The 56565-nt window shown below is 66.5% G+C and carries 54 protein-coding genes; 34 read left to right on the top strand and 20 right to left on the bottom strand.

Going from position 1 to position 56565, the window contains the following annotated elements:
• Nucleotides 1-78: 78 nt before the first annotated feature.
• On the bottom strand, nt 79-2838 hold the full coding sequence (gene polA, locus ASE50_RS13825) for a DNA polymerase I (RefSeq protein WP_056401613.1): 2760 nt from the start codon (nt 2836-2838) through the stop codon (nt 79-81).
• 251 nt (nt 2839-3089) lie between these two features.
• On the opposite strand from polA, the gene chrA reads away from it, so the two are divergent.
• Together chrA and ASE50_RS13815 are read left to right on the top strand one after the other, a co-directional pair.
• Nucleotides 3090-4268: a chromate efflux transporter gene (chrA, locus tag ASE50_RS13820; protein WP_056401610.1), complete on the top strand. Its 1179-nt coding sequence runs from the start codon at nt 3090-3092 to the stop codon at nt 4266-4268.
• 83 nt (nt 4269-4351) lie between these two features.
• Nucleotides 4352-5116, top strand: a complete 765-nt coding sequence (locus tag ASE50_RS13815; protein WP_056401608.1) for a hypothetical protein — start codon at nt 4352-4354, stop codon at nt 5114-5116.
• A 122-nt stretch (nt 5117-5238) separates the two neighbouring features.
• Here ASE50_RS13815 and typA read toward each other — a convergent pair whose 3' ends face one another.
• A complete protein-coding gene (gene typA / locus ASE50_RS13810) occupies nt 5239-7083 on the bottom strand; it encodes a translational GTPase TypA (RefSeq protein WP_056401605.1) in 1845 nt (614 codons plus the stop codon).
• 416 nt (nt 7084-7499) lie between these two features.
• Entirely contained in the window at nt 7500-8738 is a 1239-nt protein-coding gene (locus ASE50_RS13805) for an alpha-galactosidase (RefSeq protein ID WP_235512343.1), read from the bottom strand.
• A gap of 141 nt (nt 8739-8879) precedes the next feature.
• Here ASE50_RS13805 and ASE50_RS13800 point away from each other — a divergent pair, with 141 nt between their 5' ends.
• Together ASE50_RS13800 and ASE50_RS13795 are read left to right on the top strand one after the other, a co-directional pair.
• Complete coding sequence (locus tag ASE50_RS13800) at nt 8880-10073, top strand: toxic anion resistance protein (RefSeq protein ID WP_056401602.1); 1194 nt, start codon at nt 8880-8882, stop codon at nt 10071-10073.
• A gap of 4 nt (nt 10074-10077) precedes the next feature.
• A complete protein-coding gene (locus ASE50_RS13795; protein ID WP_056401599.1) occupies nt 10078-10776 on the top strand; it encodes a hypothetical protein in 699 nt (232 codons plus the stop codon).
• 9 nt (nt 10777-10785) lie between these two features.
• Here ASE50_RS13795 and ASE50_RS13790 read toward each other — a convergent pair whose 3' ends face one another.
• The 7 genes from ASE50_RS13790 to ASE50_RS13760 form a co-directional block, all read right to left on the bottom strand.
• Entirely contained in the window at nt 10786-11202 is a 417-nt protein-coding gene (locus tag ASE50_RS13790; protein ID WP_056401596.1) for a hypothetical protein, read from the bottom strand.
• Nucleotides 11203-11572: 370 nt separating this feature from the next.
• Nucleotides 11573-12313, bottom strand: a complete 741-nt coding sequence (locus ASE50_RS13785) for an energy transducer TonB (protein ID WP_235512341.1) — start codon at nt 12311-12313, stop codon at nt 11573-11575.
• Nucleotides 12314-12354: 41 nt separating this feature from the next.
• Complete coding sequence (locus tag ASE50_RS13780) at nt 12355-12927, bottom strand: SMI1/KNR4 family protein (protein WP_056401593.1); 573 nt, start codon at nt 12925-12927, stop codon at nt 12355-12357.
• A 1-nt stretch (nt 12928) separates the two neighbouring features.
• Nucleotides 12929-13714 carry a 3'(2'),5'-bisphosphate nucleotidase CysQ gene (locus ASE50_RS13775; RefSeq protein ID WP_056401590.1) on the bottom strand — a complete coding sequence of 262 codons (786 nt, stop codon included), beginning with the start codon at nt 13712-13714 and terminating at the stop codon, nt 12929-12931.
• Nucleotides 13707-15053 carry a TldD/PmbA family protein gene (locus ASE50_RS13770; RefSeq protein WP_056401586.1) on the bottom strand — a complete coding sequence of 449 codons (1347 nt, stop codon included), beginning with the start codon at nt 15051-15053 and terminating at the stop codon, nt 13707-13709. The genes ASE50_RS13775 and ASE50_RS13770 overlap by 8 nt, the downstream gene beginning before the upstream one ends.
• A gap of 38 nt (nt 15054-15091) precedes the next feature.
• A complete protein-coding gene (gene ubiA / locus ASE50_RS13765) occupies nt 15092-16021 on the bottom strand; it encodes a 4-hydroxybenzoate octaprenyltransferase (RefSeq protein ID WP_056401583.1) in 930 nt (309 codons plus the stop codon).
• A gap of 86 nt (nt 16022-16107) precedes the next feature.
• Nucleotides 16108-16314 (bottom strand): hypothetical protein, encoded by a 207-nt coding sequence (locus ASE50_RS13760; RefSeq protein WP_056401581.1) that lies wholly within the window; start codon nt 16312-16314, stop codon nt 16108-16110.
• Between the two features lie 135 nt (nt 16315-16449).
• Between ASE50_RS13760 and ASE50_RS13755 the strand changes: the two genes are divergently transcribed.
• The 5 genes from ASE50_RS13755 (at nt 16450) to ASE50_RS13735 (ending at nt 21754) form a co-directional block, all read left to right on the top strand.
• Nucleotides 16450-16725 (top strand): hypothetical protein, encoded by a 276-nt coding sequence (locus tag ASE50_RS13755; RefSeq protein WP_056401578.1) that lies wholly within the window; start codon nt 16450-16452, stop codon nt 16723-16725.
• A complete protein-coding gene (locus tag ASE50_RS13750) occupies nt 16725-17039 on the top strand; it encodes a DMT family transporter (RefSeq protein WP_056401576.1) in 315 nt (104 codons plus the stop codon). The genes ASE50_RS13755 and ASE50_RS13750 overlap by 1 nt, the downstream gene beginning before the upstream one ends.
• A 9-nt stretch (nt 17040-17048) precedes the next feature.
• A complete protein-coding gene (locus tag ASE50_RS13745; RefSeq protein WP_056401572.1) occupies nt 17049-17792 on the top strand; it encodes a 16S rRNA (uracil(1498)-N(3))-methyltransferase in 744 nt (247 codons plus the stop codon).
• Nucleotides 17793-17859: 67 nt separating this feature from the next.
• The gene (locus ASE50_RS13740) at nt 17860-19233 is read left to right on the top strand and encodes a glutamate--cysteine ligase (RefSeq protein ID WP_056401982.1); all 1374 of its coding nucleotides are present in this window, start codon (nt 17860-17862) and stop codon (nt 19231-19233) included.
• A gap of 124 nt (nt 19234-19357) precedes the next feature.
• Complete coding sequence (locus tag ASE50_RS13735) at nt 19358-21754, top strand: TonB-dependent receptor (RefSeq protein WP_056401567.1); 2397 nt, start codon at nt 19358-19360, stop codon at nt 21752-21754.
• A 16-nt stretch (nt 21755-21770) separates the two neighbouring features.
• Here the strand turns inward: ASE50_RS13735 and ASE50_RS13730 are convergent, their stop codons facing one another.
• Nucleotides 21771-23063, bottom strand: a complete 1293-nt coding sequence (locus tag ASE50_RS13730; protein WP_156347473.1) for a methyltransferase family protein — start codon at nt 23061-23063, stop codon at nt 21771-21773.
• Nucleotides 23064-23135: 72 nt separating this feature from the next.
• Between ASE50_RS13730 and ASE50_RS13725 the strand changes: the two genes are divergently transcribed.
• From ASE50_RS13725 to ASE50_RS13715, 3 genes are all read left to right on the top strand, one after another.
• Nucleotides 23136-25067: a M61 family metallopeptidase gene (locus ASE50_RS13725; protein ID WP_082439021.1), complete on the top strand. Its 1932-nt coding sequence runs from the start codon at nt 23136-23138 to the stop codon at nt 25065-25067.
• Nucleotides 25068-25204: 137 nt separating this feature from the next.
• On the top strand, nt 25205-25780 hold the full coding sequence (ppa, locus tag ASE50_RS13720; protein WP_056401562.1) for an inorganic diphosphatase: 576 nt from the start codon (nt 25205-25207) through the stop codon (nt 25778-25780).
• A gap of 27 nt (nt 25781-25807) precedes the next feature.
• Nucleotides 25808-26479: a putative 2OG-Fe(II) oxygenase gene (locus tag ASE50_RS13715; RefSeq protein ID WP_056401559.1), complete on the top strand. Its 672-nt coding sequence runs from the start codon at nt 25808-25810 to the stop codon at nt 26477-26479.
• Nucleotides 26480-26576: 97 nt separating this feature from the next.
• On the opposite strand, the gene ASE50_RS13710 is transcribed toward ASE50_RS13715, so the two are convergent.
• On the bottom strand, nt 26577-26942 hold the full coding sequence (locus tag ASE50_RS13710; RefSeq protein ID WP_056401557.1) for a TfoX/Sxy family protein: 366 nt from the start codon (nt 26940-26942) through the stop codon (nt 26577-26579).
• Nucleotides 26939-27823 carry a DMT family transporter gene (locus ASE50_RS13705; RefSeq protein WP_056401555.1) on the bottom strand — a complete coding sequence of 295 codons (885 nt, stop codon included), beginning with the start codon at nt 27821-27823 and terminating at the stop codon, nt 26939-26941. Before ASE50_RS13705 ends, ASE50_RS13710 begins: the two co-directional genes overlap by 4 nt.
• A gap of 201 nt (nt 27824-28024) precedes the next feature.
• On the opposite strand from ASE50_RS13705, the gene ASE50_RS13700 reads away from it, so the two are divergent.
• Nucleotides 28025-28663, top strand: coding sequence for a DUF1345 domain-containing protein (locus tag ASE50_RS13700; RefSeq protein ID WP_056401552.1), 639 nt, complete (start codon nt 28025-28027; stop codon nt 28661-28663).
• Between the two features lie 43 nt (nt 28664-28706).
• Here ASE50_RS13700 and ispG read toward each other — a convergent pair whose 3' ends face one another.
• Nucleotides 28707-29831 (bottom strand): flavodoxin-dependent (E)-4-hydroxy-3-methylbut-2-enyl-diphosphate synthase, encoded by a 1125-nt coding sequence (gene ispG / locus ASE50_RS13695; protein WP_056401551.1) that lies wholly within the window; start codon nt 29829-29831, stop codon nt 28707-28709.
• 103 nt (nt 29832-29934) lie between these two features.
• Between ispG and ASE50_RS13690 the strand changes: the two genes are divergently transcribed.
• From ASE50_RS13690 to ASE50_RS13620, 15 genes are all read left to right on the top strand, one after another.
• Nucleotides 29935-31101 (top strand): acyltransferase family protein, encoded by a 1167-nt coding sequence (locus ASE50_RS13690; RefSeq protein WP_056401550.1) that lies wholly within the window; start codon nt 29935-29937, stop codon nt 31099-31101.
• Nucleotides 31102-31134: 33 nt separating this feature from the next.
• On the top strand, nt 31135-32073 hold the full coding sequence (locus ASE50_RS13685; protein WP_056401549.1) for an isoaspartyl peptidase/L-asparaginase family protein: 939 nt from the start codon (nt 31135-31137) through the stop codon (nt 32071-32073).
• Nucleotides 32074-32116: 43 nt separating this feature from the next.
• Nucleotides 32117-32959 carry a S1/P1 nuclease gene (locus ASE50_RS13680; protein WP_056401547.1) on the top strand — a complete coding sequence of 281 codons (843 nt, stop codon included), beginning with the start codon at nt 32117-32119 and terminating at the stop codon, nt 32957-32959.
• A gap of 365 nt (nt 32960-33324) precedes the next feature.
• Nucleotides 33325-33621 (top strand): hypothetical protein, encoded by a 297-nt coding sequence (locus tag ASE50_RS13675; RefSeq protein WP_056401544.1) that lies wholly within the window; start codon nt 33325-33327, stop codon nt 33619-33621.
• 67 nt (nt 33622-33688) lie between these two features.
• Entirely contained in the window at nt 33689-35374 is a 1686-nt protein-coding gene (locus ASE50_RS13670; RefSeq protein WP_056401541.1) for a sensor domain-containing diguanylate cyclase, read from the top strand.
• A gap of 138 nt (nt 35375-35512) precedes the next feature.
• Nucleotides 35513-37129, top strand: a complete 1617-nt coding sequence (locus tag ASE50_RS13665) for a long-chain-fatty-acid--CoA ligase (protein WP_082439034.1) — start codon at nt 35513-35515, stop codon at nt 37127-37129.
• Between the two features lie 315 nt (nt 37130-37444).
• Nucleotides 37445-38755, top strand: coding sequence for a tRNA (N6-isopentenyl adenosine(37)-C2)-methylthiotransferase MiaB (gene miaB / locus ASE50_RS13660; RefSeq protein WP_082439020.1), 1311 nt, complete (start codon nt 37445-37447; stop codon nt 38753-38755).
• Nucleotides 38752-39315, top strand: a complete 564-nt coding sequence (locus ASE50_RS13655; protein WP_200909556.1) for a hemerythrin domain-containing protein — start codon at nt 38752-38754, stop codon at nt 39313-39315. Before miaB ends, ASE50_RS13655 begins: the two co-directional genes overlap by 4 nt.
• Before the next feature lie 88 nt (nt 39316-39403).
• Nucleotides 39404-40462 carry an NAD(P)-dependent alcohol dehydrogenase gene (locus ASE50_RS13650; protein ID WP_056401536.1) on the top strand — a complete coding sequence of 353 codons (1059 nt, stop codon included), beginning with the start codon at nt 39404-39406 and terminating at the stop codon, nt 40460-40462.
• 357 nt (nt 40463-40819) lie between these two features.
• Nucleotides 40820-41821 (top strand): PhoH family protein, encoded by a 1002-nt coding sequence (locus tag ASE50_RS13645; protein WP_056401533.1) that lies wholly within the window; start codon nt 40820-40822, stop codon nt 41819-41821.
• 49 nt (nt 41822-41870) lie between these two features.
• Nucleotides 41871-42128: a type II toxin-antitoxin system VapB family antitoxin gene (locus ASE50_RS13640; protein ID WP_056401530.1), complete on the top strand. Its 258-nt coding sequence runs from the start codon at nt 41871-41873 to the stop codon at nt 42126-42128.
• Entirely contained in the window at nt 42125-42520 is a 396-nt protein-coding gene (locus tag ASE50_RS13635; RefSeq protein ID WP_056401527.1) for a type II toxin-antitoxin system VapC family toxin, read from the top strand. The genes ASE50_RS13640 and ASE50_RS13635 overlap by 4 nt, the downstream gene beginning before the upstream one ends.
• Entirely contained in the window at nt 42517-43029 is a 513-nt protein-coding gene (ybeY, locus tag ASE50_RS13630; RefSeq protein ID WP_056401524.1) for an rRNA maturation RNase YbeY, read from the top strand. Before ASE50_RS13635 ends, ybeY begins: the two co-directional genes overlap by 4 nt.
• A 10-nt stretch (nt 43030-43039) precedes the next feature.
• The gene (locus tag ASE50_RS13625; RefSeq protein WP_056401519.1) at nt 43040-43948 is read left to right on the top strand and encodes a hemolysin family protein; all 909 of its coding nucleotides are present in this window, start codon (nt 43040-43042) and stop codon (nt 43946-43948) included.
• Nucleotides 43949-44227: 279 nt separating this feature from the next.
• On the top strand, nt 44228-45568 hold the full coding sequence (locus tag ASE50_RS13620; RefSeq protein ID WP_056401516.1) for a PQQ-dependent sugar dehydrogenase: 1341 nt from the start codon (nt 44228-44230) through the stop codon (nt 45566-45568).
• Nucleotides 45569-45636: 68 nt separating this feature from the next.
• Here the strand turns inward: ASE50_RS13620 and ASE50_RS13615 are convergent, their stop codons facing one another.
• Complete coding sequence (locus ASE50_RS13615; protein WP_056401513.1) at nt 45637-45939, bottom strand: polyhydroxyalkanoic acid system family protein; 303 nt, start codon at nt 45937-45939, stop codon at nt 45637-45639.
• 24 nt (nt 45940-45963) lie between these two features.
• A complete protein-coding gene (locus tag ASE50_RS13610; protein ID WP_056401510.1) occupies nt 45964-46296 on the bottom strand; it encodes an SMR family transporter in 333 nt (110 codons plus the stop codon).
• A gap of 265 nt (nt 46297-46561) precedes the next feature.
• Between ASE50_RS13610 and lnt the strand changes: the two genes are divergently transcribed.
• The 3 genes from lnt to ASE50_RS13595 all read left to right on the top strand — a co-directional run bounded on the left by lnt (nt 46562) and on the right by ASE50_RS13595 (nt 50583).
• The gene (lnt, locus tag ASE50_RS13605; protein ID WP_056401506.1) at nt 46562-48097 is read left to right on the top strand and encodes an apolipoprotein N-acyltransferase; all 1536 of its coding nucleotides are present in this window, start codon (nt 46562-46564) and stop codon (nt 48095-48097) included.
• Nucleotides 48098-48172: 75 nt separating this feature from the next.
• Nucleotides 48173-49384 (top strand): methionine adenosyltransferase, encoded by a 1212-nt coding sequence (gene metK, locus ASE50_RS13600; protein ID WP_056401504.1) that lies wholly within the window; start codon nt 48173-48175, stop codon nt 49382-49384.
• A gap of 101 nt (nt 49385-49485) precedes the next feature.
• Nucleotides 49486-50583: a hypothetical protein gene (locus ASE50_RS13595; RefSeq protein ID WP_056401501.1), complete on the top strand. Its 1098-nt coding sequence runs from the start codon at nt 49486-49488 to the stop codon at nt 50581-50583.
• Nucleotides 50584-51175: 592 nt separating this feature from the next.
• Here ASE50_RS13595 and ASE50_RS13590 read toward each other — a convergent pair.
• Nucleotides 51176-51757: a phosphatase PAP2 family protein gene (locus tag ASE50_RS13590; protein WP_056401499.1), complete on the bottom strand. Its 582-nt coding sequence runs from the start codon at nt 51755-51757 to the stop codon at nt 51176-51178.
• Between the two features lie 71 nt (nt 51758-51828).
• On the opposite strand from ASE50_RS13590, the gene trmB reads away from it, so the two are divergent.
• Nucleotides 51829-52509 carry a tRNA (guanosine(46)-N7)-methyltransferase TrmB gene (gene trmB / locus ASE50_RS13585; RefSeq protein WP_056401498.1) on the top strand — a complete coding sequence of 227 codons (681 nt, stop codon included), beginning with the start codon at nt 51829-51831 and terminating at the stop codon, nt 52507-52509.
• Here trmB and pncB read toward each other — a convergent pair.
• Nucleotides 52506-53810: a nicotinate phosphoribosyltransferase gene (gene pncB, locus ASE50_RS13580; protein WP_056401493.1), complete on the bottom strand. Its 1305-nt coding sequence runs from the start codon at nt 53808-53810 to the stop codon at nt 52506-52508. The two genes, trmB and pncB, sit on opposite strands and share 4 nt — an antisense overlap.
• Nucleotides 53811-53813: 3 nt before the next feature.
• Nucleotides 53814-54503, bottom strand: coding sequence for an NUDIX hydrolase (locus ASE50_RS13575; protein ID WP_056401488.1), 690 nt, complete (start codon nt 54501-54503; stop codon nt 53814-53816).
• A 58-nt stretch (nt 54504-54561) separates the two neighbouring features.
• Here ASE50_RS13575 and ASE50_RS13570 point away from each other — a divergent pair, with 58 nt between their 5' ends.
• Both ASE50_RS13570 and ASE50_RS13565 read left to right on the top strand, forming a co-directional pair.
• Nucleotides 54562-55194 (top strand): isochorismatase family protein, encoded by a 633-nt coding sequence (locus ASE50_RS13570; protein WP_056401485.1) that lies wholly within the window; start codon nt 54562-54564, stop codon nt 55192-55194.
• Nucleotides 55195-55250: 56 nt separating this feature from the next.
• Nucleotides 55251-55874, top strand: coding sequence for a response regulator (locus tag ASE50_RS13565; RefSeq protein ID WP_056401482.1), 624 nt, complete (start codon nt 55251-55253; stop codon nt 55872-55874).
• Between the two features lie 244 nt (nt 55875-56118).
• On the opposite strand, the gene ASE50_RS18830 is transcribed toward ASE50_RS13565, so the two are convergent.
• On the bottom strand, nt 56119-56565 hold a 447-nt coding region (locus ASE50_RS18830), incomplete at its 5' end, for an IS1 family transposase (protein WP_162236193.1).

Raw genomic sequence — 56565 nt, 5'->3', positions numbered from 1 at the left:
GCCTCAGACCCACCCACCCACAGCCCCTCCCTTCCAGGGAGGGGAGCAGTCGCCGACCTTCGACGGCCGCAATCGACCCTAATGCGCCGCGCCCCAGCTAGGCCCCGTCCCGATCTCGACACCCAGCGGCACCGACAGCTGCACCACCGGCTCGGCGGCGGTTTCCATCACCCGGCGGATCACCGGCGTCGCCGCCTCAACCAGTCCTTCGGGCAGTTCGAACACCAGTTCGTCGTGGACCTGCAGCAGCATTCGCACCTCGCCCAGGCCCGCCTCGGCCAGTGCCGGCCCCATCCGGACCATCGCGCGCTTGATGATGTCGGCGCTGGTCCCCTGGATCGGCGCGTTGATCGCGGCGCGCTCCGCCCCCTGGCGTTCGTGCTGCACCTTCGACTTGATGCGCGGGAAATGCGTCTTGCGCCCAAACAGGGTGGTGGTGAAACCGGCCGTCCGGACGCTCTGCGTCGTCTCGGCGATATAGCGGTTGATGCCGGGGAAGCGGTCGAAATAGCGATCGATCATCGCCTGTGCCTCTTCGGCACTCACGTCCAGCCGCCCGGCCAGCCCCCAGCGGCTGATGCCGTACAGGATCGCGAAGTTGATCGTCTTGGCCCGCCCGCGCGTGTCGCGGTTGACCTCGCCGAACAGTTCCTGGGCGGTGATGCTGTGAATGTCGTCGCCGCGCGCGAACGCGTCGCGCAGCTGCGGCACGTCGGCGATATGCGCCGCCAGCCGCAATTCGATCTGCGAATAGTCGGCCGCGAGGATGACGTTGCCCGGTTCCGCCACGAACGCATCGCGGATCTGCCGCCCGACCTCGGTCCGGATCGGGATGTTCTGCAAATTCGGATCGGTCGACGACAGCCGCCCGGTCTGCGCCCCGGTCAGCGAATAGCTGGTATGCACCCGCCCGGTCGCCGGATTGATCTGCGCCTGCAACGCATCGGTATAGGTGTTCTTGAGCTTGGTCAGCTGTCGCCAGTCGAGCACCTTCGCCGCGATCACCGCGCCCGGCGAATCCTTGTCGGCGGCGATCCGCTCCAATTCGGTGACGTCGGTCGAATAGACGCCCGACTTGCCCTTGCGCCCGCCCTTGATCCCCAGCGTGACGAACAGCACGTCGCCCAGCTGTTTCGGCGATCCGATGGTGAATTTGACGCCCGCGAGGTCGTGGATCTCGGTCTCCAGCGCGGCGATCCGGATCGAGAAATCGTCCGACAGCCGCGCCAGCACCTGCGCATCGACCTTGATCCCCGCCGTTTCCATCTCGGCGATGACGCGGACCAGCGGACGATCGACCATCTCGTACACCTTGGTCGCCTGTTCATATGGCAGGCGCGGCTTGAACCGCCGCCACAACCGCAACGTCACATCGGCGTCCTCGGCGGCATAGCGGGTCGCGGTTTTCAGATCGATCTCGCCGAAACCGACCTGCTTCTTCCCCGTCCCCACCACGTCCTTGTACGCGATGCAGCTATGCTGGAGGTGCGTCGCCGCCAGCTCGTCCATGCCGTGCCCGTGCAGGCCCGCGTCGAGGTCGAAGCTCATCACGATCGTGTCGTCATAGGGCGCGACGTCGACGCCGGCGCGCGACAGGACGATCATGTCGTATTTCAGGTTATGCCCGATCTTCAGGACGCTTTCGTCCTCGAACAACGGCTTCAGCGTCGCCAGCACGACCTCGCGCGACAATTGCTCGGGACGCTCGACGAACATGTCGGTGCCGCCATGGCCGATCGGCACGTAGCAGGCGAGATTGGGATGCAGCGCCATGCTGATCCCGACCAGTTCGGCACGCGTCGCGTCCAGACCCGTAGTCTCGGTATCGATCGCGACCCAGCCCTGATGCCGCGCTACCTGTACCCATCGGTCGAGCGCCTCCTGCGTCACCACCGTTTCATAGCCGTCATGGTTGCAGGCCGGCTCGTCCTCCTCCACCCCCGGTGCCGTGGCCGGGGCGACCGGTTCGTCGGCAACGCTCGACAGCTTGGTCAGCAGCGTGCGGAAGCCATGATGTTCGAGGAAGGCGCGTAAGGGAGCCTCCGGTATCCCCTGCATCGCCAGCGCGTCGAGCGGTTCGGGCAGGCCGCCATCGCATTTCAGCGTCACCAGCACCTTCGACAGCCGCGCATTGTCGGCATGGTCGATCAAATTGTCGCGCAGCTTGCCCTTCTTCATCTCGGGCGCGGCGGCGAGGACGGCCTCGAGATTGCCATGCTCGGCGATCAGCTTGGCGGCGGTCTTCGGCCCGACACCGGGCACGCCCGGCACGTTGTCGACCGCATCGCCCATCAGCGCCAACACGTCGCCCAGCTGCTCCGGCCCCACTCCGAACTTCTCGCGAACATGATCGGGGCCGAGCGTGCGGTTGTTCATCGTGTCGAGCATGTCGACCGACGGATCGGTCATCAGCTGCATCAGATCCTTGTCGGAACTGACGATCGTCACCGCCCACCCCTGCGCCAGTGCCGCCTGCGTGTAGCAGGCGATGATGTCGTCGGCCTCCAGCCCCTCTTCCTCGATACACGGGATCGAAAAGGCCCGCGTCGCGTCGCGGATCATCGGGAACTGCGGCACCAGATCCTCGGGCGGCGGCGGGCGATGCGCCTTGTACTGATCATACAGGTCGTTGCGGAACGTCTTCGACGATTTGTCGAGGATCACCGCCATATGCGTCGGCCCGTCCGCCTTGTGCAGCGCATCGGCCAGCCGCCACAACATCGTCGTATAGCCATAGACCGCCCCGACCGGCTCGCCATGCTGGTTCGTCAGCGGCGGCAGCCGGTGATAGGCGCGAAAGATATAGCCGGAGCCGTCGACGAGATAGAGATGGGGCATGGCCGGGGAGATAGCAGTGCGGGGGAGCGCTTGCGAGGGGGTTGCGGCGTCCTTCGCCACCGCCGGCTTGGTGCGGGGAAAGCCTCCTCCCCGCTCCGCGGGGAGGATCCGGAAGCCCCGCAAGACTGATTGACACATCCCCGCCATTGTGGCGGATTGCCGTCGCGGGCCGGCGCGGACGCCCGTTCAGACGGGTGCCGTCCAAGTTCCGCTCCATCGGTCGCGGTCGCGGCCTGTAGGAGCGTTGCCTTATGCACATTGCCCCGTCCCGCCCACCGGCCATCGGCCTGATCGCGCTGTTTCTCAAATTCCTGCGGTTCGGCTGTCTCGCCTTTGGCGGGCCGGTCGCGCAGATCGCGATGTTGCGGCAGGCACTGGTCGAGGAGGAAGGCTGGATCGATCGCGGGCGGTTCCATCGCCTGCTCGCGGTGTTGCAGATCCTACCCGGCCCAGAAGCGCATGAACTCTGCGTCCATTTCGGCGTGCTGGCGCGCGGCCGGATCGGCGGGCTGCTCGCCGGACTGGGCTTCATGCTGCCCGGTTTCTGCCTGATGCTGCTGGTCGGCTGGCTGTATGTCTCGGTCGTGCAGGGCAGCGTTGGCTTCGGCGGCATACTGCTCGGCATTCAGGTCGCGATCCTTGCCGTGATCCTGCGCGCGGTGGTGCGGATCGGCCAGCATGTGATCGAGGACCGGTTGCTGGCGGCGATCGCGGTGGCGGCGGCGGTCGCAACGCTGATCGGCGTACCGTTCTGGATACCCCTGCTGGTCGGCGGCGGCGTCTATGCGACGATGGCCTGGCCGGCGATGATGGTCGCAATCGGCGTGGCCGGTATCGTCACCGCGATCGGGGCGATGAGCGTCGCCGCCCCCGCCCAGGCCGGATCGATGGCGCAACCGCTGACCATCCTCGCGCTGTTCCTCGCCGGCCTGAAGGGCGGGCTGCTGACCTTTGGCGGGGCCTATACCGCCATCCCCTATGTCCGCGCCGATACTGTCGGGCGTGGCTGGATCGGCGATGCGGCGTTCCTCGACGGGGTCGCCTTCGCCAATGTCATCCCCGCGCCGCTGGTAATCTTCGCGACCTTTGTCGGGTTCGTCGCGGGCAGTCTCACCGGCGCACTCGCGATCACGCTCGGCATGTTCCTGCCGGCCTTCGCCTTTTCGCTGCTGTTCTTCGAACGGTTGGAGCGAATCGTCGACGCGCCGTCGCTCCGCCACGCGCTGACCGGCGTGGCAGCGGCAGTTGTCGGGATCATTGCTGCGACCTTCGTGCAGCTGGCGATGGCGACCGGTGGGCGCGTCGATGCGGGCGCGGCCGGGTTGGCGTTGTTCGTCGTGGCGCTGGCGATGGCGTGGCGGCTCAAGGGTGGCTGGGTGACGCCGCTGATCGTCGCCGTCGGTGCGATGGTCGGGTGGGCATTCTTCTGATGCAGCCCCCTTTATCAAGTCGCCTCGCTCCCCGGTCGAGTCCGTGCTAAGATCGTTCCGCTTGGTTCATCGGGGGATGGCACATGGCGACTGTAGCGCCCGCGTCGCGGGCAAGAACAGACGAACACCGTTTCTTTCTGTTGTCGGCACTGGCCATGGCCTTCGTGCTGATTGCCGGCTTTTCGACCAGCCTGCTCGCCGGACGGTCGTCATTCGGTCTGCCGGCGATCTACCATGTCCATGCGGGCGTTTTCATCGGCTGGATCGCCCTCTACGTCACGCAGAACGCGCTGGTCGCCGGACAGGCGCTGCGCTGGCATCGGCGGCTCGGCTGGCTTGCGTTGCTCTGGCTGCCGGTCATGGTCGCGCTGGCAATCACCGTCACCGTCTATTCCGCGCGCGATCATGGCGGGCCGCCGGTGTTCGACGTCAATTCGTTCCTGATCGGCAATTCGGTCGGCGTCCTGACCTTCGCCGCGCTGGCCGGTGCGGCCATCACCCTGCGGCGGCGCAGCGATTGGCACCGCCGGCTGATGTTCTGTTCGATGGCGGCGATCACGGGCCCGGGCTTCGGACGGCTGCTGCCGATGCCGTTCCTGATTCCGTGGGGTTGGTGGGTCGCGGCACTGATCGCGCCGTCGATCTTTCCGGTCATCGGCATGATCGCCGACCGGCGGCGCAGCGGCCGCGTCCATCCCGCGTGGTTCTGGGGATGGGGGTTCTTCACCGCGATGTTCCTGCTCGCCGAGCTGTTCGCCTATAGCCGCTGGGGTCTGGCGCTGACCGATGCGGTGATCGCCGGTACGCCCGGCGCGGCGCGACCGATGGCGGCGTTCTTTCCGCGATAAAAAACGGCCCCGGAATCGCTTCCGGGGCCGCTCCTTTTCTGTGGCCCGACGTGGCGAAGCCACGTCGTCGGTCCTTGCCTTGGCAAGGCCGGCCGGGCGAGCCTTGTCCGGCTCGGCGCGGCTTACGCCGCAGCCTTCGCCCGGCTCGCCTTCTTCCGCTCGTTCGGATCAAGGTGGCGCTTGCGCAGACGGATATTCTTCGGCGTCACTTCGACCATCTCGTCGTCGTCGATATACGCGATCGCCTGTTCCAGCGTCATCTTCTTCGGCGGAGTCAGGCGGATCGCATCGTCCTTGCCGCCCGATGCGCGGAAGTTGGTCAGCTGCTTCGCCTTCATCGGATTAACCTCGAGGTCATCCGTCTTGGCGTTCTCGCCAATGATCATGCCTTCGTACAGCGCCTCGCCATGGCCGACGAACAGGATGCCGCGCTCTTCGAGCGGACCCAGTGCATAGCCCTGCGCTTCGCCGGCCCCGTTCGAGATCAGCACGCCGTTCTTGCGGCCGTCGATCTGGCCCTTGTGCGGGCCGTACTTCTCGAACAGCCGGTTCATGATGCCGGTACCGCGCGTGTCCGACAGGAACTCGCCGTGATAGCCGATCATGCCGCGCGACGGCGCGGAGAAAGTGATGCGGGTCTTGCCGCCGCCCGAGGGACGCATGTCGGTCATCTCGGCCTTGCGCAGGTTCATCTTCTCGACGACCGTGCCCGAATATTCCTCGTCCACGTCGATGATGACGGTTTCGTACGGCTCGGTCTTCTTGCCGTTCTCGTCCTCACCGAACAGCACGCGGGGGCGACTGATGCCCAGTTCGAAGCCTTCGCGGCGCATCGTTTCGATCAGCACGCCCAGCTGCAATTCGCCGCGGCCCGCGACTTCATAGCTGTCGCGATCGGCGGCTTCGGTCACCTTCACGGCGACGTTCGATTCGGCTTCGCGGAACAGGCGGTCGCGGATCATCCGCGACGTGACCTTGCTGCCTTCGCGACCCGCCATCGGCGAATCGTTGACGGCGAAGCGCATCGACAGCGTCGGCGGATCGATCGGCTGCGCGTGCAGCGGCTCGGTGACCTGCGGGTCGCAGATCGTGTTCGACACGGTGGCGACGGTCAGGCCGGCCAGCGAGATGATGTCGCCCGCCTTGGCTTCGTCGACCGGCACGCGGTCGAGGCCGCGGAACGACATGATCTTCGACGCGCGACCCGTCTCGACGATGTTGCCGTCGTTATCCAGCGCGTGGATCGGCTGGTTCAGCTTCACCGTGCCCGAATTGACGCGGCCGGTCAGGATACGGCCAAGGAAGTTGTCGCGGTCGAGCAGCGTGACGAGGAAGGTGAACGGAACGTCCTCCACTTCCACCTTCGGTGCCGGAACGTGCGAAACGATCGTCTCGAACATCGGGATCAGCGTGCCTTCGCGCGCGTCCATGTCGGTCGATGCATAGCCGTTGCGGCCTGACGCATAGAGCACCGGGAAATCGAGCTGTTCGTCATTCGCGTCCAGCGACACGAACAGGTCGAACACTTCGTCCAGCACTTCCTGAATGCGCGCGTCGCTGCGGTCGACCTTGTTGACGACGACGATCGGCTTGAGGCCCAGCGCCAGCGCCTTGCCGGTCACGAACTTCGTCTGCGGCATCGCGCCTTCCGACGAATCGACCAGCAGGACGACGCCGTCGACCATCGACAGGATGCGTTCGACTTCGCCGCCGAAATCGGCGTGGCCGGGGGTGTCGACGATGTTGATGCGGATCGATTCATCGCTGCCCGGCGGGGTCCAGTCAACCGAGGTCGGCTTGGCGAGAATGGTGATCCCGCGCTCCTTTTCGAGGTCGTTCGAATCCATGGCGCGTTCCTCAACGCGCTGGTTGTCGCGGAACGTGCCGGACTGACGGAACAACTGATCGACGAGCGTGGTTTTGCCGTGATCGACGTGGGCGATGATTGCCACGTTGCGAAGGCTCATACTATTTCCTGGATCGTGCGGGAGTGCAGTTGGGCGCGCGCTTAGCGTATTTCTCGCAATTCCGCAAAGGGGACGTTTTTGCGGTGCAGCGCAGCGGCGTAAAAAAGTGTGATTCACGCGGAGGCGCGGAGACGCGGAGGGGTTGCGCCTGCGGCACCCGGTTCGCGTCCGGGAGACGCCGCGCTACCGGAAAGGCAAGCCAGACGCTGCTGGCGCGGGTGACGGACGCCACGACCGGAACCCCTCCGCGCCTCCGCGCCTCCGCGTGAACCAACCTTCCTTCTTCCTGATCGCAGGCGAAAAATGTTCGCGCAGAGGCGCGGAGGCGCAGAGAAGGTGCGTTCGACGCCGTCATAACGTCGCCCGACCGCACCCTACCCCTTGCGTCCTCTGCGCCTTTGCGCGAAAATCCGGTTCTACTTGCCCGGCGTGACGCGGACCATGACCACGCCATGCGCCGGAACGGTCGCTGCGAACTGACCCGCCATCCGGCCAAGCGACTTGTGCGCCCACAGGTCGCGAACCTCGGCCCTTACGCCGGCCGGATAGCCGATCTCGGGCCACGTCGCCGTGATCTGCGCCGGTGCCTCGCCCCGGTTGAACAGCACGACGGCGCGCGATCCGTCGGCCAGCGTGCGCGACCACACTTCCTGATCGCCGTCGTCGCGGACACGGCGGCCCTGCGCGCCCAGCGCATCCTGATCGACCGCGATGACGTCGTGGTTCAGCAGGATCGCCTTCGTCGCGTCGCTCATCGTCGCGATGTCGTTGCCCGCGATCAGCGGCGCGGCCATCATCGCCCACAGGCTGAAATGCGCGCGATATTCGGTGTCGCTCATCCCGCCATTGCCGACTTCGAGCATGTCGGGATCGTTCCAGTGGCCGGGGCCGGCATGGGCATAGAGCGGTTCGTTGATGTCGACGATGTCGGTCATGCCGATCGACCATTTCTCACGCCCCTTCCACCCGTCGCGGATGTCGGAGGAGGTGCGCCACAGATTGCCGATCTTCTTGGCCCATTCCCACGGCCGGTTGTTGCCCCATTCGCAGATCGCCAGCACGATCGGCCGCCCGCTGGCCTTCAGCGCATCGGCCATCAGCGCATAGGCTTCCTCGGCATTGCGGACCCCGGTCGAACACCAGTCGTATTTCAGATAATCGACGCCCCAGCGGGCATAGGTCAGCGCGTCCTGATATTCATGGCCCTGGCTGCCGGGCTTGCCGCCGCAGGTCTTGGCCCCGGCATCCGAATAGATGCCGAACTTCAGGCCCTTGCCATGGATATAGTCGGCCAGCGCCTTGATCCCGCTCGGGAACTTCTCGGCATTGGCGGTGATGAAGCCGTTGGCGTCGCGTTGTCCGTGCCAGCAGTCGTCGATCACGATATAGCTATAGCCCGCCGCGTTCATCCCGTTGCCGGCCATGGCGTCGGCCATGTCGCGCACGATCTTTTCGGAGATGTTGCAGCCGTATTTGTTCCAGCTGTTCCACCCCATTGGCGGGGTGAGCGCGAGGCCATTGGCCATCCGAGCCGGATCGAGCGACGGGCGCAGCGTGTTGGGGTCGATGAACTGGTCCTGCGCCCGTGCCGTCTGCGTCATCAACGCGATCGACAGGGCGGCGGTCCGCAACAGGCCTTGAAAACGCTTTGTCATATCAATCCCCTCTGCCACGCTGGCTATCGCGGATGACAGCGTCAGACAAGAGGTTGCGCCTGCGTGGTGTATTACCTAAATACCACAGTTGAATGATACCGCGTTCGCATGGCATCACCCGGTGGACGACGTGGAGGAACTATGGCGACGCAGACTGAAGAACCCGCGCTGGTGCTGACGCCGCCCGATCCGGTGCCGACCGTCCCTGCGGCCAAGGCCGCCGGACTGGTCCCGGTCGACGACGTCAAGAAGACCGAATTGCAGACCCGCGTCGACGATTTCATCGACCAGCTGGTCGCGCAGGACGTGAATTCCCCCGAATTCGGCAAGCGCGTCGATGCGATCAGCAATCTGGGCGCGCGCGAGATCCGCGAGGCGGCGGGCCAGTCGAATCGCTTCCTCGACCGGCCGGTCCGCGCGATGGATCAGGAATCGGGTGTCGGGGCCGATCTGGCGCAGCTGCGCCGCACGATCGAGGATCTCGATCCCGGTCGGCAGGGCAATCTGCTCGAACCGAAAAAGCTGTTCGGCATGATTCCGTTCGGCAGCAAGGTCCGCGACTATTTCGATGGCTATAAATCCGCGCAGAGCCATATCGCCTCGATCCTGAAGCGCCTGCAATCGGGCAAGGACGAGCTGTTGATGGACAATGCCGCCATCGATACCGAACGCGCGAACCTGTGGACCGCGATGGGCCGGCTCGAACAGATGATCTATCTTTCGCGCGAGATGGACCGGAAGCTGGAGGACAAGGCCAACGAGCTGGATCACAGCGATCCGGCCAAGGCCAAGGCGATCCGTGAAACCGCGCTCTTCTATGTCCGGCAGCGTAGCCAGGACCTGCTGACGCAGATGGCGGTGACGGTGCAGGGCTATCTCGCGCTCGATCTGGTCAAGAAGAACAATGTCGAACTGGTGAAGGGGGTCGACCGCGCCAGCACAACGACGGTCGGCGCGCTGCGCACTGCGGTGACCGTCGCGCAGGCGCTGACCAACCAGAAGCTGGTCCTCGAACAGATCACCGCGCTCAACACCACCACCGCCAACATCATCGATTCGACCGGCAAGCTGCTCCGCTCGCAAACCGCGACGATCCATGAACAGGCCGCCGCCTCGACGATCCCGGTCGAAGTGCTGCAACGCGCGTTCCAGAACGTCTATGACACCATGGACGCGATCGACACGTTCAAGTTGAAGGCGCTCGATTCGATGAAGACGACCATCAACACGCTCGGCAACGAGGTCGAACGGTCGAAGGGCTATATCGCCCGTGCCGAGGGCGCGTCGCAGAACGCATCGGGTCAGGGCGAGACGTTCAAGCTGGAGGCGATGTAGGCCCATGTCGCGCAGCGACGAGGTATTGGAACGCGCCAGCCTGACGCTCGAACGCGCGCGCGAACGCAACGGCGTTGTCGCCCCCCGCGCCCGGCGGCGGCGCGAGGCGGAGGTGCTGCGCCGCGTCGGCCGCATCGCGCTTGCCGATGGCGCGATCCTCCTCGCCGCGCTGGTGCTGGGCTGGTTCGTGCCGCTGGGCGTCGGCGGTGCGCTGCTGGTCGTGGCGCTGCTGATCGCGGCGACGGTGCTGTTCGCGGCGCTGCCGGTCACGCGACCGGTCGCCGTCGAACAACTGGTGCAGGCCCCGATCAAGTCGCTCCCGGCCCAGACCGAACGCTGGCTCGCCACCCAGCGCCCGGCCCTGCCCGCGCCGGCGATCGGCATCGCCGACTCGATCGGGGTGAAGCTCGACACGCTGTCGGCGCAACTGGCCACGCTCGGCGACGACGAACCGGCGGCGTTCGAGGTCCGCAAGCTGGTCGGCGAACAACTGCCCGAACTGATCCGCGGGTACCAACGCGTCCCCGAACCCCTCCGCCGCGTCGAACGCAACGGCCGCACGCCCGACCAGCAACTGGTCGACGGCCTGCGCATCATCGACGGCGAAATCGCCGCGATGACCCAGCAACTGGCGCAAGGCGATCTGGATAGTCTGGCAACGAGGGAACGGTATCTGCAGATCAAGTATCAGGGGGAGGAGTGACGCCGTTTCTCAGGGTAGCGGCGGCAGGGTCAGCGGATCGCTGGCAATATAGGTGATCGACGCCCCTTCGGCGGACGGCTCGCGTCGAAACACACGCGCCTTGGACGCGTAGGCGATCGACAGGACGCCCGGTCGCGGCCAGACGACGCTGATCCAGATGTTGCCCGCCCGTTGCAGATCGGTCGCGCCGTGATCGCTGTCGGCGATGAAAATTTCGGTCGTCGTGTCAGCCGGACGGCCTGAACGGCCAAGCTTCACGACCGTTGCGGTGTCCGTCGTCGCACCGCAGTCGCGCGCTTCGACGATCGCGTACCGGTCGCTGCCCCGATCATATGCCCTTTGCACGATTTCTGTCGAGCACAAGGGCGTCGACCCGCAACCGCTCACGGCCAAGACGGGTAACAGAATCAGCACGCGACGGATCATCTGCTGCCCTCTGGACGACGTTGCTCCAGCGACGTCATTTTTGCTTTCCTACAGGTACCAGCGATCCGTACCCTCTTCCGCGCTCTTTCTCATTCTCGATCAATCGCCGGCACAACCTGTGAAGCCAGTCCACTTTCGGACAAATTTCCGCAACCTGATCGCTCCCCTCCCTGACAAGGGAGGGGTTGGGGGTGGGTAGGCCCGTTGTGACGAGCACCCGTTTCCCCGCTGGCCGACCCACCCCCGGCCCCTCCCTTGTCAGGGAGGGGAGCTGGTCCCGCCCAGCGTCAACGGACCGCAACGGCCGAGCAGCGCACAAACACCGTGCAAGTGTGACCTTCGTGACCTTTGGCCGAAAACCTCTGTCTTTTCAGTCGCGCTCGACGTCCCAGTCATGCCGCTGCACCATGACCGACGGCACCGCCCGACCGCGTCCATCCCGCGACGGGCGGAAACGAAACGCGCGTTCGATCTGGCGGCAGGTCGCGATGTCGATCGCACGATTGCCGCTCGACCGGCGGATGCGACAGTCGGTCGCCCGGCCATCGGGTTCGACGACGTAATCGACCTCGACGGTCCCCACGAAACCGTCCTCCGCCAGTTCGGGCGGCAACCGCGCACCCTGCAATGATCCGCCGATCTGTTCGGGCGGGGTGTTGCCCCCGCCGCCGCCATCGCCATCCCCCGTGCCGCCACTACCAAGGCCGCTGCCGACCCCGCCCGCACCGGTGCCCGGCCCGACTCGATCGGTCGCACCCGACGACGCGTCGCGCCCCGGTCCTGCGACCGGCGCGGTCACGATCGGCGGCGGCACCGGCAGCGGGACGACCGGCGGCGTGGCGACGATCTCGGTCGCTTTCGAACGGATGTTGGGCGGCGCGGCGCGGCCTTCGGGGCGACCTGCCCGCACGACCTGCGGCACCGGCGGGGGTGGCGGCGGATCGGGCGGCGGCGGCAGGATGTCGAAGGTCGCCAGCGCGCCTTGCGCGGCGCGCGGGATATCGACGCTCAGCCCGACAATCAGCGCCCAGCCGAGCAGGACATGCAGGCCGATCGTCACCGCCAGCGCGGTGCCTTTGGTCCGGTCGGGGAGCGTCGTGGTCATCGCCATCGTCGTGGCATAACGCCGATGAATGGCGGCTGATCCGAGGTTCAGGTCGTCCCGTACGGATCGGCGATATAGCCGACGACGAAATCGGAGAAGCTGGCGGCCACGATACAATCGTCGTTCTCGCCAAGGATCACGGCGACCTTCCCCCAATCGGGTCCCGGTTCGCAGCAGATCACCCACGCCCAGCTCCAGATCAGATGATCGGCGAAGAACAACCAGCGACGCCCGCCGTCGCCGATGACAGGACCTACCGGATGCTCGTACTCGTCGGGCAGGTTGCGCAGGCGGTTGAGGTGCCACCACGTTCCCATCCCGGCATCCATCTCTTCCTCGCGCGACGGACAGGCATTGGCGAGATAGGCGCGGAAGTCTGGCGGGAGGAAGATGCCGTAGCGTTGTTCGAGTGCTTCGATCGCTTCGTCGGACGCACCGCCGACTGGCACATCGCCGTCAACCCGTCGCCACCATGCGACCAGCGTCCGCCAGGCCCAGTCAGGATCGTCGGCGGCTTCCGGCGGGGCGACCGGGCGCGGTTGCACGTTGCTGCGATCAACCCTGACCCACTCGAACGGCTCACGCCGCTCCCGCCCGAACAGCCGCGCCAGCCACCCCATCCTACCGCTTCCCCAACGCCACGATCGCCCGCTCGCGCAACCGCTCGACCGCCGCCGCATGGATGCCCGGGGCCGCCGCCATCACCCCGAAAAACTGCGGGCGCGGCTGGTTGAAGCGCAGCTTGCGCCCGATCGCGTCGGTGACCGTCGCCCCCGCCTCGCGTGCCAGCAGGATGCTCGCCGCCACGTCCCACTCGTTGCCCCAGCGGATGGTGGCGAGGAAGTCGGCCTCGCCCGCCGCGACCATCGCCATGCGCAGCGCGATCGAATTGGGCTTGGCGACCATCGCCAGGTCGCGGTCCGCCTTTGCCAGCGCGTCGACCGGGGTGCGACTGCCGGCAAAGTCGCTGCGGGTGCTGACCGCCAGCCGCTTGCCATTCAGCCACGCCCCGCCGCCGATCCGCGCCGTCCAGCGCTGCCGCCGCACCGGCGCGTCGAGCACGCCCAGCACCGGCTGCCCATCCTCGACCAGCGCCACCGATACCGCCCAGCCGTCGCGCCGGCGGATATAGTCGCGCGTCCCATCGATCGGATCGACGATCCACACCCGCCGCTTGGCCAGCCGGATCGCGTCGTCGGCGGTCTCCTCCGACAGCCACCCCGCCTCGGGCAACAGCGCGCTCAGCCGGTCGCGCAACAGCCGGTCGACGGTCAGGTCGACCTCGCACACCGGATTGCCCGGCGCCTTTTCCCATGTCGCGAAGTCGCCATGCCAGCGCTCATGCGCCAGCGCCGCCGCTTCGGCGACGATCGCCGTTACCTGTTCGAGCAGCGCTGGGTCAGCCACCCGCCACCGTCATGCCATCGACCCGGAGCGTCGGCACGTTGACGCCCTGCCGATGCTCCAGATCGCCCGCCGCCGTCAGCGACGCCAGCATCGGGCGCAGATTGCCGGCGATGGTGATGCCCGATACCGGTCGCGTGATCTCGCCGCGTTCGATCAGGAAGCCCGACGCCCCCCGGCTGTAATCGCCGGTGACGCCGTTGACCCCCTGCCCGATCAGTTCGGTGACGAGCACGCCGTGCTCGATATCGGCGATCAGGGCGTCGCGTGTGCCGGTGCCGCCCGCCAGATGGACGTTGCCGGTCGTCACCCCCGGCGGCCCGCTCAACCCCCGCGAGGCATGGCCGGTCGGCTCCAGCCCCAATTGCCGCGCTGATGCGCTGTCCAGCAGCCATGTCTCCAGCACGCCATGATCGACCAGCGCCATCGGCGACACCGGCAGTCCCTCGCCATCGAACGGCCGCGCGCGTAAGCCATGCGGGCGGTGCGGATCGTCGAGGATCGACAGGTTCGTCGGCAGGATCGCATGGCCCAGACAGTCGCGCAGGAAACTGGTGCCGCGCGCGATCGACGGGCCGGAAATTGCGCCAAGGATATGCCCGATCAGGCTGCCGCCGACGCGCGGGTCGAACACCACCGGCATTGCCCCGCCATCGACTTTTACCGGGTTCAGCCGCGCGACCACGCGTTCGCCCGCGCGCCGACCGACGCTCTCGGGGTCCTCCAGCATCGCGCGGTGCCGCGCCGAATGATGTGCATAGTCGCGCTGCATCGCTGCGCCTTCGCCGGCAAGGACGCTGGCCGAAATGCCGTGGCTGGTGACCGCATAGCCCTGCGCAAAGCCATGGCTGGTGGCAAAGGCGACAACCGCACGGTTATACCCGGCCGATCCGCCTTCCGAATTGCTGACGCCCGATACGGCCCGCGCCGCATCCTCGACCGCCAGCGCCGCATCCCGCAGCAATTGCGGGGGAACGTCGCCGCCATCGTCGAGGTCGAGCAGCGGTGCCGCGCCGTGCAGCAACCGTTCCGCCGAGGCGAGGCCCGCCCAGCGATCTTCAGGCGCGGCGCGGGCCATCGCCACGACCCGCTCGGCCAGCGCGTCCAGCCCCGCGTCGGACAGGTCGGACGTCGAGACGCTTGCCGATCGCTGGCCCACGAACACGCGCAGGCCCAGTTCGCTGCCTTCCGACCGGCCGACATCCTCCAGCTGTCCCAGCCGCACCGACACCGAAAGCGCGGTATCGGCGACGAGGATCGCATCGGCGGCATCCGCGCCATGACGCTTGGCAAGATCCATGGCGGCATGCGCCCGGTCGACGGCTTGGGACGGAGTCAGCATGGTCGGCAGATGGGAAGCCGAAGCGGTGACGGCAACGCTCATGCCGCCTGCCCCACCACCAACAGGCCTAGGAACAGCAGCAACCCGATATCGCGGTTCGAGCGGAACCGTCGCAAGGTGTTCGCCCCGTCCGCCGGTTTGAGCGTCGCGACCTGCCACAACAGGTGCAGCGCCCCCGGCAGCAACGCCGCCAGCGCCAGCGGGGTCGGGAACACCCGCCACACCGCTCCCGCCCAGCACGCGATGGCGACGGCATACAACAGCGTCACGCCGGGCCGCACCCGGCTGCCCATCGCCCGTGCCGACGACCGCACCCCGACCATCGCGTCGTCCTCGATATCCTGACACGCATAGATGGTGTCGTATCCGATCACCCACGCGATCGACCCGGCATAGAGCAGCACCAGCGGCAGCCAGTCGTCGGTGCCCATCTGCGCCCAAGCGACCGGTGCCGCCCATGAAAACACCATGCCGAGCCACGCCTGCGGCCACCATGTGATGCGCTTCATGAAGGGATAGGCGGCGACCAGCGCCAGACTGGCCAGCGCCACGATCGCGGCGGTCAGGTTCAATTGCAGCAGCACGACCAGTCCGATCAGGCTGAGGACCAGCAGCCAGACCCACGCCGCCTTCACCGACACCGCGCCGCTCGCCAGCGGGCGGTTGGCGGTTCGCGCCACCTGCCGGTCGAGATCGCGGTCGACGATGTCGTTATAGACGCATCCCGCCCCGCGCATCGCGACGCTGCCCAGCAGGAACCATAGCAGCATGTCCCATCGCTCGACCGCCCGCCCCGACAGCGCCATCGCCCATGCTCCGGGCCAGTAGAGCAGCCACCAGCCAATCGGCCGGTCGAATCGCGCCAGCAATGCGAACGGACGCGCGCGTCGTGGCAGGACGGCGATCATCCCGCGATGTTCGGTATCGGCAACCTGTTCGGACGCGGCGGCATTGGTCGGGGATGGCATGCGGCCCTGCTGCCACGGCTGCGTGCGAAGCGACAGGGGGAATGCGCGAACGGCCCCGTCACCGGTCAGGGCGACGGGGCGATCGATCAGTGCTTGGCCTGCGCCTTGGCCTGCTTGGCATAATGGTGGTGCATCGCGACGCAGCCCGCCGCCGCGCCCAGCAGCCCATGGCCCTTGCCGACGAAATGACCCGCGACCGCGCCGGCGGCAGCGCCGCGGACACAGCCCTTGGCCAGCGCAGGTTGCGCCGCCAGCATCGCCAGCGGCAGGACGATCAGCGAAAGGGAACGCATGTTGAACCTCCTTCGAACACCATGTCCGATGCCGGATACAGTGCACGAAATGGCGGATTTGTTGCGTTAAACCTTCGTCACGTCGCGGTCACGAACCGGTCGCACCGGCGGGGGATCGCCGCTACAACCCGGCCCATGGACCTCGACCAGCTGCTGCGTCATTATTTCGGCACGACCGACCCCGAAACCGCCGATCCGGCAACGATCGACGCCGCGCGCGAACGGATGGCGATCGATTTCGGTATCGAACGCGATCCGTCGCGCCGCTTCGCGCTGTGGACGCTGATGGACGCGATCGGCCAAGCGCCACCCCCGGCCGAAGCGTTCGAGAAGGAACCGGCGCTGCGCGCGGCCGCGGACCGCTATCTCGACGCCGCCTACCGGATCGAACGCGACGCGGAGACGCCGTGATGCCATGGGTCATGCTGGCCGTCGCCGGGCTGCTGGAGATCGTCTGGGCCTATTACATGAAGCTGTCGGACGGATTTTCGAAGCCGCTGCCGACGCTCGCCACCTTCGTCACGATGTTCGCCAGTTTCGGGCTGCTGTCGCTGGCGATGAAGCAGTTGCCGCTCGGCACGAGCTACATGGTGTGGACCGGCATCGGTGCGCTGGGCGCGTTCGTCGTCGGCATCGTCCTGCTCGGCGAGGCGGTGACCCCGCTGCGCCTGACCGCGGCGGCGATGCTGCTCGGCGGGCTGGTACTCATGAAGCTGGCGTCCTAACCCCGCGCCATGCCCGCCACCCCCGCCTGGCCGACCGATTCGTCACCCCGCCTGTTCGTCGAACAACCGCTCGGCCCGGGCGTGCAGGTCCGGCTGGACGGCGCGCAGGCGCATTATCTGTTGTCGGTGATGCGGGTGAAGGACGGCGACACCGTCCGTCTGTTCGACGACGCGAGTGGCGAATGGCGCGGGGTCGCGTCGCAGGTCCGCAAGCGCGATCTGATCCTCGAGGCGACCGACCATCTCCGCGATCGGGAGGTCGTGCCAGATCTCTGGCTGTGCATCGCCCCGACCAAGAAGGGCCGCATCGACTGGGTGATCGAAAAGGCGTGCGAGCTGGGCGTCGATCGCATCGTGCCAGTGCTGACCCGTCGCACCGTCGTCGACCGCCTGAACCTCAACCGGTTGCGCGCGCACGCGATCGAGGCCGCCGAGCAATGCGGCCGCACCGCCTTGCCCGCGCTTGCCGAACCGTTAAAGCTGCCCGCGCTGCTGCGCGACTGGCCGGCGGAACGCACGCTGTTCTTCGCCGACGAGACCGGCGGGGTGCCGGCGGTCGCGGCGATGCGGACGCATCCCGGCCCCGCCGCGATCCTGATCGGTCCCGAAGGCGGCTTCGATCCCGAGGAACGCGACGCCGTCCGCGCGCTGCCGCAGGCGGTCGGTATCGCGCTCGGCCCGCGTATCCTACGCGCCGAGACGGCGGCGGCGGCCGCGACCGCCTTGTGGATGGCCGCCGCCGGCGACTGGTAGCCGCGCTATACCCGTATCAACGACAGCCCCCTAGCATCGCACCCTCGCCCCGTTTATGGGCGCGACCATGAGCACGAAGACCGTTTCGGACACCAGCGCAGCGGTCATCGAGGACCGTTCGCAACTGATCGCCTATTTCGCCGGGGGCGAGAAGCCGGCCGAACGCTGGCGGATCGGCACCGAGCACGAAAAGTTCGTGTATCGCACCAGCGATCACGCCGCGCCGTCCTATGACGAACCGGGCGGCATCCGCGACCTGCTCGCCGGGCTCGAACGCTTCGGCTGGCGTCCGGTCGAGGAAGGCGGCAAGGTCATCGCCCTGACCGGCAAGGACGGCTCGGTCAGCCTCGAACCCGCCGGACAGTTCGAACTGTCGGGCGCGCCGCTCGAAACCCTGCACCAGACCTGCGCCGAAACCGGTCGGCATCTCGATCAGGTGAAGGCGGTCGGCGACGAACTGGGCCTTGGCTTCTTGGGGCTAGGCATGTGGCCCGACAAGCGCCGCGACGAACTGCCGATCATGCCCAAGGGCCGCTATGGCATCATGCTGAACCATATGCCGCGCGTCGGCACGATGGGCCTCGACATGATGCTGCGCACCTGCACCATTCAGGTGAACCTCGACTATGCGAGCGAGGCGGACATGGTGCAGAAATTCCGCGTCGGCCTCGCGCTGCAACCGCTCGCCACCGCGCTGTTCGCCAATTCGCCATTCACCGATGGCCTGCCCAACGGCCAGCTATCCTATCGCTCGCACATCTGGTCGGACACCGATCCCGCGCGCACCGGCATGCTGCCCTTCGTGTTCGAGGACGGCTTTGGCTATGAACGCTATGCCGACTATGCGCTCGATGTGCCGATGTACTTCGTCTATCGCGACGGCCGGTATATCGACGCTGCCGGCCTGTCGTTCCGCGACTTCCTGAAGGGCAATCTGTCGGTCCTGCCGGGCGAAAAGCCGACGATCGACGACTGGGCCGACCATCTCTCCACCGCCTTCCCCGAAGTGCGGCTGAAAACCTTCCTCGAAATGCGCGGTGCCGACGGCGGTCCATGGGGTCGCATCTGCGCGCTGCCCGCCTTCTGGGTCGGGCTGCTCTACGACGGCCAGGCGCTCGATGCCGCGTGGGATCTGGTCAAGGGCTGGTCGATCGACGACCGTCAGACGCTGCGCGATGCGGTGCCGGCGCTCGGCCTCGATGCACCGCTACCCGGCGGCGGTCGCCTGCGCGACGTGGCGGGCGAAGTACTCGACATCGCCGGCAAGGGCCTCTCCGCCCGCCGTCGTCTCGGCCCGTCGGGCGAGGATGAGAGCGGCTTCCTCGAACCGCTGCGCGAGGTCGTCCGTTCGGGCAAGGTGCCCGCGCAGGTGCTGCTCGACAAGTTTGCCGGTGCATGGGCGGGCGACCTGTCGAAGGCGTACGACGACTACAGCTTCTAATTTTTCGCTAATTCGGATACCAATTTTCGATATTCACCGAATTGCAATCGTTTCGGCGCACAGCTGTCATCGACGACGCATAGGCGACCCCGGTCCGCGCTTTCGCGGTTCCGGGAGGAATTTCATGTTGTCCGTTACCTCGGCGGTGCGCCGTCGTGCACGCCTGTTGCTTGCCGCGTCGCTTGCGTCATTGATCCTTGCCGCCCCCGCCGCCGCGCAGCAGATCGCGCCGGAGGCTGCGGCCGATGCCGATACGACCGATCAGGCGGACGGCACGGTCGTCGTCACCGGCAAGCGCACGACCCGCTCGGCCGTCGTGCTCGAAGCCGCCGAAATCCAGAAGGTCCTGCCCGGCGTCAATCCGGTCAAGGCGATCCAGACCCTGCCCGGCGTGCAGTTCGAAACCGCCGATCCTTGGGGCAATAACGAACAGAATATCGCGCTGTTCGTCCACGGCTTCAATCAGAACCAGCTCGGCTTCACCCTCGACGGCGTGCCGCTCGGCGATCAGTCCTATGGCAATTTCAACAGCCTGTCGCCACAGCGCGCGGTCATCAGCGAAAACGTCGCCCGCGTCCGCCTGACCGCCGGTGCCGCCGACCTCGCTACCGCATCGGCCAGCAATCTGGGCGGCGGTCTGGAAACCTATACCAGCGATCCGGCGGCCGAAATGGGCGGTCGCTTCGGCCAGACCTTCGGCAGTTACGACGCCAGCCGCAGCTATCTGCGCTTCGACACCGGCCGGTTCGACGCACTGGGCGGCAGCAACGCGCTCTACATCTCGGGCATCCGCCAGAACGCCCGCGCATGGGAATTCGACGCCCGGCAAAAGGGGTGGCAGGCCAACGCCAAGTTCGTCCACTCGACGCCGACGACCACGCTGACCGGCTATTTCGCGTACAGCCAGAAGGACGAACCGAACCAGGATTCGGTCGCGCGCAACACCGGCAGCTTCGAACCCTATTACCGCACCGTGCTGTATCCGAACTGGCAGCGGGCGCTCGCCTATCTCGACGCGAACGGTGCCCCGCCGTCGAACAACCCGGCCAACTACACCAACTATTATGGCGATGCGCAGCGTACCGACTATCTCGCCTATCTCAAGCTCGAACAGAAATTGGGCGACGGCATCGTCTTCAAGCTCCAGCCCTATTACCATCATGACGATGGTCAGGGGCAGATCGTCGGCCCGATTTCGGTCGCGGGTTTGCCGGGGCTGTTCCGCATCTATTACCCGGGCCAGAATCTGAAGCAGGTGTTCGGCAATTCGGGCTATGCGCTGCGCACCACCGAATATGGCATCAACCGCGTCGGCGCACTGGCGGCGGTGACCGTCACCAGCGGCGACCATGTGTTCGACATCGGCGGCTGGTACGAACATAATCGCAACACGATCTTCCGCCGCTGGTATGCGGTGCCGGTCGGCAGCCCGCCCTCGCCGTACGAATATGCCGATCCGTCGCTGCGCCGGCTGACCCAATATGCCAGCGTCGTCGAATATGATCTGGTCCAGCTGCACGTGCAGGACCGGTGGCAGGTGACCCCGGCCCTTGCGATCGAGGGCGGGTTCAAATCCAGCCTGCAATTCGCCGAGGGGCGCATCCCGGTCCAGCCGCTGCCGGGCGCGCTGCCCGGATCGTCGACCGGCTTCCCGGAGGGTCAGCTCAACACCCGCAAATGGTTCCTGCCCGCGATCGGTGCGGTATGGGACGTGACGCCCAACGACCAGGTCTTCGGCCATATCCAGAAGAATGTCCGCCAGTTCCAGGCATCGGTCGCCGCCGGCCTGTCGCCGTTCAACGTCGGCAGCCAGCAGGCGTTCGACCAGATCACGGCCGATACCCAGCCTGAATCGTCGTGGACCTATGAAGCCGGCGTCCGCTCGCGTCACAATGTCGACCTCGGCCCGGTCACTGCGATCGAGGGGCAGTTGAGCGCCTATCACGTCGATTTCAGCAACCGCCTGCTGCAGATCAGCGCGACGCCGGTCATCGCCTCGGTCATCGGCGGCGTGTCGATCCTGCAGAATGTCGGCGGCGTCACCACCAACGGCATCGATGCGGCGGCGACGGTGCGGTTCGGACCGGGCTTCTCGATCTACAATGCGCTGTCCTACAACCGGTCGCGCTATGATGATGACTATGTCAGCGGCACCACCACCATCGCGACGGCGGGCAAGGACGTGCCCAACGTCGCGCGCTGGCTGAACAAGACGGTCGTCACCGCCGCGTCGGGTCCGTTCGAGGTGCAGGCGATCGGCGATTTCGTCGGCCGCCGCTTTGCGACCTATACCAACGACCAGTCGGTGCCCGGCCGCTATCTCGTCAGCCTTCAGGCCAGCTATGCGCTGCCCGAAACGCTCGGACTGGGGTTGCGCAACATGCGGCTGTCGGTCAACATCACCAACCTGACCGACCGCAAGGGTATCTACGAAATCGTCGTCGGTGCCGCCGCGCGGACCTTCAACACCTATGCCCAGCCGCCGCGCATGGCGTTCTTCACGCTGTCGGGCGGATTCTGATCGCGTCGGGCGGGGGTTATGTCCCCCGCCCGATCCCGATACGGGCAAAGGCGCGCGGGATGACGCCATGGCGCGTCATCCAGCCGCTATAGGCGCGATAGACCGGATCGAGGCCGAGATGCCGTTCCTCGGTCCGGGCACGCCAGTAATAGACGCCGCTGACCGCCGCCATGATCGCGGTATTGCGCGCCGCCTCGGTCCAGTTGTCGGCGGTCGTCAGGACGGGGATCGTCGAAATCCACCAGAACAGGTTCTTCGACAGATAGGCCGGATGCCGGCTGAACGCATAGGGTCCGTGCGTCAGGATGCCGCGATGCGTCAGGTTCGAAAAGCGCAAACCGAACGCCAGCGTTGCCCATGCATAGATCGCGGTCAGCCCGACCAGCACCGCGCCGACCAGCCACAACGCCACCGGCTGCCCGGCGAACCAGCGGGTCCAGTCCGACGTCCCCGGATGGTAATCCAGCGGTCCGCCATCGGCCATCAGGATGAACGGCGGATAGCAGATCAGCGCCGCCGCCCACCCGGCGGCATAGGGCGTGGCGCTGCGGATATGGCTGTCGAGCGGCCGCATCGCGAGGATGTAGCCGGCGGTCGCCACGCCCACATCGATCACGAACATGAAGGTGATGAGCCAGTTGGCCAGCGGCACCGGCTCGGTCACGATGTCGGCGCGCTGCGTGCGGATCAGTTCGCCGAACCCCGGCGGCACGATCGCCAGCATGAAGGCGAGGAAGAACGCCTTCACCGCCCAGCCGCGCAGATGGTTGAAAATCGCCACGTGGTCGATCGGCTCGGGCAGGTGCATCATCCACGCCCCCAGCGCCCAGCACCCGTCCTTCGGGTCGACCAGTCGCCGGTCGATCCACAGCATGTACGGGATCGACAGCACGAACAGCGGCACCGCCGCCCATTCGAACACCCACATCGAAAAGGCGAACCCGCCCTGCCAATAAAATCGCCCGGTCGCATAGATGCCGGCGATCGTGCCCCACGTCAGCCATAGCCCGGCCAGCTTGGTCAGGCTGATCTCGACCGTCTCGCGCCACGGCCGGACCCGGTCCCAATCGAGGCCGGTCGACGGGTTGCGATGCACCTTGTCGACCAGCAGCGACCACAGCACCATCGGCACCGCACAGGCGACGACGTTGACCAGCGCCGCATACGGCCCGTCCATCCCGTAATGCCACGCGACCGCGATCCAGCCGCACAGCCCGGCCAGACCGGCCAGCCCGACGCCTGCCGACACCGCCGATGCGGGCCGCGATTCGGGTTCGGCTTGCACAGGCAACGGGTTGGCGTGATACATGGCGTCATCCGCTATCACCGACATGGTAAGCATCCGGTGAAGCATATCCGCGTCCGAAGGAAGTCCCCGCCCTTGCGTACCCATTCGTTGCGTATCCCGCTGATCGCCTTGCTGCTCACCACCGCCCTGCCCGCCACCGCCCAGATCAACCCGCCGGGCAACACGCTGCCGCAACCCACCCCGATCGTCGACACCGTCCCCGCCGCGCGCGACATCGACTATCCCGGCACGATCAAGCTCGACGTCGACGCGACCGACACGGTGCAGGGCATCTTCCGCGTGAAGGAAACGATCCCGGTCGCCCGCACCGGCCACATGGTGCTGATGATGCCGAAATGGCTGCCCGGCAAGCATGGCCCCCGCGGCGAGATTGAGAAGCTGGCCGGCCTCGTCGTTCGCGCCAGTGGCCGCGAGCTGCCATGGACCCGCGACGTGCTCGACATGTTCTCCTTCCATATCGACGTGCCCGCCGGCGCGAAGAATCTCGACGTACAGTTCCAGTTCCTGTCGGCGCAGCAGGGCGATCAGGGCCGCATCGTCGTGACCCCCGAAATGCTGAACCTGCAATTCGAAGCGGTCAGCCTCTACCCCGCCGGCTACTACACCCGCCGGATTCCGATCGAAGCGACGGTGCGCTATCCTACCGGCTGGACCGCCGCATCGGGCCTGCCGTCGAAGGTGCAGAACGGCGTCTATAAATATGACCGGACCAGCTACGAAACGCTGATCGACTCACCCGTATTCGCCGGCAAATATTTCAAACGGTTCGCGCTCACCGACCGCGTCGGGTTGAACATCGTCGCCGACAAGCCCTCCGAACTGGCCGCCACCCCCGATCAGGTCGCGGCACACACCCGGCTGGTCGAACAGGCGGTGAAGCTGTTCGGCGCGCAGCATTACGACAAATATGAATTCCTGCTGTCGATCACCGACAAGATGGGCTCGATCGGCCTTGAACATCATCGTTCGTCCGAAAACGGCGTCGACCCCGGCTATTTCACCGACTGGGCGTCGAGCCCGGGCGAACGCAACCTGCTGCCGCACGAATTCACCCATAGCTGGGACGGCAAGTACCGTCGCGGGGCGGATTTGTTCACGCCCGATTTCCGCATGCCGATGCGCAACTCGCTGCTGTGGGTCTATGAAGGGCAGACCCAGTTCTGGGGCTATGTGTTGCAGGCGCGCTCGGGGCTGGTGTCGAAGCAGGATACGCTCGACGCCTATGCCGACATCGCCGCCGCCCTGGACGCGCGCGAAGGGCGGCAGTGGCGGCCGCTGGTCGACACCACCAACGATCCGGTCATCACCGCCCGGCGTCCCAAGGGCTGGCCGACGTGGCAGCGGTCCGAGGATTATTACAACGAAGGCCTGCTGGTGTGGATGGAGGTCGATTCGATGCTCCGCAAACAGTCGGGCGGCACCAAGTCGATGGACGATTTCGCCCGCGCCTTTTTCGGGATGCGCGACGGCGACTGGGGCGTGCTGCCCTATACGCTGACCGATGTCGCGAAGACGCTGAACGGCATCCAGCCCTATGACTGGGCCGGGTTCCTTGACAAGCGGCTGAACGCCCGCACCGACCGCGCGCCGATCGACGGGTTTGCCGCCAACGGCTATCGCCTGACCTATACCGACACCCCGACCGCCTATCTGAAGGGGCGCGAAAAGAGCGCGGGCGGCGTGTCGCTCCCCTATTCGCTGGGTCTCGCCGCGAACAAGGATGGCAAGGTCACCAGCGTGATCTGGGGCAGCCCGGCGTTCAAGGCCGGGTTCGAGATCGGCACGACGATCGTCGGGGTCAACGGCAGCGCCTATACGCCCGACCGCCTGCGCGATGCGGTCGGTACGGCGAAGGGCGGCAAGGAGCCGATCCGCCTGACCGTCAATCTGAACGGCGCGGTGCGCGAGGTCGCGATCCCCTATTTTGACGGGCATCGCTACCCCCGGCTGGAAAAGGTCGGTCAGGGCGATGGCGGGCTCGACCGGTTGCTGACCGCGAAATAAAGTGGCGCTGGGTGGTCCCGATCAGGGACCACCGGATCGTCCGGTGTACGATTCCAAACAAAACGTGCTTCAACGGCCTGCAAATGCAGCTAAAGGGCGCATCAACCCGCGTACGTGCGGAAAGAGGGAGATTATCAATGCGCATCGACATGGTGCCGACCGGCGACAATCCGCCGCACAGCCTGAACGTCATCATCGAAGTTCCGACTGGTGGCGAACCGGTGAAGTATGAATTCGACAAGGCCTCGGGCGCGCTGTTCGTCGATCGCATCCTGCACACGCCGATGCGCTATCCGGCGAATTACGGCTTCGTGCCGCACACCCTGTCGCCGGACGGCGATCCGCTCGACGCGCTGGTCGTGTCGCGCTCGCCGTTCATCCCCGGCTGCGTCGTTCGCGCCCGCCCGATCGCGGTGCTGAACCTCGAGGACGAAGCCGGCGGCGACGAAAAGCTGGTGTGCGTGCCGGTCGACTCGACCTTCCCCTATTACAGCAACGTCGGCGAGAAGGGCGATCTGCCCGAAATCGTCTTCGAACAGATCGAGCATTTCTTCACCCACTATAAGGACCTCGAAAAGAAGAAGTGGGTCCGCATCGGCACGTGGGGCGGCGCCGAGGAAGCCAAGCGCATCACGACCGAAGCGATCGACCGCTACAACGAAGCCAAGGCGCAGGGCGAAGAGCCGCACGACTACGAAGTTCCGGGTCGCTGATCCGATAACGGTGCCGGGGGGCAGGACATGGTGCAGGTAACGTCGGATCGCGGCGCTGCCGCTACCGGCCTGTCCCCCGACGCCCTGCGGGTTCGCGCGGCGCAACTCGGGCTGTTCGAAACCCCGATCCTGCACGCGCAGTTGCAGGAACCGGCCACGATCGATGCCGACCTGCGCCTCGCGATCCTGTCGCGCGCGGCCGGCGATGCCGGCGGGCTGAACCGATCCAATATCGGCGGCTGGCACAGCGATACCGACATGCTGGCATGGGGCGGCCCGGCCGCCGGACGCCTCGCCGACCTCGCCATCCGCATGGCCCGCCGCGCCTCCCATTTCGAAGGGCGCGATCCGGCGCGGGTCGAATGGACCGTGCGGATGTGGGCCAACATCTCGCCGCCCGGCGCGCTGAACATGAGCCACGCGCATCCCGGCATTTTGTGGGCGGCGGTCTATTATCTCGACATGGGGACCGACCCTACCGACGCCGACCTCGGCGGTGAGCTCTATTTCGAAGACCCGCGGTTCCCGGTCACGATGATGCGGCTGCCCGGTTTCCGCATGATCGGCATCGATGGACAGCCACAGTCGAACGAGCGCCGCCTCCCGACCCGCGCCGGCGACCTCGTCCTGTTTCCGTCTGGCTGCGGCACGGCGTCCGCCCCCATCGCGGCAGCCGGGATCGCATCTCGATCGCAATGAATATCGACGTGAAGGGTTAGGGCATAGCTGCCGCATGTCGGATCATCGGCCTGCGCGCAGGGCAACGACGGCGATTCAATACCGGTACGGCCATTCGCTAGGTCGGTTTTTGGGACACGCGTTTGCGCTTCACCGGCGCGCGCCGCCCCGCCTCGACCGCCAGCACCGCCCATTCCGCCAGCAGGTCGGCATCGTCGAACACGCCATCGGGTGCCCGGCGATAGTTCATCGTCGCCACGCTGCCGTCCTTCCGGTCATAGGTGAACCGCGCGCACCCGGCCGCGTCCCATCGCGGATCGGCCACGGCGTCCGATTTGAACCACAACACATCGTCGAGCACGATCGCGAAGACCGTGCCGTCGAGATACAGCGTCGCGCCGCCCATCATCCGCCGCCACGTTACGCGCCCGATCGGGCCGAGCGCTTCCTCGACCCACAGTAACAGTCCCGCGTCCGCGCTCATACCCCCGCCTCGCTCTGCACCGCCGGCACCCGCCGCCGGACCGCGACCACGCACCCCGCGACGATCAGCAGCGCACCGATGACGGTATAGGGCGACACCGTCTCGCCAAACGCGATCCAGCCGGCCAGCGCCGCCCACACGAACGCGCTATATTCGACCGGTGCCAGCACCTGCGCCTCCGCCCGCGCATAGGCCCAGGCCAGCGCCATGACCGATGCGATATTGAGCAGGATGGCGACCGTGAGCGGCAACAACTGCGACGCCGCCGGCGCGCTCCCCAGCCACGGCGCGGCGGGCAACAGCATCGCGCCGATGACCAGATTGGCGAAGAACGCGACCTCGACCGGATCGGCCACCTGCGCCTGTCGCCGCAGCAGAATCAGGCTGCCCGCATACAGTACCGACGCAGCGACGCAGGCGAGGCTGCCGAGCACGGCCTGTGTCGACGCATCGGCCTGCACCTCCCCCGCCGCGATCACCAGCACGCCCGCCGAAGCGACCACCGATCCGACGATCGCCGCGCGGCGGATCGTCTCGCCCAGGAACAGCGCCGCCAGATACAGCGCGATCAGCGGCGCGAGAAAGGTGAGCGCGACCCCCTGCGCCATCGGCACGCGGGCAAGGCCCCAGAAGAACAGCACGACCGACGATCCGGCGGCCACGCCGCGCCCGATATGCAGCATCAGCGTCTTCCGTGCGGGCCAGCGTCGCCCGACCGCGACGAACAGCCCGCCACTCAACAGCGCGCCGCCGATCGATCGCCACAACACCGCATTATACGCGCCACTCTCGATCGACAGCTGCTTCATCAGCGCGTCCATCACCGTATAGATCGCGATCCCCGACGCCGCGACGAGGAAGGCGCGCAGGTTGGCGGACATGGACGGACCTTTCGGGGAGCGGACGACGCCGCTGCTGTCGCCTGTGATGCTGTCCAACGCAAGCTCCTCCCCGTTCACGAGGAGGGGGACCATGCGCAGCATGGTGGAGGGGGGGTGTCCGCATACGGCACCGTTGCGTTCGCGGCGTTCCCCACCCCCCGGGCTTTGCGCCGCACCCGCCGCGCGATACATCCTCCCCCCATGTCACTCAACCTCGGCCAGCGCATTGCGCCTCCCCGCTTCGTCGCCTTCACCGCCGTCGCGGTCGCCGCCGGATGCTGGGCGTTGCCGGCGTTCGGCTGGCGGATCGGGGTGCCGCTCGCCTTCGATATCGCCGCGGTCGTCTTTCTGCTGTCATGCATTCCGCTGCTCGGTGCCACCGCCGACCGCATGCGGCAGGCGGCGCTCCGCAACGACGCCAATCGCGGCCTGTTGCTGGTGCTGTCCGCCGGGATCGCGCTGGTGCTGTTGATCGCGATCGCGATCGAACTGGGACAGCGCGGCGCGCCGAGCGCGCCGGTCGTCCTGCTGGTCGTCGCGACGCTGTTGCTCGCCTGGACCTTCGCCAACACCATCTATGCGGTGCACTATGCCCATCTGTTCTACACCGCAGACCCGTCGGGCAAGGACAGCGGCGGGGTCGATATGCCGGGTACCGACGAACCCGATTACTGGGACTTCGTCTATTTCGCGTTCACGCTGGGCATGACGTTTCAGACGTCGGACGTATCGATCACCTCGCGCACGATGCGCCGCACGGTGACCGGCCATTGCCTGATGGCGTTCGTGTTCAATCTGGGCGTGGTCGCGTTCAGCGTGAACGTGTTGGGCGGATCATAGGGAAAGAACGCCCCTCCCTTCTCAGGGAGGGGCGCAGAAGTTGCTACTCCGCCGCCTGCGGCACCCCCGCACTCGCCGCATCGATCTCCGCCGCCTTCGCCTCGACCAGCTTGACGATATGCTCGATCATGTCGGCATCCTGCACATGGTGGTCGGTGACCCCCGACAGATAGACCATGTGCCGGCCATTGCCGCCGCCGGTGATGCCGATATCGGTCTCGCGCGCCTCGCCGGGGCCGTTGACGACGCAGCCCAGTACCGACAGCGACATCGGCGTGCGGATATGCTGCAACCGCTCCTCCAGCGCCTGCACGGTGCGGATCACGTCGAACCCCTGCCGCGCGCACGACGGGCACGACACGACGCGCACCCCGCGATTGCGGATGCCCAGCGCCTTCAGGATTTCGAAGCCGACGCGGATTTCCTCTTCCGGCTCGGCCGACAGCGACACGCGGATCGTGTCGCCGATCCCGAACCACAGCAGCGACCCGATGCCGATCGACGACTTGACCGTGCCGCCGACGAAGCCACCGGCCTCGGTAATGCCCAGGTGCAGCGGGCAATCGACCATCTCGGCCAGCTGCTGATAGGCGGCGACCGCCATGAACAGGTCGGACGCCTTCACCGCGACCTTGAATTCGTGGAAGTCGTGGTCCTGCAACAGCTTGATATGGTCCATCGCCGACTCGACCAGCGCGTCGGGGCATGGCTCACCATATTTTTCGAGCAGATGCTTTTCGAGGGAGCCGCCATTCACGCCGATGCGGATCGCGCAGCCATTGGCCTTGGCCGCGCGCACGACTTCGGCGACGCGCTCGTTCGACCCGATATTGCCCGGATTGATGCGCAGGCAGGCCGCACCGGCATCGGCGGCTTCCAGCGCGCGCTTATAGTGGAAATGGATGTCGGCGACGATCGGCACGCGCGCGGCGCGGGTGATCTGGCGCAGCGCGGCGGTGCTCGGCACGTCGGGGCACGACACGCGGATGATGTCCGCGCCCGCCTCTTCGCAACGGCGGATCTGGTCGATCGTCGCCACCGCATCGGAGGTGTCGGTGTTGGTCATCGTCTGCACCGTGACCGGCGCGTCGCCGCCGACGGGGACGTTGCCGACCATGATCTGGCGGCTTTGCCGGCGGTGGATATCGCGCCATGGGCGGATCGACATGGTAAATTCTCGCTAACGCTTCGGTTATTTGTTCCCAGTATAGGGCGGCATTGCGTCAGGCGGAAGTCGCCTGAACACAGGTCGCAGGGAACGCCAGCAACGCATGACACCGGCGGGTCGCCATTACGGGCTGGACTGGCTGCGCATCGCCGCATTCGCCATGCTCATCCCCTATCATATCGGGCTGGCGTTCAGCCCGTGGCACTGGATCGTGTCGACCGGCCACGCCTATCCTGCGCTGGTCGTGCCGATGGCGGCGCTGACGCCGTGGCGGCTGGGCCTGTTGTTCGCCGTGTCGGGCTATGCCAGCGCGATGCTGTTCGCGCGGGCCGGCGGCTGGGCGGCCTTTGCCCGCGATCGATCGCGGCGGCTGCTGGTCCCGCTCGCCTTCGGCATGGTCGCGATCGTGCCGCTCGAAATGTGGGTGCGGGTGCGCGAGAGCGGCTATCCCGATGGCTATCTGCATTTCTGGCTGTTCGATGCGTGGGCGGTCGGCACGCGGTGGGGCGTCGAGTTTCCCAGTTGGGAGCATCTCTGGTTCCTCGTCTATCTATGGGCCTACACCATGATCGTGGCCGGCGTCACGGCATCGCGCGCGGCGCTGGCATGGCTCGACCGGGTGGCGGCGTGGCTGTCGCCCGGCATGCGCCTGTTGTGGGTGCCGATGGCGGCGACGGCGGCGGCGCGACTGGCGCTGCTGTTCCTGATCCCCGAACGGCAGGGGCTGTTTCGCGACTGGGCGGGCCATTCGCAGTTCCTGACGCTGTTCGTCCTCGGCTTCCTGATTGCACGCCATCCGCCGCTGTGGCGCTCGCTCCACCGATGCTGGCCCCTGGCCGCCCTGCTCGCGCTGCTGGCGGGCGGCGTCGCGATGACGGTGGAGGTTCGCTATCCCGGCACCGCCATCCCGCCGCACGCGATGATGGCCGCCAGCCGCGCGGCTCGATCGGTCATGGCATGGGGGATGGTCGTCACGCTGTTCCACCTCGCCGACGCCCATGCCAATCGCGACCATCGCTGGCGGCGGACGCTGGGACAGGCGGTATTGCCCGCCTATCTCGTCCATCATCCCGCGATCGTGCTGGCGACGTGGTTCACCCTGCCGCTGGCACTGGCCCCACCGGTTCAGGCGGCGGCGATTCTGACCGCGACGATCGCCGCCTGCGCCGCGACCGTCGCACTGGCCCGGCTAGTGCCAACGTTCGGAGTCCTCGTCGGCGTCACCCCGCGCCCGGTACGACAGGGTGGCAGCCGACCCGCGATCTGCTAGCAGGCGGGCACGTAACCGTAGCAGGATGAAGCCATGTCGAGTGCCCCCGCCCCCCGCTGGACCCTGTTGGTGCATGGCGGTGCCGGCATCCTGACCCGCGACACCGTCAGCGCCGCGACCGACGCCGCCGCCCGCGCCGGCCTCGACGCCGCGCTGGCCGCCGGCGAAGCGGTGCTGGCCACGGGCGGCAGCGCGCTCGATGCGGTCGAGGCGGCGGTCGCCGTGCTGGAAGACGATCCTACCTTCAATTCAGGGCGTGGCGCGGTCTTCACCTTCGACGGGGCGATCGAACTGGATGCGGCGATCATGGACGGCGCGACCCGCGCCGCCGGTGCGGTCGCCGGCGTCACCCGCACCCGTCACCCCGTCAGCCTCGCGCGCGCCGTCATGGAACACAGCCCCCATGTCCTGCTCGCCGGCAAGGGTGCCGATACCTTCGCTGCCGAACAGGGCGTCGAACAGGTCGATCCCGACTGGTTCGTCACCCCCGAACGCCGCGCCCAGCTCGAGGCGATGAAGGCCAATCCCGATGGCTGGTTCGACGTCGACATGAAATACGGCACGGTCGGCGCGGTCGCGGTCGATGCCGCCGGCCATGTCGCCGCCGCGACCTCGACCGGCGGCGTCACCGGCAAGCGTTGGGGCCGGATCGGCGATTCGCCGCTGATCGGGGCCGGCACCCATGCCGACGACCGCGCCTGCGCCGTTTCGGCGACCGGGGCCGGCGAATTCTTCATCCGCATCGGCGTCGCGCACGAAATTTCGGCGCGCATCCGCTTTACCGGCGAAGACCTGCAAACCGCCGCCGACACGGTGCTGGCCGAGACGCAGGCGCTGGGCGGCACCGGCGGCGTCATCGTCGCCGGCCCCGATGGCGATGTCGCGTGGAGCTTCACCACCCCCGGCATGTATCGCGGCCGCGCCGGCAGCGACGGCACCCGCCGCGTCGCGATCTATGGCGAGGAAGGATAGTCGCGGTTTTCATGCCGGACGACAGGCTTTAAGGGGCAACCCGATGATTCGCCGCCTGTTCCTCGCGCTCGCCTGCCTGTTCGCGACCTCGCCCGCCTATGCCTATTGGGAATATGGCCACCAAAGCGTTGCGACGATCGCGCGGCTGAATGTCCGGCCCGAAACCCGCGCCGCGATCGACCGCATCCTGCGGCATCAGGGGCTGCTCGAAACCCCGACCTGCCCGGCGCGCACCATCGAGGAAGCGAGCGTTTGGGCCGATTGCGTCAAGCCGCTCGGCGAGCGGTTCAGCTATGCCTATTCATGGCATTACCAGAATGTCGACGTGTGCAAGCCGTTCGATCTGAAGGGACCGTGCAAGGACGGCAACTGCGTTTCGGCCCAGATCACCCGCAACCTGAAGCTGTTGAAGGACCGCGACGTCCCGATGCGCGAACGGGTGATGGCGCTCGCCTTTCTCGTCCACTTCGTCGGCGACCTGCACATGCCGCTCCATGCCGGCGATCGCGGCGACCTCGGCGGCAATTGGGTACGGGCGGATTACGGCATCTATTATCCCGACCGGTTCAATCTCCATTCGATCTGGGACGGTCCCCTCGCCGAACGCGCGATCAGCACGCCGCCTTCGATCCTGCGCGTCTACACCCCCGCCGAACGCGCACCGGTACAGGCCGGCGACGTCGTCGACTGGAGCCGCGACAGCTGGGAGATCAGCCGCGACTATGCCTATGCCCCGGCGCTGGGCGGCAACGGCTGCGGCCCGAAACCCGCTGGCCGGGTCAGGCTCGACGACGCGACCGTCGCCCGACTGGTCCCGATCGCACAGGGACAGGTCAAAAAGGGCGGCTTGCGCCTCGCCCGTCTGCTCGACGAGGCGCTCGGCTAGGCCGGATCGACCTTCAACGAACGCGGTCACCTGTCACTCCCCTCCCTGACAAGGGAGGGGCTGGGGCTGGGTCGGCCCCCGAGGAAAGACAGCGTTCCACAACCGACCAACCCACCCCCGCCCCCTCCCTTGTCAGGGAGGGGAGCAGTCGCGCGGGTGATCCGAATGAACGTCCGGCCCAAAGCATCGTTCGATCGGGTCGGGCCATTGTTACCGTGGCGATTTCGGTTCGCGGCAGGACGCAAAGCCAAAGCATCAACCCCTTCCAGTCGTACCAACCCACCCCCATTGCGCCGCGCGTCCGCGCATGTCAGCTTGGCCGCCTGCCAACGACCGCGACCACGCGGCGAGCGATAGGGGTGAGGATGCGGATTTTCGTGACGATGGCGGCGGCGACGCTGCTGGCCGGATGTGGCCTGAGCCCGGCGACCGGCGGACCCGAACTGGTGGTCAGCGGGCCGAGCGACGCCGTCGCCGCCTTCATCCGGCAACAGGGTGCCCAGCGACCCAGCCGCGCGACGACCTTTCCGCAGCCCGTTGCCCCCGGCCGCTCCAGCGCGCGCGTGTTGACCCCGGCCGGTACCGGTGCCGACACCGTCCGCCAGATCGCGCAGCAGGCGACCATGGCGGGGCTAAGCGCGGCGGTCGTCGCCGCGCACTGACCCGTCGACCGGAAAAACAAACGACGCGTTAACTGAATCTTGGCGCGTCGGCCGGCATATCCGATCGATGGTATCGACCTGTCGAACCCTGTGGATCGCGCTGCTCGTGGCGTTCGGTGCATTCTGCACGACGCCTGCGCGCGCGCAGGCAGGAATCGGCGGCGCGCCGCTGACGACCTGTGTCAGCCGGGTTCAGTCCGGCGACACCGTTCGCGGCGTGCTGGCCGATACCGGCCGGTTCGATTGCAGCACGCGGCAGATCGCGTTCGGACGCGGCGATTACTGGGTCCTGTCCGGTCGCCTGCCCACGCCCGCCGATCCGGCGGCGGCGATCCGCGTGCGACAGGTCAGCCTGTGGTACGACACGATGGACGTCTATGCGATCGCCGCCGATGGCCGCATCGCCGGCTGGGTCGACGACAATGTCGGCATCGGCCACCATATTCAGCTGGGCGCGATCCTCGAACATCGATTCATGCCCAACGGCGCACCGATCGAACGGGTTCTGTGGCGGGTCGGCGGGTCGGCCAATCTGCGGGGCATCGTGGTGGGTGCCCGCGTGACCGACGATGCCGAAAGCCAGCGGTCCAACATGCTGCTCGCCGCGTTCTACGCCGGCTTCATCGGGCTGTGCGCCGGCCTGCTCTTCTACAATTTCGCGCTGTGGCGGGTGCTGCGGCACGACTTCCAGATCGCCTATTGCGGCCTGCTCGCCTGCCTGATGATCTATGCGCTGTCGTCGTCGGGCACACTGGCATGGCTGCTGCCCGACCTCGCCAATAATCGCCGCATCCTGACCAGCTATGTGGCGCTGTCGTGGGGCATGGCCGCGGCGCTCGTCTTCTGCGCCTGTTTCTTCGAACGCCGGATTCTCGATGGCTGGCCGCTCCGGCTGATCCAGATGGTGATCGTCATTTTCGGACTGCTCGGCGTGCTGCTGATGGCGATCGGGCCGCTCGCCATCAGCCCGCTCGATCGCGTCTTCTCGCTGACGATGTTCGTTGCGCCGGTCGCGGTCGGCTTGGTGGTGTGGCGCGCGTGGCGGCGGCGCAGCAACTATCTCTGGCTGTTCGCGCTCAGCTGGGCCGCGCCGATGGGGATGCTGGTCGTCCGCTCGCTCTACAACGTCAACCTGCTGCGCTGGAGCTTCTGGATCGACAATTCGACGACGGTGGCGATGTGCGTCGAAACGCTGACCGCCAGTGCCGCCATCGCCTATCGCATTCGCGTGCTCAGCCACGAACGCGACGAAGCGGTGCGGCAGGAGGCGATCTCGCGCGAACTGGCCGATACCGATCCGCTGACCGGCCTGCTCAACCGCCGCGCCTTCCTGTCGCGCGCGATCGCGGCACCGGGTCCGCGGACGCTGATGCTGTTCGACATCGACCATTTCAAGCAGGTCAACGATACGATCGGCCACGACGGCGGCGACGAAGTCCTGCGCCAGTTCGCCCGGACGCTACGGCTGCACGCGCCGCCGGGGGTCCTGGTCGCCCGCATGGGTGGCGAGGAATTCGCGTTGCTGGGCGAAGACTCGGCGATGCCCGATCCCGACATGCTGCTCGCCAATGTCCGCGCGCAGCGCCTGCCGTTCGACCTGCGGGTGACCAGCAGCGTCGGCATCTGCCACGGCCCGTTATTGGACGAGAACGACTGGAAACGGCTCTATCGCCTTGCCGACAAGGCACTTTTTCAGGCCAAGGCCGCCGGTCGCGATCGTGCCGGACGCGCCCCGTTGTCGATGGCGGCCTGACCCCGATTACGGGCGACGCAACCCGGCTTGCATGTCGCGAAATCGCTGCTTACACCGTTGTAAATGAGCCGCGCCGCACCGATCCTCGACCGCTACGCCCATCCGGTTCGCTGGGACGAACCGATACCACCCATGTCGATGGTGACGCTGTTCGAGGAATCGGCCGCGCGGCGCGGCGCGGCGCCGCTGATCGATTTTCTCGGCCGCCATTACAGCTATGCCGAGACGAAGAACGGTGCGGACCGCGTCGCCTGCGGCCTTGCCAAACTCGGCTATGGTCCGGGCGACCGGATCGGGCTGTTCCTGCCCAATGTCCCGCATTACGTCGCCGCCTATTACGGCATCCTCAAACTCGGCGCGACGGTCGTCAACTTCTCGCCGCTCTACACCGCGCACGAACTGGCGGCGCAGGTCGAGGATTCGGGGACGAAGCTGCTGTTCACCCTGTCCGCCTCGGCGCTGCTGCCGACCGCGCTGGAGGTGCTGGAGCGCAGTTCGCTCGAACGACTGGTCGTCGGATCGGTCGCAGGCGCGTTGCCCGCCGCCAAATCGCTATTCTATCGCTGGTTCCGCTCGCAGGAGGTGACGCCGCGTCCCGACGACCGCCGGGTCGGTGCCTTTTCGGCGCTGATCGCCAATGACGGCGACTGCGGCATGCCGGCGATCGATCCCGAACGCGACCTTGCCCTGATCCAATATACCGGCGGCACGACCGGCAGTCCCAAGGGCGCGATGCTGACCCATGCCAATCTGTCGGCCAATGCCCGACAGGTCGCGTGGCTCGACCCCGACGGCAACAGCCGGCTCGACCGCATCCTCGGCGTGCTGCCGATGTTCCATGTCTTCGCCAACACCTGCGTCCTCAACCGCACCGTCGTGACCGGCGGAGAGATCGTGATGCTGCCGCGCTTCGACGCCGGACAGGTGCTGGCCGCGCTCGACCGGACCAAGGCGACCGCCCTGCCCGGCGTGCCGACCATGTACCGCGCGCTGCTCGACCATCCGCGCCTCAAGCAGACCGATTTCTCGTCGTTGCGCTACTGCATTTCGGGCGGTGCGCCGATGCCGCCCGAATTGAAGCAACGGTTCGAAGCGGCGACCGGCGCAACCCTTGTCGAGGGCTACGGCCTGTCGGAAAGCTCGGGCGTGGTGTCCTGCAACCCCTATGCCGGACCACAACAGGCCGGCAGCATCGGTCAGCCGATCGCCGGCACCCGCGTCCGGCTGGTGGACAAGGAAAACCCGACCCTCTACCCGCCGGTCGGCGAACCGGGCGAGATCGTCGTCGCCGGTCCGCAGATCATGACCGGTTATTGGCGGCGCGACGACACCCCCGACGCGACCTTCGTCACCGATGCCGATGGCGTCCACTGGTTGCGGACCGGCGATGTCGGCACGATCGACGACGACGGCTTCATCCGCATCGTCGACCGGCTGAAGGACATGATCGCGGTCGGCGGGTTCAAGGTGTTCCCGAGCGAGATCGAACGCGTCCTGTACCACCACCCCGCCGTCCGCGAGGCGCTGGTCGTCGGCCTGCCCAGCGACTATCGCGGCGAAAGTCCGCACGCCTATGTGACGCTGGCCGACGACGCCGATGTCGATGGCGATGCGCTGAAGGCCTGGCTCAACCCCCAACTCGGCAAACACGAACGCGTCGACGAAGTCGTCGTCCGCCTGACCCTGCCAAAAACGATGATCGGCAAACTCAGCCGCAAGGACCTGATCACCGAGGTGATGGCAGAACGCGGGTAACCCCTATCCACCGTCACCCCGGGCTTGATCCGGGGTCCCGCTTCTTGTCGTTTTCTCGCGAAGACACGGAAAAAGCGTGATTTTCGCGCTGAGGCGCAAAGGACGCAAAGATCAATCACGTGCCGCGCCAGCGGCTCTTATTTCAATAATATGCAACGCGAAGGCTTCGCCCACCCGTCCCGCAACCCCTTTGCGTCCTTTGCGCCTTCGCGCGAAACAAAATCCATCGTCTCTCCGCGCCTCCGCGCCTCCGCGTGAATCACCCTTCTTACCCAACTCTTCCGGCTCCACCCGAAATCCGGTACAGGCCCGCCGATGACCACCACCCCCAGGACCTTCCACGTCAAGTCGTTCGGCTGCCAGATGAACGTCTATGACGGCGAGCGCATGGCCGAATTGATGGCGGCGCAGGGCATGACCGCGACCGACGATGCGAACACCGCCGATCTGGTCGTGCTCAACACCTGCCACATCCGCGAAAAGGCGACCGAAAAAGTCTATTCGGACATCGGCCGCCTGCGCAAACACGGTGCCGACCCGATGATCGCCATCGCCGGTTGCGTCGCGCAGGCGGAGGGGGCCGAGATCGTCCGCCGGGCGAAGGTCGATGTCGTCGTCGGCCCGCAGGCATATCACAACCTGCCGAAGCTGGTCGCCGACGCCGCCGCCGGCAAGCCCGCACTCGACACCGACATGCCGCCCGAATCGAAATTCGGCCACCTGCCGGCGCGTCGCCGCAGCGGCCCGAGCGCGTTCCTTACCGTGCAGGAAGGGTGTGACAAATTCTGCACCTATTGCGTCGTGCCCTATACGCGCGGCGCGGAAATCAGCCGTCCTTTCGCCCGCATCGTCGATGAAGCGAAGGCGTTGGTCGATGGCGGCGCGCGCGAGATCACGCTGCTGGGGCAGAACGTCAACGCGTGGGCGGACGGCGACGGTCGCGGCCTCGACGCGCTGATCCGCGAACTCGACCGCATCCCCAAGCTGGAGCGCATCCGCTACACCACCAGCCACCCGAACGACATGACGCAGCGGCTGATCGACGCGCACCGCGACGTCGAAAAGCTGATGCCGTTCCTGCACCTGCCGGTACAGGCCGGCAACGACCGCGTGCTGAAGGCCATGAACCGCAGCCACACCGCCGACAGCTATCTGCGCCTGCTCGACCGGGTCCGCGCCGCCCGTCCCGATATCGCGCTGTCGGGCGACTTCATCGTCGGCTTTCCCGGCGAAACCGATGCCGAGTTCGAGGATACGCTGCGCCTCGTCGACGCGGTCGGCTATGCGCAGGCGTTCAGCTTCAAATATTCCCCACGCCCCGGCACTCCCGCCGCCGACATGGCCGACGAAGTCCCGCTGGCGGTGATGGACGAACGGCTGCAACGGCTGCAGGCGGCGCTGTTGCGCGATCAGAAGACGTTCAACGACGCGACGATCGGCCGGACCTGTCAGGTGCTGGTCGAACGGCAGGGCCGTCAGCCGGGTCAGATGCTCGGCAAGTCGCCATGGCTGCAATCGGTCCATTTCATGACCGACGCGAAGATCGGCGACATGGTCGAGGTCGAGATCGTCGCATCCGGCGCGGTCTCGCTATCGGGCGTGGAGCGCGTGCGGGCGGCGGCGTGAGCGACCTCGCGACGCGCGGGGCCATCGGCGACGACCTCGCCTATCTCCGCGCCACCTATCCGCAGCCCGACTGGCGCACCCATGCCAATTTCGGCCAGCTCGCCGATTTCTGGCTGCACATCCACGCGTCGCTGCGCGCCGAGGCGGCGGCGGTTGAAACCTCGCTCGCCGGCTTTCGCGACGGCAGGCTCGACGCACCGGCGTTCCAGCGCCGGTTCGTCCCCGACCTCAACCGTTTCCTCCAGCATCTGAACGCGCATCACCAGATCGAGGACAGCGCCTATTTCCCCAAATTCCGCGCGCTCGATCCGCGCATGGCGCGCGGCTTCGACCTGCTCGATGCCGATCACCATGCGATCCACGATGCGCTGGACCGGAATGTCGCGGGCGCACGGACCTTGCTGGCGGCGCTCGGCGGATCGGGCGCGGTCGACCGCGCCGCCGCCGACTATGCCGGGCGGTCGCGGACGCTGCTGACGATGCTCGACCGCCATCTCGCCGATGAGGAAGATCTGGTGATCCCGGCGATGCTCGAACATGGCGAGCGTCGCGTCACCTGAAAAATCCGCGTGTTGATACCTTGTATCAGCAACGAATGCCGCGGCGTTGCATTGTGCTGGCGACCTCTCTCATCATTGGAAACCCAGCATGACGACCCCCGCCCAGGGCTATGCCGCGCAGTCGGCCGACAGCAAGCTCGCCCCCTTCTCGTTCGAACGCCGCGATCCGCAGCCGAACGATGTCGCGATCGACATCCACTATTGCGGCGTCTGCCACAGCGACCTGCACACCGCGCGCGGCGAATGGCCCGGCACCCTCTACCCCTGCGTTCCCGGACACGAGATCGTCGGCAAGGTCACGGCCGTCGGCTCCGATGTCACCAAGTTCGCCGTCGGCGACACCGTCGGCGTGGGCTGCATGGTCGACAGTTGCGGCGAATGCCCGTCCTGCCATGAGGGCGAGGAGCAATATTGCACCGGCACCGGCATGGTCGGCACCTATAACGGCCCCGACCCCGTGCTCGGCGGCCACACTTTCGGCGGCTATTCGGACCATATCGTCGTCGATCAGGACTTCGTGCTGCACATCAAGCATGACGACGCCGATCTCGCCGCCGTCGCGCCGCTGCTGTGCGCCGGCATCACCACCTATTCGCCGCTCAAGCACTGGAAGGTCGGTCCGGGTCACAAGGTCGGCATCGTCGGTCTGGGCGGCCTCGGGCATATGGGCGTGAAGATTGCCGCGGCGATGGGCGCGGAAGTGTACGTCTTCTCGACCTCGCCCAACAAGCGCGACGACGCGATCCGTCTGGGTGCGAAGGACCTGATCGTGTCGAAGGACGCCGACGCGATGGCCGAACATGCCGGCAGCTTCGACTTCATCCTCAACACCGTCGCCGCATCCCACGACCTCGATCAGTTCCTTGCGCTGCTGAAGCGTGACGGGACGATGACGCTGGTCGGCGTGCCGGAAACGCCGCACCCCTCGCCCTCGGTCGGCACGCTGATCTTCGGCCGTCGTTCGCTTGCCGGCTCGCTGATCGGCGGTATCGCCGAAACGCAGGAAATGCTCGATTTCTGTCACCAACATGGCCTGACTGCCGATATCGAGACGATCGCGATGGACGAGATCGAAACCGGGTACGACCGGATGCAGAAGAGCGATGTGAAATATCGCTTCGTCATCGACATGGCGACGCTGAAGTAAGGATTTGGGCTCACGCGAAGGCGCGGAAACGCGAAGAAGGTTCGATTTCGCGCAGAGGCGCAGAGGCGCAGAGAGGTTTCGGGCGGGGCAAGCGCGTCGCCCCGGCGAAGCCTTTTGCCGCTGCGACGAGGTAGGAGCGTTGCTGGCGCAGCAATTGCAACCCCTCCGCGCCTCCGCGCCTCTGCGCGAAATCGAACCTTCTCCCTTCCCTTGCCTCAGCGCCTTCGCGTGAACCAAGTTTCGCTTCCCCCCCGCAAACGCATCTGCCAGTCTCTTCGTGATGAAGTCGCGCCGCCCCGTCCGATTCCAGGCCCGGCCCGGACCCGCGCGCCATCGCACCCCGACCGAAAGGATCGCATGAGCCGCAAGCCCGTCCCCGCCCAAGCCGGTCAGCGCGCCCGCGCCGAACTCAGCTTCGACAAGCCGCAACTGCTCGCCCGCCTGTTCGGCGAATTCGACGCGAACCTGCTGGCGCTCGAGGAACGGCTGGGCGTCTACATCACCGCCCGCGGCGACCGGGTCGGGATCGAAGGATCGGCCGAGGCGGTGGCCCATGCCCGCGAGGTGCTGAACGAACTGCATCGCCGCATCCTGCGCGGTGAGGAGGTCGACCCCGGCCTGATCGACGCGGTGATCGCGATGTCGTCGCAACCCGCGCTCGACGGCATCTTCCGCGCCGAAAGCGGTCAGGGCGCACCGTCGATCATGATCCGCACGCGCAAGAAGACGATCGTCCCGCGCACCGTTGCGCAGGCCAGCTACATGAATCAGCTGCTCGGCAACGACATCATCTTCGCTCTTGGGCCGGCAGGCACCGGCAAGACCTATATCGCCGTCGCACAGGCGGTGGCGCAGCTGATCACCGGCAGCGTGCAGCGCCTCATCCTCTCGCGTCCGGCGGTCGAGGCGGGGGAGAAGCTCGGCTTCCTGCCCGGCGACATGAAGGAGAAGGTCGATCCCTATCTCCGTCCGCTCTACGACGCGCTGAACGACTGCCTGCCCGCCGAGCAGGTCGAACGGCGCATCCTCTCTGGCGAGATCGAGATTGCGCCGATCGCCTTCATGCGCGGTCGGACGCTGGCCGATGCCTTCGTCATCCTCGACGAAGCGCAGAACACCACACCCGCGCAGATGAAGATGTTCCTGACCCGCTTCGGTCAGAACAGTCGGATGGTGGTGTGCGGCGATCCCAACCAGACCGACCTTCCCGGCGGCGTGCAGGCATCGGGCCTTGCCGATGCCACCCGCCGGCTGGAGGGGATCGAGGGCATCGCCTTCGCTCGTTTCGGCGCCGGCGACGTGGTGCGCCACCCGATCGTCGGCCGCATCGTCGAGGCCTATGAAGGGAAGGACGCTTGAGTCGAGGGATATCCTGCATTAGCTTGCGGGATATCCGCAGGAGGTCTCGATGGCATCGCTCTATATCAAGGATGCGGCTACCGCCGACCATGCCGCGCGCTTGGCCGCCAAGCTTGGCGTCAGCAAGACGGATGTCGTGCGTCGCGGCCTGATTGCGCTGGAAACCCAATTATCTCCGGACGAACGACGCCGTTCGTTGCACGATCGAATCGCGAAATGGCGTACGGCAAACCCCTTGCCGCCGCCTACCGGTCTGGAAGCCAACAAGGCGTTTTACGACTGGCTCAGCGGCGAGGAGGACGATTGACCCTCTTCGTCGATGCATCTGCGCTGGTCTCGATCATGACCGGCGAGCCCGAAGCCGCATCGTTGATCGACCGGATGGCAGATGACGGGCATCTGTTGTCCTCGGCAATCGCAGTCTGGGAAACGACGATGGCTGTCGCACGCAAACGAAAATGCCAGCCAGCGGAGGCGTTCGCGCTTGTCGAGCTCTTCTGCCATGACATGGATATCGCCCTGGCTCCGATCGGGCCGTCCGAATCCTCGATCGCCGTCGAAGCCTTTACGCGCTACGGCAAGGGTCGCCACGAAGCGAAGCTCAACATGGGCGATTGCTTCGCCTATGCCTGCGCCCGTACCAACAATGCCGCGCTGCTCTACAAGGGCGACGACTTCGCAAGGACCGACCTGAGATGATCGAGATCGCCGTACAGGCAGAGGCCGACTGGCCGCAGGATCAGGATTGGGAGGCCCTCGCCACCCGCGCTGCGACCGCCGCGATCGGCCGTACGCCGCAGGGGGTGTGGCTGACCGATCCGGCCCTGATCGAGATCGCGGTGCGCCTGACCTCCGATGACGAGGTGCAGACGCTCAACCGCCAATATCGTCAGAAGGATAAGCCGACCAACGTACTGTCCTTCCCGATGATCCAGCCCGATCTGCTCGACACCGTCACCCGGAACAGCGACGACGGCGAGGTATTGCTGGGCGACATCGTCCTCGCCCACGGCGTCTGCGCGGCGGAAGCGGCCGAACGCGGCATTTCGGTTGCCGATCATGCCACGCACCTGATTGTCCATGGCTGCCTGCATTTGCTAGGCCATGATCACCAAAATGATGCCGAGGCGGAAGCCATGGAGGCGATCGAGCGTTCGACGCTCGCCCAACTCGGCCTGCACGATCCCTATCCCGTTACAGAGGACTGACACGACCATCATGGCCGACGTTTCGACCAGCACCCCGCCCGGCGACAGTAGCAGCTCCGAAGGGGGCATATGGCGGGGGCTGCGCTCGCTGATCTTCGGCACCGACGCCAGCGAGACGCTGCGCGAACGGATCGAGGAAGTGATCGCAGCGCATGAGGACGAAAACGACGCGCCGGTCGCGGGCGACCTGTCGCCGATCGAGCGCAAGATGTTGCGCAACATCCTCCATTTCGGCGAACGCGATGCCGGCGACATGGGGGTCCCCCGCGCCGATATCGTCGCGCTGGAGGAGAACACCCCCTTCGCCGATGTCGTGAAGCTGTTCGCCGAGGCCGGCCACAGCCGCCTGCCGGTGTATCGCGAGAAGCTCGATACGATCGTCGGCATGGTGCACGTCAAGGACGTGTTCGCGATCCTCGCCAAGGGCGAGGAGCATCCGCCGACCGCGATCGGCCTGTTGCGACAACCGCTCTACGTCCCGCAATCGATGGGGACGCTCGACCTGCTCGCGCAGATGCAGGCCAGCCGCACCCACCTCGCCATCGTGCTCGACGAATATTCGGGCACCGACGGCCTGATCACCATCGAGGATCTGGTCGAGGAGATCGTTGGCGAGATCGAGGACGAGCATGACGATGCGCCGACCGACCTGTTCGTGCCGCTGGACGGCGGCGCATGGGAAGCCGATGCCCGTGCCGAACTGGAGGACGCCGCCGAACTGATCGACCCGCGTTTGGGCGAAGTCGACGAGGACGTGGAGACGCTGGGCGGCCTCGCCTTCGTACTGGCGGGCGAGGTGCCCAAGGAAGGCACCTGCCTCGATCACCCGTCAGGCTGGCGGATCGAGATCATCGCCGCCGACACCCGTCGCGTCCTCCGCCTGCGGCTTCACCCGCCCCACCCGCAGATCGAAGAGTAACAGCCTTCCCGCCGCAGGGAGGGGGACCGTGCGACGCATGGTGGACGGGGGGGGCACGAACGTAGCACCACGATAGACAAAACCGATCACCGACAACGATATAATCGGTTTCACAAAGCAACCCGACTCCGATAGTCCCACGAAGCGGACAGGTTCGCGAGCCCCCCTTCGAACCGGTCCGACGGGCCGCCGGCACTCCTCCCTTGTGACCGGCGGCCCTTTTCATCGGAACGCCCGCGCCCCCTTCCCCCGTCGCCTGCACCGCCCTATTCGTCGGCGATGCGCAAACACGTCATCCGCTTCGGCTTCGTGCTGCTGGTCCTGATCGCAGGGCTGGTCTTCTACATCACCCGTCCCGACCGGGCGCAGTTGAGCGAGAATGCGGTGGCGGGGCGCACGCCGCAGCTGACCGCGGTCCGCGACCAGTGGTTCCCGACCGTCCGCGTCGCCGATCCGATCGGCTGGAAGGACGGCCAGACCCCGACCGCCCCCGCCGGATTGCAGGTGCAGCCGTTCGCCAAGGGCCTCGACCATCCGCGCTGGCTCTACCGCCTTGCCAATGGCGACGTGCTGGTGGCCGAAAGCAACAGTCCTCCGCGCGAAGGCGGCGGCATCACCGGCTGGTTCATGCGGCTGTTCATGAAGCAGGCCGGGGCCGGCACCCCTTCGGCAAACCGCATCACCCTGTTGCGCGACGCCAATGGCGACGGCACGGCGGAGGCGCGTTCGGTATTCCTCACCGGGCTGAACTCGCCATCGGGCATGGCAGTGATCGGCGACTGGCTCTACGTCGCCAATACCGACGCGCTGGTCCGCTATCCCTTCCGCAGCGGCCAGACCCGCATCACCGCCGCACCCGAAAAGATCGTCGACCTGCCCGGCGGCGGCAATCACTGGGCGCGCAACGTCGTCGCCGATCCCGACGGCAAGTCGCTGTACGTCAGCGTCGGCTCCGCTTCGAACATCGCCGAAAACGGCCTCGACATCGAAAAGAACCGCGCCGCGATCTGGCAGGTCGATCCGGCGAAGAAGACGTTCCGCATCTATGCCAGCGGCCTGCGCAACGCCAACGGCATGGCGTTCGAACCGCGCAGCAAGGATCTGTGGACTGTCGTCAACGAACGCGACATGCTCGGCTCCGACATGCCGCCCGATTATCTGACCAAGGTCGAGTTCGGCGGCAACTATGGCTGGCCGTGGCATTACTGGGGCGGCTATATCGACGAGCGGGTCCAGCCGCAGCGCCCCGACCTGCGCCAATATGTCGCCCGCCCCGACTATGCGCTCGGCGCGCACGTCGCGCCGCTCGGCCTCGCCTTCACCGCCGACATGCGGCTGGGCGAGCGGTTCGGCAACGGCGCGGCGATCGGGCTGCACGGATCTTGGAACCGGGTACCACCCTCGGGCTACAAGGTCGTGTACGTGCCCTTCGCCGCCAACGGCTTCCCCACCGCCAACGCCAAGCCGGTCGACCTGCTGACTGGCTTCCTGACCGCCGATGGCAAGGGCGTGCACGGCCGCCCGGTCGCGGTGATCGCCGACCGGACCGGCGCGATGCTCGTCGCCGACGATGTCGGCAACACCATCTGGCGGGTCAGCCAGCCGCTTTCGGCGCGCTGACCGGAGCTCTTTGAAAACGTGCTGAAGGCACGTTTTGCGGTGCCGGAGCGGGCCGGCACCGCCTGATCTCACTTCAACAGCGCCGGCCCATCCCTGCCCAGCTTCTCCTTGATCTTGTTCGCGAACATGGCGAGCATTGGCGGCAGGTCGAGCACCGCATGGACATGCGCATCATGCATTTCACAGCGCGCCTGCACCGTCTGCCCCATGCCGCTGACCGTGAAATGCAGCGTGTCGCCGTCCCAGCGTTTGCCGTGCAGCGTGCCGCCGGGGATCATACCCGCCAGCTTGTCGATGCCGCTGTCGATCCGCTGCCGTACGCCTTCGCGTCCGAGTTGATGGGGAATATCGACGGTCACCGGTTGGTTCATTGGGAAACTCCTTCGCGCGCCGATCTAGTGCGCGGTGCTGTTCGAAAACAGGTTCATCACGATCACGCCCGCGAGGATGAGCGCCATGCCGAACATCGCCGGCAGGTCAAGCCGCTGCCCCTGCCAGACCCATGCGATGCCCGCGACCAGCACGATGCCGACCCCCGACCAGATCGCATAGGCGATGCCGGTCGGCACACTCTCCAGCGTCCGCGACAGACAGTAGAACGCGATCGCATAGCCGATCACCGTCACCAGCGACGGCCCGATCCGCGTGAACCCGGCGGTCGCGCGCATGGTGGACGTGGCGACAACCTCGGCGATGATCGCACTGGCAAGCCAGAGATAGGGGTTCATGAAGTGGAGATAGGGCGGCGACGGTGGCGATGGAAGCTTGGCGGCGGCGCGTGGTTCTCGACAAGCTCGAACGGAACGGGCTGGGGGTCCGATCCTGCGCTACCCGTTTCACCACCCCGTTCGGTTCGAGCAGCTTCGAGCCTGCCGAGAAGCGTCCGTCGAGAACATTGCGTTCGGGGCACCCCGTTCTCGACAAGCTCGAACCAAACGGCGTTTCACTAGGTGTAGCCCAGCCCCCCTTGCACCCGCCCGCCACACATCGGATATGCGCCGCGTGCCCGCTCTCCTCGCCCTGCTCGCCGGCCTGACCTCGGCCCTCGGCTTCGCGCCGCTTCAATGGTGGCCGGTCACGCTGGCCGCGTTCGCGCTGTGGCTGTGGCTGGTCCACCGCGCGCCGACGCTGAAGGCCGCCCTGTGGCGCTCGTGGCTGTTCGGCGTTGCCCATTTCACCATCGGCAACAACTGGATCCAGCACGCCTTCGACTTTCAGGACCGGATGCCCCCCGCGCTCGGCTATGTCGCGGTCGTCGGCCTCGCGCTCTACCTCGCCGTCTATCCAATGATGGCCGGCGGCATCGCTTGGCGTCTCGGCAGGCGCAGCGAACGGCCCGACCTCGGCTTCGTCCTGATCGCCGGCGCAGGCTGGATCGCCACCGAATATCTGCGCGCGATCGTTTTCACCGGCTATGCGTGGAACCCGATCGCGGTGATCTGGGTCCCGACCCCGCTGCGCGCCCTCGCCGCCTATACCGGCACCTACGCCCTGTCCGGCCTGACCGTCGTCGCCAGCGCGCTGCTGCTCCTGCCTCGCCCGAAAGTGCGCGCCGGTGTCATCGTCGCCCTCGCCCTGCTGATGCTGGTCCCCGAGGACGCGCTCGACTTCAACCTGACGCGACCAACCATCGCCGCCACCGCCCCGCGCGTCCGCGTCGTCCAGCCCAATTTCCCGCAGGAGGTCGTCCGCAGCGAAGGCTATGACCAGCGCCTGCTCGACCGGCAGATCGAGCTGTCCGGCACCCCCGGCCCCGCCCCGCGCCTGATCGTCTGGCCCGAAGGCACCGTCAATTTCTACCTCGAGGACGGCTATCCGCCCGAATGGTATCAGCACCCCCCCGCGCTGCTGCGCGCGCGCATTGCCAGCACGCTGGGGCCGCGCGATGCGGCGCTGGTTGGCGGCACCGCGCTGTTCTTCTCGCGCGACGGACAGGTCACCGACGCCGGCAATTCGGTGTTCGCCATCACCCCCGATACCCGCATCGTCGGCCGCTATGACAAGGCGCATCTGGTGCCCGGCGGCGAGTATCTTCCGATGCGCTCGATCCTCCAGCCGCTCGGCCTCTCGCGCCTCGTCATGGGCGATGTCGACTTCCGCCCCGGCCCCGGCCCGGCGACGTTGGCGCTGCCCGGCTTCGGCCCGGTCGGTATGCAGATCTGCTACGAGATCATTTTCTCCGGCCAGGTCGTCGACCGCGCCCACCGTCCCGCCCTCCTGTTCAACCCATCGAACGACGCGTGGTTCGGCGGCTGGGGTCCGCCGCAGCATCTGGCGCAGGCCCGCCTGCGCGCGGCAGAGGAGGGGCTGCCTATCCTCCGGTCGACCCCAACGGGTATTTCGGCGGTGATCGACGCCACCGGTGGCCTCGTCGCGTCGATCCCCCCGGGTCAGGCGGGTGCCATCGAAGTCCCGATCCCCGCCCCGCACCCCCCGACCCTGTTCGCGCGGGTCGGCAACTGGATGGCATTGCTGGCGATAGTTTTGCTGTGCGGCCTCACGATTGCCATCCGTCGTCGCGCGCGCTAGGGCGACCATATAAGGAAAGCTTTATATGCGGCATGGCAACGGCCGCGCGCTTTCCCTCTAGCCTAGAGGAAGTCCATGCGTTCCAATTATCTCTTCACCTCGGAATCGGTTTCCGAAGGCCATCCCGACAAGGTCGCGGACCAGATTTCCGATTCGATCGTCGACCTGTTCCTGTCGAAGGACCCCGAAGCGCGCATCGCCTGCGAAACGCTGACCACCACCCAGCTGGTCGTCCTCGCCGGTGAAATCCGCTGCAAGGGCGTGTTCGAAAACGGCGAATGGGCCGACGGCGCACAGGCCGAGATCGAGCGTACCGTGCGCGAAACCGTGAAGAAGATCGGCTATGAACAGTCGGGCTTCCACTGGGAAAGCTTCCGCTTCGAAAACAACCTGCATGCGCAATCGGCGCATATCGCACAGGGCGTCGACGCGTCGGGCAACAAGGACGAAGGCGCCGGCGATCAGGGTATCATGTTCGGCTTCGCCTGCGACGAAACGCCCGACCTGATGCCGGCGACGCTCGATTACAGCCACAAGATCCTTGCCCGGATGGCGGCCGACCGCCATTCGCGCGCCGCGCCGTTCCTCGAACCCGATGCCAAGAGCCAGGTCACGCTGCGCTTCGAAAACGGCAAGCCGGTCGCCGCGACCGCGATCGTCGTCTCGACCCAGCACGCACCGGGCTATGACGAGGGGACCAAGGAAGCCGAACTGCACGATTATGTGAAGTCGGTGATCGCCGATATCCTGCCCGCCGACCTGCTGTCGGATGCGACCGAATATCACATCAACCCGACCGGCAGCTTCGAAATCGGCGGCCCGGACGGCGATGCCGGCCTGACCGGCCGCAAGATCATCGTCGACACTTATGGCGGCGCGGCCCCGCACGGCGGCGGCGCGTTCAGCGGCAAGGATCCGACCAAGGTCGATCGTTCGGCGGCGTACATCACCCGCTATCTGGCGAAGAACATCGTCGCCGCCGGCCTCGCCAAGCGCTGCACGATCCAGCTCGCCTATGCGATCGGCGTGTCGAAACCGCTGTCGCTGTATGTCGACACCCACGGCACCGGCACCGTCGCCGACGACGCGATCGAAACCGCGATCGCCGGCATCGCCAAGCTCGGCGGCCTGACCCCGCGCGGCATCCGTACGCATCTGTCGCTCAACAAGCCGATCTACCAGCCGACCGCCGCCTATGGCCATTTCGGGCGCAAGCCCGAGGGCGATCTGTTCCCTTGGGAAAAGACCGATCTGGTCGACGATCTGAAGGCCGCACTGGCGGCTTGATCCATATCGGGCCTGACGGCTCGACACGGACATGAAATTGCGGGAGGTTCGCCGACGGGGCGGACCTCCCGTTTTCATGTCCGCCCGCCAAGGGGGACGTGATGCGGCGGTTTGGCATGGGACTGTGGGCGATCGGGCTGTTGATGACGGCGGCATCGGCTGCTCCGGCGGTGGCGCAACTGCAGAGGAATGCGATAGCCGCGCCGGCCGACCAGCCCTATCGCTTCAAGCATAGCGGGCTGACCATCCCGGCGATGCTGGAGGGAATGCCGCGCGGACGAATCGAACAATTCGGCACCGACGAACTCGACGTGTTCGCCAATTACGAACGCGGGTCGGACGCGATCACCATCTATGTCTATCGCAGCGTCAGCGGCGCGGTACCCGTCTGGTTCGACCGCGCCAGTGCCTCGATCGAAACGCGGCGGGACATGTACGGCATCGCCACCGCCGCAGGTCCTGCGACCGCATTCACCCCGCCGGGGCAAAGCGTCGCCAGCGGCCTGATGGGCGCGTGGTCGGTCTCGAAGCCGCCCTATCGCGGCACCGGGCTGGCGCTCCTGCCGATGGGCGACTGGCTGGTAAAGGTCCGCTATAGTTCGGCGACGCTCGACGGCGCGGGGATCGCCGCACGGTTGCCGGCCATCCTGGCGGCGCTGACCTGGCCGACCGGCCTTGCCGCGGCTGCACCCGGCCAGCCCATCGCGGATTGTACGACTCCGCTCGACTTCCCGAAAAAGGCGAAGCTGGTTCGCGATGAGAAATCGAACATGATGTCGGGGCTGCTGGGCGGGATGTTGCAGTCGATGGCCTCGGACAAGCTGGCGGAAAAGGACGCACCCGACACCCAAGCGCAGAAGCCGGCGACATGGTGCCGCGATCCCGGCCCCAGCCCGGTCGGTGCCGTCTATCGCAGGGACGCAGCCCTTGATTCCTATCTGCTGGCGTTCAGCGATGCAGGTCGCGGGGCATGGGTCGCGCCCGATATGTCGGGCCTGCTGCTTGGCAAGAAGGGAGGCACGCGCTGGTCGGTTGCCTTGGTCGACATGGCCGAGACCTCTAACTACCCGCCGCTGACCGCCCTGCCCCGTCCGGCGGAGGTGCTGGCGCTGGTCCAGCAACCCGCCATCTCCACCACGCGGACATGGGGCGACAAGACGATCACCCTCAACGGCGGCGCGATGCCGGGAAGGCGTTGAACGGACGGGCGCTGAACCGATTGGCGTTCGGAGCATGCCTCACGACATCATCCGTTGCCCCAGCGACGGCCTGGGCGGGATCGACATTCAGTTCGCTGGGCGCAGAAATAGCGGTCCGTCCCCTTTCGTCACTCCCGCGCAGGCGGGAGTCCATAGACGCCAGCGTCGCGGATCCAGCCAAACCGTCGGCGTTTATGGATTCCCGCCTGCGCGGGAATGACGAAATCCCATGGTTATCGCTGAATGTCGATTGGTCCTAGGTCTCGCGCGGCGCCTGCCACCCGTTTTGATCGGGAAATCCCAATTCTTCGCCGGGACCACGTCGCAAGTCGGGCGGGTCGGACTGCCGTCGCAGAGGTTCCGTCCCGACCCGGAGCGCGGCTCCCTTCCGGCCGCAGCGCAGGATTTCCTACAAGCTACCCCTCCGGTATATCCGGAGCAGAAGTGCAAACCCGATCGCAGGCAATGTCGATCGAGTTCGAAAGATCTTTGACAGGTAGTTGAACCGATTAGTCGATCGGCCCGACGTCGCGAATGCGCCAACTGCGCACGAGTGTGACTTTTGTGACCTTTGACCTTCGCGCTGGCCACGCTACGCCGCCTCCGGCAACACCCGCGCCACCACCGCCTCCGCCACCAGCCCGATCACCGCCCCGACCGCGACATCGATCGGAAAGTGCGTCCCCCGCGGTATCTGGATCGCCGCCACCGCCGCCGCCCCGGCATAGGCTGGCCCGGCCGCATCCGGATATTCCCGCGCCACCGCCCGCGCCACCGCCAGCGCGCCCGCGGTATGCCCCGACGGAAACGAGTTTTGCGGCCCCTCATCGGTATCGCCCGGCTTGGGTCGATGGTCCTCCCGGTCGCTGAACAGTTTCGGCCGCGCCCGGTCGACATTGGCCTTGATGACCGCCTTGGCCAGCGTCGCAAGGCCGTGGGCGGCCAGCATCCGCACCCCCGTCCGCGTCAGCCGGGCATCGCTCCGCCACAATCCGACGGCGATCGTGGTCAGGTTGATCGCGACCATCGGCGGCTGGTCGGCCACTTCACTGAGCATTCCGGCGAACTTTACCACCGGGTGATCGTGCAGTTCACCCGCCACACCCCGCCCCGCATCGATATCGGCATCGACCAGCCGCTTCGCCTGTTGTTTCGCCTTGCGCTTCTTGCCCATGGGAACCGAACCACCGGCGGACGCGGAAGCTCCCTTGTCGGATCACCACACTGCCGGGTAGGAGCGCGGCGATGAACGATCCGACTACCATCCGCCGCCTCTATGGCCGTCGACAGGGGCACAAGCTGCGCGAGGGGCAGGCTTCACTGGTCGAGCAGTTGCTGCCCCGCGTATCGGTGCCCGAAACCGGCCCGCTCGACTCGCGCACCCTGTTCGGTGACGATCGCCCGATCGAAGTCGAGATCGGTTTCGGTGCCGGCGAACATCTGGCGGGTCAGGCATCGGCGCGGCCGGACCACGGCTTTGTCGGCTGCGAACCGTTCCTCAACGGCGTCGTCGGCGCGCTCAACCACATTCGCGACGGCGAATTGACCAATGTCCGCCTGCACATGGGCGACGCGCTGGAAGTGATCGAACGCTTTCCCGACGCCTCGCTGGAACGCGTCTACCTGCTGCACCCCGATCCCTGGCGCAAGGCGCGCCATGCCAAACGGCGCATGATGAACCACGGCCCGATGGACCTGATCGCTGCCAAGCTGCGGCCGGGCGGCGAGTTCCGCCTGGGCACCGACGATCCGACCTATTGCCGCTGGGCGATGATGATCATGGACCAGCGCCGCGACTTCGCCTGGCAGGCGCAGACCGCCGCCGACTTCCTGACCCGCCCCGCAGACTGGCCGGAAACCCGCTACGAGCGCAAGGCGCGACGACAGGGTCACGAAGTCTGGTATTTCCGCTACCTCCGGCTTTAGACCGCGACCGGGCTCGCCACCCGGCCATTCTCGCCGAAGATGCGCAGGTAGCGGGCGATATCGGCGGGATCGCCGGTCGCCTTGGCGGGATTGTCGGACAGCTTGACCGCCGGGCGGCCATTGGCGCTGACGACCTTGCACACCAGCGAAATCGGCTCCAGCCCCTCGCCGCCCAGCGGATCGCAACCACGAAAGTCGTTGGTGAGGTTCGTGCCCCAGCCGAAGCTCATGCGCACGCGTCCGTGAAAATGTTCATAGGTCGCGATGATGCTGTCGACGTCCATGCCGTCGGAAAAGATCAGCAGTTTCGAGGCGGGATCGACGCCGCGTTCCTGCCACCAGCGCAGAATCTGCTCGCCGCCCTCGATCGGCGGCATGCTGTCGGGGCGAAAGCCGGTCCAGTCGGCCAGCCAATCCGGCGCATCGCGCAGGAACGCGGCGGTGCCATAGGCGTCGGGTAAGGCGATGAGCAGGTTGCCGCCATAATGCCGCTGCCATTCCGCCAGCACGCGATACGGTGCGGCGGCGATGCCGGCATCGTCGTCGGCCAGCGCCGCTTCGACCATCGGCAGTTCGTGGGCGTTGGTACCGATCGCCTCGACCCCCGCCTGCATCGCGAGCAGCACGTTCGAGGTGCCGACGAACCGATCGCCCAACCCCTCCTGCAACGCCTCGACGCACCAGCGCTGCCACAGGAAACCGTGCCGCCGCCGGGTACCGAAGTCGGACAGGACCAGATCGGGCAGGACGCGCAGCCGCTCGACCTTGTCCCACAACCGCGCCTTCGCCCGCGCATAGGTGACGTCCAGCGCGAACCGGCCATGATCGCGCAGCGCCGCCCGCGCCCGCAATTCGTTGATGATCGTCAGCGCCGGGATTTCCCAGAGCGAGGTTTCGGCCCAGGGGCCTTCGAAATGTAGTTCATACTGTCCGTCGCGCACCGACAGGTCGTATGCGGGCAGGCGGAACCGGCTCAACCAGTCGACGAAATCGGGCGAAAACATCCGCCGCACGCCGTAAAAGCTGTTGCCGGCCAGCCAGATCAGTTCCTGTTTGGTGAAGCCGATCGTCCGGGCGTGGTCGAGTTGCGCGCGCAGTTCGGCTTCGTCGATCACCTCGGCCAGCCGCACCGACCGGCTGCGATTGATGACGGCAAAGGTCGCGTGGACGTCCGGATGGACCTCCCGGATCATCTGCACCATCAACAGCTTGTAGAAATCGGTGTCGAGCAGGCTGCGCACCACCGGGTCCAGCCGCCAGCCATGATCCCATACCCGGGTCGCGATATCGGTCATCACCATCGATCAGCCTTTCGGAACATAGACATAGAGTTCGGCCGGACGGAATGCGCGCCCCGCCTCGAACGCGCCGGTCGCCCGCAGCGCGCCCCGTTCGAGCATCCGGCGGCGAAAGGCCGGCTTGTTGAGCGGCCGTCCCAGCACCGCCTCATGGACCCCCTGCAACTCACGCAGGGTGAAGTGCTCGGGAACCAGCGCGAAGGCGTCGTCATCGATCGTCCGGCGCAAATTCGCGATCGTCATCGCGATGATATCGGCATGGTCGAACGCCAGCGTAACCACACCGCCATCGACCATGATCGAGCCATCGGCGTCGATCGTCGCCAGACACTGGTCGGCATGGCGCGGTACCGTGGCCAGGCGCGCCGGTGCCAGCAGCGCGCGATGCGCAATCGCGATGATCCGCATGCGGGGGTCGCGGTCGGTGTTGCCGAAGGCATGCACTTGTTCAACCGCGATGTCGGTCAGCCCCGCCTTCATCCCCAGCACCCGTGTCGCCGCCGCCTCGAGCGATTCGTCGATTCCCACGAAACCGCCCGGCAATGCCCAGCGTCCGGCGAAAGGCGGCCGGGTTCGCCGCGTCAACAACACGCAGAGCCGCCCCCCCGCAACGCCCAACAGGACGCAATCGACCGTGATCGATGGCCGGGCATAGGCCGTCGGATCATAACCGGTCAGGAACAATGGCTCTTCCATCCGCCTTACATATATGCAAATAGAATATATTCAAGGCGAAGCCGAAGGGAGACGAACAATGGCCGCTGTCATCATCGTCGTGGATACGCAGGCGGATTTCATCCTGCCGGACGGAGCGTTGCCGGTGCCCGATGCAGAAACGATCGTCGCGCCGCTCGCCGCATGGCTGCAAACGCGAACCGCGCGCGACACGGCGGCGGTCGTCTTCACCTACGACACCCATTTCGTCGAAACCTACCCGACGAGCGCGGAAGCCGAACAATTCCCGATCCATTGCGTCCGGGACAGCGCGGGCTGGCGCAACCTGCTGGACCCGTTGGCAATCGATCCGGCGATCCCGTGCCGGACGCTGGAAAAGGGCGTGTTCGACATGTGGGCGGAAGCCGGCCTGCCGCTGTTCGACCCCCGCGACGGCGCGCCACCGATCGACCGGGACGCCTTCTTCGCGGCCCTGCAGGACCGCGGCATCAACCATGCAATCGTCGTCGGCGTGGCGGCCGATTACTGCGTCCGCTGGGCGATCGACGGTCTTGTCGCGCGCGGGTTTACGGTTTCCGTGCTATCGGCGTTGACGCGCGGGATCGCGCGTACGATCGAGCAGGTCGTCGGCCAGGATTTCGCGGGACGGCCGGTATCGCTCGATGCAGCATTTCAAGTCCAGCTTCCTCAATCACTTGGTAATGGTATTTGATGCATGTTATGCCGGATGCACCACTGTCGAACGACGGTGGGAACAAGGGTTGACGGATGACGCATATACTTGTCGCTGACGACCATCCGATGTGCGCCACCGCGCTCGGCATGGCAGCGAGCGCGGTCGATCCATCGGTTACCAGGGATTGCGTGACCACCCTTGCCGAAGCCGAAAGCCTTGTTCGGCAACAGGAATACGATCTCGTCCTGCTCGACCTGATGCTGCCCGACGTACAGGGGTTCGCCGGACTTGCCCTGCTGCGCGCGGTGCGGCCATCAGCGACGATCGCGATCGTATCCGGCCGGGAAGAACCGGCGGTGATCGCACAGGCACGCGCGCTCGGCGCGCAGGGGTTCATTCCCAAATCCTCCTCGATCGACCAGATGATGGACGCGATCCGCAGCCTGCTGTCCGGCAAGCACTGGGTCCCGGCCGGTCTCAAGGACATGCCGCTCGCCGATCCGCGCATCGATCTGGCCGAACGGATGGGGACGCTGTCGATCGCGCAGTTGCGCGTGCTGCGCGCGATCGCCAACGGGCATCAGAATAAGCAGATCGCCTATGACCTGCAACTCGCCGAACCGACCGTCAAATCGCATCTGTCGGCGATCTTTCGCAAATTGGGCGTGAGCAACCGGACGCAGGCGGTTCTGGCGCTACAGGCGTTCGACGCCTGAAGCGCGAGGCCGGCCACTGACGCGGAGCCCTCCGTCGATCTGGAACGGCGGCGAGGTCTGCACTTGCCGCCGGCGCACCGCCTGGTCTTGCTCGTACGGGAGCGCGGGAACCCGAACCCGTCTAGATCTTTGCGAGCGTACCGATCGCTGCTCTCTGCCGTAGCCCCGCATGGCGGGGGTCGGGGGTTTCTGGCGCAAGCCCTTGTTCTGCCTGGCTCCGGACCCCCGCCTCCGCCGGGAGTGTTCACGTGAGACTCTGTAGACGTTTTCTGGCGAGGAGGATGTCGGGGGTGATTTCGAGCATCTGTTGGGTCTTGGAAGCGCGCCTGGTTCGGCGGTTGAAGCGGGCCAGCATGTCGCGGAACGAGGCGTTGGACGATTCGATCAGATGCGTCTGCGCCTTGGTCTGCTGGTGGGGTTCGGGCGCGCCGATCCGCGCAAAGGCGCGTTTTCTGGCGAGGAGGATGTCGGGGGTGATTTCGAGCATCTGTTGGGTCTTGGAAGCGCGCCTGGTTCGGCGGTTGAAGCGGGCCAGCATGTCGCGGAACGAGGCGTTGGACGATTCGATCRGATGCGTCTGCGCCTTGGTCTGCTGGTGGGGTTCGGGCGCGCCGATCCGCGCAAAGGCGAGGTGGTAGCAGGAGTTGGCGTCGGTGAAGATGGCGCTGATCTGGCCGACAGCGGCCTTGGC

It is taken from the genome of Sphingomonas sp. Leaf5 (genome assembly GCF_001421155.1).
Lineage (GTDB): Bacteria > Pseudomonadota > Alphaproteobacteria > Sphingomonadales > Sphingomonadaceae > Sphingomonas.
This window is presented reverse-complemented; position numbering and strand designations above follow the sequence as displayed.

What these genes read in the sequence shown, in the direction of transcription:
- polA (WP_056401613.1), bottom strand. Translation starts at nt 2,838, where the DNA reads ATGCCCCATCTCTATCTCGTCGACGGCTCCGGCTATATCTTTCGCGCC.
- chrA (WP_056401610.1), top strand. Translation starts at nt 3,090, where the DNA reads ATGCACATTGCCCCGTCCCGCCCACCGGCCATCGGCCTGATCGCGCTG.
- ASE50_RS13815 (WP_056401608.1), top strand. Translation starts at nt 4,352, where the DNA reads ATGGCGACTGTAGCGCCCGCGTCGCGGGCAAGAACAGACGAACACCGT.
- typA (WP_056401605.1), bottom strand. Translation starts at nt 7,083, where the DNA reads ATGAGCCTTCGCAACGTGGCAATCATCGCCCACGTCGATCACGGCAAA.
- ASE50_RS13805 (WP_235512343.1), bottom strand. Translation starts at nt 8,738, where the DNA reads ATGACAAAGCGTTTTCAAGGCCTGTTGCGGACCGCCGCCCTGTCGATC.
- ASE50_RS13800 (WP_056401602.1), top strand. Translation starts at nt 8,880, where the DNA reads ATGGCGACGCAGACTGAAGAACCCGCGCTGGTGCTGACGCCGCCCGAT.
- ASE50_RS13795 (WP_056401599.1), top strand. Translation starts at nt 10,078, where the DNA reads ATGTCGCGCAGCGACGAGGTATTGGAACGCGCCAGCCTGACGCTCGAA.
- ASE50_RS13790 (WP_056401596.1), bottom strand. Translation starts at nt 11,202, where the DNA reads ATGATCCGTCGCGTGCTGATTCTGTTACCCGTCTTGGCCGTGAGCGGT.
- ASE50_RS13785 (WP_235512341.1), bottom strand. Translation starts at nt 12,313, where the DNA reads ATGGCGATGACCACGACGCTCCCCGACCGGACCAAAGGCACCGCGCTG.
- ASE50_RS13780 (WP_056401593.1), bottom strand. Translation starts at nt 12,927, where the DNA reads ATGGGGTGGCTGGCGCGGCTGTTCGGGCGGGAGCGGCGTGAGCCGTTC.
- ASE50_RS13770 (WP_056401586.1), bottom strand. Translation starts at nt 15,053, where the DNA reads ATGCTGACTCCGTCCCAAGCCGTCGACCGGGCGCATGCCGCCATGGAT.
- ubiA (WP_056401583.1), bottom strand. Translation starts at nt 16,021, where the DNA reads ATGCCATCCCCGACCAATGCCGCCGCGTCCGAACAGGTTGCCGATACC.
- ASE50_RS13760 (WP_056401581.1), bottom strand. Translation starts at nt 16,314, where the DNA reads ATGCGTTCCCTTTCGCTGATCGTCCTGCCGCTGGCGATGCTGGCGGCG.
- ASE50_RS13755 (WP_056401578.1), top strand. Translation starts at nt 16,450, where the DNA reads ATGGACCTCGACCAGCTGCTGCGTCATTATTTCGGCACGACCGACCCC.
- ASE50_RS13750 (WP_056401576.1), top strand. Translation starts at nt 16,725, where the DNA reads ATGCCATGGGTCATGCTGGCCGTCGCCGGGCTGCTGGAGATCGTCTGG.
- ASE50_RS13745 (WP_056401572.1), top strand. Translation starts at nt 17,049, where the DNA reads ATGCCCGCCACCCCCGCCTGGCCGACCGATTCGTCACCCCGCCTGTTC.
- ASE50_RS13740 (WP_056401982.1), top strand. Translation starts at nt 17,860, where the DNA reads ATGAGCACGAAGACCGTTTCGGACACCAGCGCAGCGGTCATCGAGGAC.
- ASE50_RS13735 (WP_056401567.1), top strand. Translation starts at nt 19,358, where the DNA reads ATGTTGTCCGTTACCTCGGCGGTGCGCCGTCGTGCACGCCTGTTGCTT.
- ASE50_RS13730 (WP_156347473.1), bottom strand. Translation starts at nt 23,063, where the DNA reads ATGTATCACGCCAACCCGTTGCCTGTGCAAGCCGAACCCGAATCGCGG.
- ppa (WP_056401562.1), top strand. Translation starts at nt 25,205, where the DNA reads ATGCGCATCGACATGGTGCCGACCGGCGACAATCCGCCGCACAGCCTG.
- ASE50_RS13715 (WP_056401559.1), top strand. Translation starts at nt 25,808, where the DNA reads ATGGTGCAGGTAACGTCGGATCGCGGCGCTGCCGCTACCGGCCTGTCC.
- ASE50_RS13710 (WP_056401557.1), bottom strand. Translation starts at nt 26,942, where the DNA reads ATGAGCGCGGACGCGGGACTGTTACTGTGGGTCGAGGAAGCGCTCGGC.
- ASE50_RS13705 (WP_056401555.1), bottom strand. Translation starts at nt 27,823, where the DNA reads ATGTCCGCCAACCTGCGCGCCTTCCTCGTCGCGGCGTCGGGGATCGCG.
- ASE50_RS13700 (WP_056401552.1), top strand. Translation starts at nt 28,025, where the DNA reads ATGTCACTCAACCTCGGCCAGCGCATTGCGCCTCCCCGCTTCGTCGCC.
- ispG (WP_056401551.1), bottom strand. Translation starts at nt 29,831, where the DNA reads ATGTCGATCCGCCCATGGCGCGATATCCACCGCCGGCAAAGCCGCCAG.
- ASE50_RS13690 (WP_056401550.1), top strand. Translation starts at nt 29,935, where the DNA reads ATGACACCGGCGGGTCGCCATTACGGGCTGGACTGGCTGCGCATCGCC.
- ASE50_RS13685 (WP_056401549.1), top strand. Translation starts at nt 31,135, where the DNA reads ATGTCGAGTGCCCCCGCCCCCCGCTGGACCCTGTTGGTGCATGGCGGT.
- ASE50_RS13680 (WP_056401547.1), top strand. Translation starts at nt 32,117, where the DNA reads ATGATTCGCCGCCTGTTCCTCGCGCTCGCCTGCCTGTTCGCGACCTCG.
- ASE50_RS13675 (WP_056401544.1), top strand. Translation starts at nt 33,325, where the DNA reads ATGCGGATTTTCGTGACGATGGCGGCGGCGACGCTGCTGGCCGGATGT.
- ASE50_RS13670 (WP_056401541.1), top strand. Translation starts at nt 33,689, where the DNA reads ATGGTATCGACCTGTCGAACCCTGTGGATCGCGCTGCTCGTGGCGTTC.
- ASE50_RS13665 (WP_082439034.1), top strand. Translation starts at nt 35,513, where the DNA reads ATGGTGACGCTGTTCGAGGAATCGGCCGCGCGGCGCGGCGCGGCGCCG.
- miaB (WP_082439020.1), top strand. Translation starts at nt 37,445, where the DNA reads ATGACCACCACCCCCAGGACCTTCCACGTCAAGTCGTTCGGCTGCCAG.
- ASE50_RS13650 (WP_056401536.1), top strand. Translation starts at nt 39,404, where the DNA reads ATGACGACCCCCGCCCAGGGCTATGCCGCGCAGTCGGCCGACAGCAAG.
- ASE50_RS13645 (WP_056401533.1), top strand. Translation starts at nt 40,820, where the DNA reads ATGAGCCGCAAGCCCGTCCCCGCCCAAGCCGGTCAGCGCGCCCGCGCC.
- ASE50_RS13640 (WP_056401530.1), top strand. Translation starts at nt 41,871, where the DNA reads ATGGCATCGCTCTATATCAAGGATGCGGCTACCGCCGACCATGCCGCG.
- ybeY (WP_056401524.1), top strand. Translation starts at nt 42,517, where the DNA reads ATGATCGAGATCGCCGTACAGGCAGAGGCCGACTGGCCGCAGGATCAG.
- ASE50_RS13625 (WP_056401519.1), top strand. Translation starts at nt 43,040, where the DNA reads ATGGCCGACGTTTCGACCAGCACCCCGCCCGGCGACAGTAGCAGCTCC.
- ASE50_RS13620 (WP_056401516.1), top strand. Translation starts at nt 44,228, where the DNA reads ATGCGCAAACACGTCATCCGCTTCGGCTTCGTGCTGCTGGTCCTGATC.
- ASE50_RS13615 (WP_056401513.1), bottom strand. Translation starts at nt 45,939, where the DNA reads ATGAACCAACCGGTGACCGTCGATATTCCCCATCAACTCGGACGCGAA.
- ASE50_RS13610 (WP_056401510.1), bottom strand. Translation starts at nt 46,296, where the DNA reads ATGAACCCCTATCTCTGGCTTGCCAGTGCGATCATCGCCGAGGTTGTC.
- lnt (WP_056401506.1), top strand. Translation starts at nt 46,562, where the DNA reads ATGCGCCGCGTGCCCGCTCTCCTCGCCCTGCTCGCCGGCCTGACCTCG.
- metK (WP_056401504.1), top strand. Translation starts at nt 48,173, where the DNA reads ATGCGTTCCAATTATCTCTTCACCTCGGAATCGGTTTCCGAAGGCCAT.
- ASE50_RS13595 (WP_056401501.1), top strand. Translation starts at nt 49,486, where the DNA reads ATGCGGCGGTTTGGCATGGGACTGTGGGCGATCGGGCTGTTGATGACG.
- ASE50_RS13590 (WP_056401499.1), bottom strand. Translation starts at nt 51,757, where the DNA reads ATGGGCAAGAAGCGCAAGGCGAAACAACAGGCGAAGCGGCTGGTCGAT.
- trmB (WP_056401498.1), top strand. Translation starts at nt 51,829, where the DNA reads ATGAACGATCCGACTACCATCCGCCGCCTCTATGGCCGTCGACAGGGG.
- pncB (WP_056401493.1), bottom strand. Translation starts at nt 53,810, where the DNA reads ATGGTGATGACCGATATCGCGACCCGGGTATGGGATCATGGCTGGCGG.
- ASE50_RS13575 (WP_056401488.1), bottom strand. Translation starts at nt 54,503, where the DNA reads ATGGAAGAGCCATTGTTCCTGACCGGTTATGATCCGACGGCCTATGCC.
- ASE50_RS13570 (WP_056401485.1), top strand. Translation starts at nt 54,562, where the DNA reads ATGGCCGCTGTCATCATCGTCGTGGATACGCAGGCGGATTTCATCCTG.
- ASE50_RS13565 (WP_056401482.1), top strand. Translation starts at nt 55,251, where the DNA reads ATGACGCATATACTTGTCGCTGACGACCATCCGATGTGCGCCACCGCG.